Here is a 57,671-nt window from a genome sequence, read left to right as displayed (position 1 = left end):
ACACCGGCAAGAGCTGAGACCATGAACCTCTCCAAGGGTTACTATTTCGGAGACGAAGATCCGCAGACAGCATACGGCATTCTGGTCCGCAAGGAAGATGTTGACAGTATCAAATCCTTCAACGATCTTGCAGACAAGGTGGTCGTTGCCCAGAATGGTTCCCTTCAGGAGCAGTTCGTACAGGAGCAGATCCCGGCTTACAAAAAATACAACCGTGTTTCCTCCACAAACGATGGTTTCCTGATGGTCGAGACCGGAAAGAGTGATGTGATAGTCGCAGCCCTCAGAATGGCAAGATTATATCTGGAATCCAACCCGGACAGCAATCTTGTGATCGTCCCGAACCTGTATTTCAAAGTTGATCCTGAAACACAGGGAACAAGAATCGGTATCCCGAAGGGTGAGGATGCCCTCACAGACCGGATCAACGAGATCATCGACGAAGTCGTTGAGAAAGATCTTTACAATCAGTGGTACGACGAGTATACGGAGTACGCGAAGAGCCTTGGCATTATCGAATAATTCGATCCTTTGATATCCCCAGCGGCCGCGGTCAGGCCGCACCCCTTCACCGGTACCTTCCCCAGGTGCCGGAACCCCTTGGTCATGGGAGGTTCTCCCCATAATATCTCATGACAAAAAAGACGATCCGCAATTACCTGGCGGTTCGTCTTTTTTGTTCCGTCTTATCTGCCGCAGACACACCCGCGGGATCTGGTGATCCGGTCTGTCCTGCCGCATTCATTTGTTTCTTCCTACACTTCCCAGTCAGAATCCAGAAAACCTTCCCCGTAGACTTCCTGAGCCTCAGAGACGATCATAAACGCTCTGGGATCGATATCATAGACGATCTTCTTCGCCTTGTAGAACTGCTTTCTGTCCAGAACACAGATCACGGTCTTTCCATCTTCTTTCCGATAAGCTCCTTCGCTCTTTAAAAAGGTACAGCCGCGCTCCAGCTCATCCATCAGCTCATCAGCGATCTCCTTCGGTTTTTCTGTAATGACCGTTATCATGGTGCTCTTATTCATACCATAAAGGATCACATCGATCACATATGTTCCCACCACCATGTTAATGAGTCCATAAAGACCGGATTCGATATTCCGGAATACCACCATGGAAAGCAGGATGATCACAAGGTCCGTCGCCATGACCGCTTTTCCGGTCTGCATGTGCGGACAATACTTTTGTAAAAGCTTTGCGGCGATATCGCCTCCGCCTGTGGTAGAGCCGCGCATGAATATAACGGCAAGACTGATTCCGATCAGCACTCCGCCGAAAAGGCAGGATACCATCTTATCGCCGGAATACACCGGAAAATACGGTGTCACCAGACCATCCAGAATCACGGTCATGATCGCAACTGTCTTCAGTGTTTTGATCGTCTTCTCCTTTCCCAGATAGATCCAGGACGCGATCAGAAGCGGAATATTGATCAGAAATGTCAGGGTACCGATTGGGAGATTCGTCAGACGGTTTAACAGGATCGCCATACCGCTGGCACCTCCCGGCGCGATATCGATATTGTTGATAAAGCAGTGGAGTGCGACGGCCTGTACAAAACCGCCCGCCACATCTGCCAGAAGATCCAGAGCAAGCTCTTTTTCCCTCATCTTTTCCATAAGATTATCCCCCTTATATCTGCCAGTCTGAATTCATTTAATCCCGATATAATTCTTCAAATAGTTCCACCGGCACATACGCCTTCACATGGATCCCGTCATCCTGATACTCCTCCGAAAGAAGCTGTCCGCTCTTCCGGATCGTCTGGATCCGTCCGGCATCCCTGTAGGCGAATATCTTCTCAAAATAGATCCTGCGGTTTCTCAAAATTATGGCAAACAGATCCAGCAGTTCCTCAATGCCCTCTCCTGTCTTTGCCGATAATTTCACTTTATAATCCGCGGACATATCCCTGCAGGCGGTATCTGCGTCCGGGCGGTCCACCTTGTTGAATACCGTGATGATCTCCTTGTCCTTGATGTCCAATCGGCGCAGAGTCTCATAGACCACATGCATCTGCATGTCCATCTGCGGGTTCGAACAGTCCACCACATGGAGGATCACATCGCAGTAGCGCGCCTCCTCCAGGGTACTCTTAAAGGCCTCAACCAGATGATGCGGAAGTTTTCGGATAAATCCTACGGTATCCGTCAGGAGAACCTTTTCCCCTCTCGGAAGCGTCAATGCCCTCGTCGTCGGATCCAGGGTCGCGAAGAGCTTATCTTCCGCCAGGATCCCGGCTCCTGTGAGCTTATTTAAGAGCGTAGATTTTCCGGCGTTCGTGTAACCCACAATGGCCGCCGTCAGCGTTCCGCTCTGCTCTCTCTGTTTCCGCACCACATCCCTGTGGCGCTCCACATCCTGGAGCTCCGATTTTAACTGGCTGATCCTCTCGTGAATCCGTCTTCTGTCCACCTCAAGTTTCGTCTCGCCGGGTCCCCTCGTACCGATTCCGCCGCCAAGTCTCGACAGGGAATTCCTGAGACCCACAAGGCGGACGGCGCGGTATCTTAACTGCGCAAGTTCTACCTGGATCTTCCCCTCTCTTGTCTTTGCACGGGCGGCAAAGATATCGAGAATGATCATCGTACGGTCCATGACCTTTGTGTCCAGGGCGTCCTCCAGGTTTTTTAACTGTGCCGGGGAGAGCTCATCGTCGCAGACAACGCCGGTAGCGCCGGACTCCCAGACCATCTCCTTCAATTCCTGGATCTTACCTTTTCCGAGGTATGTTCCCGGATGGACATTTTCCCGGTTCTGGATCACGACTCCCACGGTCTCAGCTCCCGCGGTCTTTACAAGCTCCCGAAGCTCCTCCACGGACTCCTCCGTGTCATCGGAGGCGTTCGTGCTGGCAGCAAACAGGATGACCCGCTCCTGCTGCTCACCGATCTCTATCAATTCTGCCATTCTTTCTCCTATCTTGTCACGAGAAACGCGATCTCATGATCTGCCTTCTCGTCCTGTCCATACTGCTCCTCGTAGCTTCGGAACAGCTCCAGCGCCTTCTCATACTGGCCCAGGTACTCATAACACACGGCCTGGTTGAAGGCGATCTCTTTCTTTGCCCGGTCATCAGAGAGGGCAAGTCCCGCCTCCGCGTGCTGCAGCGCTTCCTCATAATTGCCTTTTTCCATCGCAGCCATCATCCAGCGGTTGTAAACTTCCGTGCTGGAAAAGCCCTCATCCACGAGAGTCTGGTAGAGCTCATCCGCCTTCTCCTCGTCTCCGGCAGTCATATATGCCGCCCCCAGGGCTTCCATCGCCTCTGCGTAGCCTGTAACCTCATGTTTCGCATCCGCGCTCTTACCGGACTCCAGGCGGTTCTCAGCACCATCCTGATCCCCGGAATTCGCGAGGCTCACCGCGCCGAGGTAGTAATACTCGGCTCTCGGCTTATCCACCTTCGCCAGGGTATCATAAGTATACGCCGCGGCACCATAGTCCCCCAGCATAAATTCTGCCTCACCGCGGTACTTTAATACATCGATCTCAAAAGAGGTCACCCGCGTTGTCTGGTCGATCAGGCTGTCAAACTCCGCGACAGCCCCCTCGTAATCACCGCTTTCCATGAGGGCGATGCCGTTCTCCCTGCTCTCCTTCATCTCACTGGTCACATGGCTGCAACCGGTGAGGAGGAGCAGCATACCGGATAGAAATAACGCTGATACAATGCTCTTTTTTATTTTGCTTATTTTTCTTGTTTTCTTATACTGTTTATACATTTTAAATTTTACGTTTTATTTCGTTTCTTTATATGCTTTGTAAAGTCTTTTCATGAACCTTCAGCTTCAGCACGCTCTGGCCTCGGGAATTCTTTCCCTTTTCTCCACATTTTACGCACGCGTCGTGCTTCCGAATCCACCATTTCTCACCTCATCGGCCTCATCATCCACCGTAATTCCGTACTCCACGAAAATCCCCTGGGAGAAACCTGTTCCTGCCTCCACTTCCACGGTCTTTCCCTCGCGGCTGTCATTGGTGAGCTTCACCTGGATATGGCCCTCATTGTCAGATCCGTAGTAGTCGCTGTCGATGATCCCGACGGTATTGTTTAACTGAAGACGGAACTTAAATCCAAGTCCGCTTCTCGGATAGAGCTTTAATACCCAGCCGTCATCGATCCGCGCCCGGATTCCTGTGAGGATCTTTGTCATCTCACCCGGTTTCAGCGTGAACGCTGCCGGTGCGAAGAAATCATATCCGGCAGAGCCTGCTGTGGCACGCTTCGGAAGTCTGATCCCATCGTAGATTTCCCTAATCACTTCTTCTGTATCCTGCGGGTGTTCCCCCTGCCAGTCTTTTTTAAACTGCTCAAAGCTTACTTTTTCAAATTTTGCGATTCTCTGCATGATGTCTCCTCTTCGTAAATGGTCTCCCACTACTATACCAAGACCCCGCCCCCTTTTCAAGCGTTTCAGACAGAAAATCCGGCAGAATGCACTGCGTTATTACGGCAATGTGTCCACTGCCCACAGTATATTCTGCCGGATGCTTCCGTCTCTCACGTACATTTCTATGTGGTTTTCCAAGCAGCCGCGACACTCTCGGATATTCTCTCCAGGCTGCTGTTTTCCCGAAAACTTTTTCTATAAAATATACGATATCATCTCAATCCCGAAAATGATCATATATAAAATAAATCCCGGATTCAGGTACACATACTTCCTGTACGGTGTCGGCCACCCGTTCTGGCGTCCCATCTGCCACCAGTAGCGGCGTCCGTCCCGGAAGAAAAAGTAGATCCCGGCTGCGATGAGAAGCAGGATCATAATGAAGTTTCCCACAGAAAACGCCGCTGCCATTGCGCCCATCCCCAGTGCGTTCAATCCATTTTCCACCAGCACTAACATCATGGAAAAGGAATTCACTGCCATGTGAAGCAGCACATTATAAAAGATCCGGTTCGTCCGCACCGCCACATAGCCGAGGATCAGTCCGATCACCACCGCGTACAGGCATTGGTTTAAATTTCCGTGCATCAGCCCGAACATGACCGCACAGAAGACCACCGCTGTCCGGTCCCCGAACCGTCTCGCCTTCTTTAAGAGAACTCCCCGGAAGATAAACTCCTCCATAAACGGGGCGATCAGGCAGGTATAGATCACCATTCCAGGCGTCAGCTCATCGAGGGCGTCCATCACCGGGTTCATATCCGTCGCCGGAACTCCCGTAAATATAGAAAAAAACACGTCCAGAAACACGCCGAGGAAATTAAAGATGTACCCAAGTCCCAGGCACATGAAAAGCGCCGACATCCAGACCTCCGCCGGAAGTGTATGAGCCGGTCTCCGGTCCGATCTCACAAAACATGTCATCGGAACCACCAGAAGGAACGGAACTCCGATAGAAAAGATATACTGCACCAGGACTCCCGTCCACGGAGAATCAAAAAGCCCGGAAAGCAGACGCGCTCCGCCGCTTCCCAGGCCATGGATCCGGTGCCATACCAGGCCATAGAAAGCGCTGCCCAGGTACTGGAACCCTGAGCAGGCGCACATGGCAAGGCATAAAATTGTAAACGTAATCAGAAAATCTCTTCGTTTATGCACCATATTCTTCCTTCATGATCTCACTGCTTCTCGCAATGAACTTTGTCATACGCTCCGGGGAAAGACTTCCGTGAGCGAGCTTTGCAAGGTCATAGAGCTGTTCGCAGAGCATCGGTGTCTTCTCGCCGTCCCTGTTGTTTAACACATACTTTACAAGGCCGTTGTTTGCGTTGAGGACAAGTGTCTCCTCCGCCGGGAACATGTCGGCACCGCCGCCGTACATGCTGTACATCTTCATCATATCCTGCATTCTGCGGCTCTCCTCGGACACAGTGATCATGGACGCGAGGCCCTCGTTTTTCAGCTTCTCGACCTTGACGTTCAGTTTGTCATTTCCGATGGCCTTCTTGAAGACCTCCGCAAGAGTCTCGGCATCCTTCTTCTCCTGCTCCTTCGCGGCCTCATCGGTCTCCTCAGAATCCTTGAAGGTCTCGTTGACATCCGCGTCGATGCGCAGGAACTTCAAGCCCTCATTCTTCTGCTCCACATGCTGCATAAACGGAGAATCGATCGGATTCGGAAGGATCACAGCGTCGATTCCGGCTTCCTTGAACATGTTGATATACTGGCTCTGCTCTTTCTCGTCAGTTACATAAAAGATCTTATTCTCGTGTTTTTCCTTGTTCTCCTCCAGGCAGTCAGCGAGAGTCAGGTACTTGCCGTCCAGATTCTTGTAGAGGATGTAGTCTTTCATCTTCTCGTCAAACTTCTCATCCTTTAAGCAGCCGAATTTGATGAACGGGTTGATGTCGTCCCAGTATTTCTCGTAATTCTCGCGGTCTGTCTTGCACATGCCGGACAGCTTGTCCGCAACCTTCTTTGTGATATAGTCGGAGATCTTCTTAACGAACCCATCATTCTGGAGAGCACTTCTGGATACATTTAACGGAAGATCCGGGCAGTCGATCACGCCTTTTAACAACATCAGGAATTCCGGAATGACTTCCTTGATATTATCGGCAATGAATACCTGATTATTATAGAGCTTGATCTTGCCTTCGATGCTCTCGTACTCCATATTGATCTTCGGGAAGTAGAGGATACCCTTTAAGTTAAACGGATAATCCATGTTCAGGTGAATCCAGAATAACGGCTCCTTGAAATCCTGGAATACCTTACGGTAGAACTCCTTGTACTCTTCGTCTGTGCACTCATTCGGATGCTTGTTCCAGAGCGGGTTCGTATCGTTTACGGCAACCGGGCGTCTTGCGATCTTATATTTCTCTTTCGCCGGGGAAACCTCAACTGTCTCCTTAGTGCCGTCCTCTTTTTCCTTCTCCTCTGTCTTTGCAGGCTCTACGATCGTCTCGATAATTGTATCTTTATCGGTGAGCTCGTCCTTTTCGATCGTGTCGTACTGCGGCTCTGCAGTCTCATCGTTTAAGTAGATCTCAACCGGCATGAACGCGCAGTATTTATCGAGGATCTCTCTTGCACGGTACTCGTTTGCGAACTCAGCGCTGTCCTCATTCAGGTACAGGGTGATCACGGTTCCGTGTCCTTCCTTTGTGCCCTCTTTCATATCGAACTCGGTACCGCCCTCAGACTCCCAGTGGACCGGCTTTGCATCCGGCTTGTAGGATAAGGTATCGATCGTTACTTTGTCGGCTACCATGAACGCGGAGTAAAATCCAAGTCCGAAGTGACCGATGATCTGGTCCTCGTTTGCTTTATCTTTGTACTTGTTTAAGAAATCCTGCGCACCGGAAAAAGCGATCTGGTTGATATACTCGTCAACCTCGTCCTCTGTCATTCCAAGACCGTTATCTTCGATCCGGATCGTCTTTTCCTTCGGGTTTACAGTAACCTGAACTTTATAGGTCTCATCATCCGGTGTCTCGTACTCGCCCATCAGAGCCAGCTTCTTTAATTTTGTGATGGCATCGCAGCCGTTGCTGACTAACTCACGGTAGAAGATATCGTGATCGGAATACAGCCATTTTTTGATGATCGGGAATATATTCTCACTGTTGATTGAAAGACTTCCACTTTTTGCCATGTTAAACCACTCCTTATTTCTATTCCTGCGGCGCGGGGGAACTTCTCATAATTCCTTCGGACCGCTGATTTTCATTTATCGTTTTCCAGCTGCCTTTTTAACAGCTGTTCTGTTCAACATGACATATTTTAATACCAGGAAATCAAAATGTCAATAAAATTAGCACTCGTTTTTGATGAGTGCTAATAAAATTTTTATAAACTTTTTCTCTTTCGCCTTTGCTATGGGCGGGTCAGTCAATTTATGATCTCACTTAATTCTCGCTCTCGATCGGAATAAACACTCTTGCAGTCTCCTCCTGCTCATGCTTCTTCCGCTCGTTCTTCGCCGCAGCCACAGCCATCTCGCAGAGTGCCATCTGGGATCCCACCGGGAGTTTTCCACGGCGGTCCGGCTTCTCGTATGTTCCGTCCGGCTGTAAGACATGGGCTTTTAAGTTGTCCTCAAGCTCCAGCTCCATATACTTCCGGATCCTGTCTTTCAGCTCTTCCCTCAGTACCGGGAACAGGATCTCCACGCGGCGGTCCAGGTTTCTCGGCATCCAGTCGGCGCTTCCCATGTAGATCTCTTCGCTTCCGTCATTCTCGAAGATAAAGATCCGCGCGTGTTCCAGAAATTCCCCGACGATGGAGCGGACTTCAATATTCTCGGAAAGTCCCGGAATTCCTGCCTTCAGACAGCAGATTCCACGGACAACCAGATGGATCTTGACACCAGCGCAGGACGCCTCATATAAGGCCGCGATGATCTCTTTATCACAGAGAGAGTTCATCTTTGCAATAATGGAAGCCGGCTTTCCTGCCCGGGCATTCTTCGTCTCACGCTCAATGAGACGCAGGAATTTTGTTCTCAGCCACAGCGGTGCCACGGAGAGCATATTCCAGTTCAAGGGTTCCGAATAACCGGAAAGCATGTTGAAAACTGCTGTGGCATCCTCACCGATCAGTGGATGACATGTCATGATTCCGCAGTCCGTATAGAGCTTTGCGGTGGAATCGTTGTAGTTACCGGTTCCGAGGTGAACATATCTGCGGATGCCATCCTCCTCTCTCCGGACCACAAGGGTGATCTTTGAGTGGGTCTTTAATCCAACGAGGCCATAGATCACATGGCAGCCTGCTTTCTCAAGTTTTTTTGCCCAGATGATGTTGTTCTCCTCATCAAATCTGGCTTTCAGCTCCACAAGTACCGATACCTGTTTTCCGTTCTCCGCCGCTGCCGCCAGAGCTGCGATGATCGGGGAATTTCCGCTGACACGATAGAGGGTCTGCTTGATCGCCAGCACCTCCGGATCTCTTGCCGCGCTTCTCACAAAATCCACAACCGGATCAAAGGTCTCGTAAGGATGCATCAGGAGAATATCACCTTTCCGGATATTCGTGAAGATATCATCATCATTTATCAGTGCCGGAACCGGCTGAGGCGTATATTTCGGTGTCTTTAAATGGTCGTATCCGTCAAGGCCGTACATCTTCATAAGGACCGTAAGGTCCAGAGCGCCCGGAATCTCGAAGATGTCTTCCTCGTTGACTTCCAGCTCCCGTTTTAATACCTTGAGGAGTCTCTGGTCCGCCTTATCCTCGATCTCCAGACGGATGACCTCGCCCCACTGCCTGCGCTTTAACTGCTTCTCGATCTCCTCGAGAAGATCCACAGCTTCCTCCTCGTCAAGGGAGAAATCGGCGTTTCTCATGATTCGGAACGGGTGGGATGTCACGATATCGTAGTTTAAGAACAGCTGCTGCATGTTCCGCTCGATGATCTCCTCCAGAAAGATCACATTCCGCGTCTCGTTGTGGTCCTCATCGGTGGTCACCGGGAGGCTTATGATCCGCGGAAGCACCGCCGGAACCTGTACCATGGCAAATTCCAGTTCCTCATCGCCGTCTTTTTTCTTCAGCAGTGCCGCGATATTTAAAGATTTATTCCGGACAAGGGGGAACGGTCTCGAGGAGTCCACCGCCATCGGGGTGAGTACTGGGTAAACCTCCTCCCTGAAATACCGGTCCACAAACTCTCCCTGTTCCGGTGTCAGGTCCTCATGGCACTCGATCAGATTTAATCCGTTATTTCTGAGTGCCGGAAGCAGGGACCGGTTGTAGGTATTATACTGCTGCACCACCAGCTCATGGGTCCGGACGCTGATCTTATCCAACTGTTCCTGAGCCGTCATTCCGGCAATATCCGGTTTTTTATATCCGGCATGGACCATGTCCTTTAAGGAGGCCACGCGGACCATGAAAAACTCGTCCAGATTTGATGCCGTGATGCTTAAGAATTTCAGACGGTCAAAGAGTGGGTTGGTCTTATCTCTGGCTTCCTCCAGTACACGGCAGTCAAACTCCAGCCAGCTCAACTCTCGGTTTACATAATTTTTCGGATCCTGAAAATACTCAATTCCCTGTTCTTTTCCTTTTCTGGCCTTCTGTGTATTGTCTTTTTTTTCTTCTTTTTTCATCTTTCTTTACCGCCTCCCTGAATGCGTTGGTTCCGGTCAGACCTGACTATACATACTTTTTATGGCGAAGCACCGGCCGAATTCCAAAAATCTCCTCGAAGAACGCCGCCTTCTGTTCAAAGGAAACAGACTCCAGCGTAATATCGCCGTGATAATCTGTCGTGATGATCAGGTTCTGATCCTTCACGGTCATCCGGCAGTCCGCGAGCTTCGCACTGTGTCCGCGGTCCATGGAATTCGCCAGACGCAGCATTGCTGTGAGCTTTGCGATCAGAAGCATGACCTCGTTCTGCCCGCTGAAGCTGTCCGTCACTTCATCTAATTCTGTCTCCATCCGGACCATATTGTAATCGAAATCCCGGATATTATAGCGGACCACATTTGCGATGATCTCCCGCTCCAAATGGGAGATACCGATGATCTCCGTGGACATAATGATGTTGTAAGCGCACTCGTTGGAATTCCGGACGCTGATAAACTTTCCGCAGGCATGGATCAGCACCGCGATCTGCAAAAGCAGGCGCTCCCTCTGCCCCATTCCGTGGTATTTCCGCATTGTATCGAAAATCTGGAGCACATATTTCTCTACGGTCTCCGTGTGGCGGCTTAAGCACTGGTAGCGTTTTGCCATGGAACGGGAAGTGCTGATAATATCATTATCAAAATTGTGCCTGAATTTTATAAGCTTCTTGTCCGCCGCGAACTCCGCCGCGATCCCGTCACAGAGCCGTACCCCGGGGATCCAGATCATCTCAGCCCCCGTCATCTCAAGAAACTTTTTATAGATCACCGCACACGGCATAAGTAAGGATGCGTATTCCCGGTTCACCCCGAAATGCTCCTCCATCTGCTCTTCATTCATCGTGCTCAGGCGGGTGTAAAACTCTTCAAACTGCTCTCTCGTGATCCTTGAGAGCGGCTTTCCGTCTTCCTCGTACCGGAACAGATACAGGATGTTCTCACCGATCCCGATCAGATGCTTGATCTTCCGCTCCTTTAAATACATTTTTTTATAGTTCTGGAGCTCATTGTCCACCATCTCATCAATAAGCTCCCGGTACTGTTCCATCGTCGTATCGACCTCTTCCAGAGTACCACGGATCCTCAGAACACCTAACGGCAGATTTTCCGTATTCACCAGCAGGTTTTTATCAAACATGGATATCTGCATGCTGCCGAATCCCACGTCCACGATAGCGGTTCCCTGCTGGATATTCTCATCAAACTCGTCATCGGACACCGCGATGGCCTTGTAGCCCAGAAACCGCTGCTCCGAGTTGCTGATGATCCGTACCTGGATTCCGGTGCGGACACGGATCTGATCCAGGACGATCCGGTTGTTTCTCGCCTCGCGCATCGCACTTGTGGCGTAGGCACGGTATTCCGTGACTTTATAGGATTTCATGATCCTTGCGAAATCCGCAAGCACATCGCAAAGCTCCTCCACCATCTCATAGCTGATCTTTCCGTTATTGTAGGTATCTTTTCCCAGCGCAGTGACGTGGCGGATCTGATCCAATTTTCGGATCTTGTTGCGGTTTGAGATCTCATAGATCCCCATCTCCACCTCAAAGGATCCCACATCGATGGCTGCAAATGTAAGGGCTGCCATGTTTTTTCCTCCTTACTCTGTGCGCGACGATCGCCGGACCCGTTTTATGTCCATCATATCGCCTGCATCAAATATCTGTTGATATAAGAATCGGTCCGGATTTTACCGGACCGTATCTCTCTAATAATTACCTAAAATTCTCATGACGGAAGCTTCCGCAGCAAGACCGGTCAGTGCGTTTCTCACTCCCGCATCGCTTAAATTTCCTTCGAAATCCACGAAGAACCGGTACTCGAAGCTCTTTTCCGGAATCGGTCTGGATTCGATCATCGTCATATTGACATTGTTGAAAATGAAGTTTCCAAGGATGTTGTATAGGGAACCGCTCTTATGGGCGATCTCGAAAGCCACGCTGATCTTTCCGGCGGTCTTTGCGTAGACCGGCTCTTTTCCGAGGATCAGGAATCTTGTCGTATTTCCCTTGACGTTGTTGATCTCCTTTGCGAGGATCTCCATTCCATAGAGTTCTCCCGCTGTACGGCTTGCGACAGCCGCCTGGGACGGATCCTTCTCCTCCATGACCTTCTTTGCAGCTACAGCCGTGTTTAAGACAGCGATCTGCTTCCAGTCTTTATGGGCGGACAGGAAATCAGAGCTCTGGGCCAGAGCCTGGGCATGGGAGTAAACGGTCCTGATATCGGAGAGCTCCGCTCCCGGAACGCCGAGCAGCATATGGGCAACCGGGACATAGACCTCGCCGACTATGTAATTCTTATACTTTAAGAGCAGGTCGTAGTTGTTGATCACGAAACCGGCTGTGGAATTCTCGATGGGAAGTACCGCATAATCAGCGCGTCCCTCTTCCACCTCGCGCATCGTGTCCTCGAACTCCGGAACATGGTAAAGATCCGCGTCCTCGCCGAAATATAACTTCGCGGCGGCATGGCTGTAAGCGCCCTCGACGCCCTGGAAGACAATCTTTTTATTCTTCTTCCCGATGGTCTCCACTTCCGTAAATCCGGTGTCCATTCCCATACCGTGAGCGGATAACAGGCTGTACTGGTATCTGCGGCTGACGGACATTAACTGGGAAAAGATCTCCTTTACCGCCTCTTTATTGAACTCACTGTGGGCCAGCTCCTGAACCGCTGCGATCTTCTGTGCCTCTCTCGCCGCATCGTAAACGGCTTTTCCTGTTCCGATCTTATATTCCGCCACATCTCCGCATACGGACATGCGCTCCTCAAACAGACGGACGATCTCTTTATCGATCACGTCCAGCTTGTCCCTGCATTCTTTTAAGTCAAGATTTTTCATATATTTTATGCCTCTGCTTTCTGTCATTTCTCCCCAGGTATTTCCCAAAATTTCTTTTGCTTTTTCAGCAGATCTCTCCGAAGCCTTGTCCTGTCATATCATTTCAAGCCATTTTATCCGCCTGAAACCTTATTGTTTTTCTTCCTGCATTTCTTTCAGCATTCTGATCAATACATTTCTAGTGTAAGCACCCGGATGTTTCCGATCTTCGGCTTCCAATTCTTTTACATAGAACGGTTTTCCGTAGTAGATCGTAATATGGGACGGGGTGATAAACGGGAAGTGTTTTTCCAGCACCTCCGCCGTTCCTGTCATCGCCACCGGGACCACCGGACAGCCGGATTTCTCCGCAATCTTTAAGCTCCCCTCTTTAAACGGAAGGAGCTCCGTGATATCTTCGTTCGGATTTCTCGTTCCCTCCGGGAAAATCCAGATGGAAACGCCGTTTTTTACCTTCTCGATTCCCTGAAGGATCATCTTTAAGCCTTCTTTGATGTTCTTTCTGTCTAAGAACAGGCAGTTCACGTTCACCATCCAGGTGCGTAAGAGTGGGATCTTTTCCATCTCCTTTTTTGCGACGAAACCGAGCAGTGTCGGAACTGTCGTGTAGCCCGCAAGAATATCAAAATAGCTTCTGTGGTTTCCAACATAGAGGACCGCTGTGTCTTCCGGTATATTTTCCGCGCCCTTCACCGTCACGGTCACCCCCGCCAGCTTTAAGAGTACCTTGAACACGGACCGGACGACCTTGATCGTCTCCAGATCCCGCGCGTGGGGATCTTTCTTTCCAAGCGATACCTGTGCCACAAGGAACGGATAGCTGAAGATCAAAAATCCCACCAGTGTGAACAGGACAAGTAATAATCTTATCATACGTAACAAACCTCCCATATTTTCTTTAACAGTAACGGTGCTCTCTTACGGTCAGCACAACAGGTGTGCCGGCCTATGGAACAGTTGCCTTTCATACACTTTAAAGAGTTACAGCAATGAGGTTCATAAGTTATATTATATTAAATAAACCTCTTATTTGCAACTCAAATGCACCTCGAATCCATCTAAAATCCAGCTCAAATCTGTCTATATATTGGCTTTTCCGTTTCCGGATCTCTGGAAAGGATTTCCTCTTTTCCTCCTGTCAGATATTCAAAGAGAAGTCCTGTCATGAACCAGAACGGAGCAAAATCCAGCCGGATCACGCCGTCAACGCTCAGCATCCGCCCGGTGTAATCCCACGGACATATCCCAAGGCTTTTCAAGAATGTTCCCGTGAGGTATTCTGCGGAAAAGATCAGGACCATGTCCAGGATCCCATGGCGGAAGATCCTGTCCTTTACCGCGATCTGTCCCCGGTCTCCGATCCAACTGTCCACCCATTTCCCGATGGGCCCCAAAAGGATTCCCATTCCATATATCGGGAACATGTATATTGATGTCTTTCCCATGAATTTCATATCTCCAGCCGCAAAGCCTTCCACGGAAGTCAAAAGGATCTCAAGTCCCCATCCCGTCAGACCGCAGAGCGTAAAATTCCTGACCCATTGTCTCCATCCGCCGCCGGAGCTTTTTTTTACTGCAATTTTCTGATTTCTGTTTTTCTGCTTCCATCTGTTCATGAAACCAGTATCTGTGATTCTCCGATCCGCTATGCAGCCTTTTCCACGGTGCTTTTTTCCACTTTTATTTTTCTGCGGCTCATGCCCTGGAAAGCCAGGATCGGCCGCTTACTCTATACATACTGATTTTTTTCCGGATCGTACTCATAATCGATCGACGCGAGTTTCTCATCCACGTCTTTCCTGTCTAGACAAAGCGACCTGCACAACTCGTCCATGTCCGGGTAATTGTCCCGCAACTGCGTGTTGATATAGCTTAACAGCATGACCGGATCTTTCGGTATATTCACCATCTCTCCCCTTTCCCGGATGATTCTTTCTTTCCAAACCATCCGCCGTCTTTACTTTCTGAAGCCTCCTATGTTATACTATAAACCATATGTGAGATGATTGCAAACGAAAGGGGATTTTAAAATCATGAAACACCTTCTGCTGCTCGGAACAGGGGGAACGATTGCCTGCAAGAGAGGAGAAAACGGTCTGACACCGCTTCTTACCGGCGACGAACTGTTATCTTATGTACCGGATGCAAAAAAATTCTGTGAGGTGGAGACGGTCCAGGTCTTAAACATCGACAGCACAAACATGCACCCGAAACACTGGCTGAAACTTGCTCAGGTCCTGGAAGAAAACTACGACAATTACGACGGCTTTGTGATCTGCCACGGCACCGATACGATGGCCTACACCGCTGCTGCCATGTCCTATCTCGTCCAGCACTCCAGCAAGCCCATCGTCATCACCGGTGCCCAGAAGCCCATCGACCTTGACGTGACGGACGCGAGAACAAACCTTCTGGACAGCCTGCGGTTTGCCGCCTCCGAACGTGCCCACGGCGTGACCATCGTATTTGACGGAAAAGTCATCGCGGGAACACGTGGAAAAAAGGAGCGCAGCAAGAGCTACAACGCCTTCTCCAGCATCAACTTCCCGTACCTCGCCGTGATCCAGGACGAGCATATTTTATACTACATCGATGACAAGTGGCAGGACCGCGAGAGTGTCCGCTTCTACCACGAGATGGACAGCCAGGTCAGCCTCTTAAAGCTGATCCCGTCCATGGATTCCAGCCTCCTCGACTACATGGCAGAGCACTATGACGCTGTCGTTATCGAGTCCTTCGGCGTCGGCGGCCTTCCGTCCTATGAATCCGGCGATTTCTACAGCTCCATCGAAAAATGGATCTCTATGGGAAAAGTCGTTGTCATGACCACCCAGGTCACTCAGGAAGGCAGCAACATGTCCGTCTACGAAGTCGGCCAGAAGATCAAAAATGCCTTCGGTCTCATCGAGTCCTACGATATGACCCTGGAAGCCACTGTGACAAAGCTCATGTGGATCCTCGGGCAGACGAGGGATCATGATAAGGTGCGGGAGATGTTCTATGAGACCATCAACCATGATATTTTGTGGAACACGGGAAGACGGTAATACGATTGAAACATTTTAAAAGACTGCATACCAACAAACGGATATGCAGTCTTTTTGGCTTCTTAAATAACGTCCGGAATTACGCTTTCCACTCTTTTTTATACTCTTCAAACTCTTCGTCCGAACAATAGATCGTATGTCCCGGACTTACTTCGTGATAGGACGGCTGTTTTCCTTCACCGTAATGATGAATCTCCGGATCGTAATGGATTTTTACGCGTTTTTTCTCATTGAGCGGATCCGGCTCCGGAATGGCAGAAAGCAGTGCCTTGGTGTACGGATGAAGCGGATTCTTAAATAGCTCATTGGAATCCGCCATCTCAACCAGCTTTCCGAAATACATCACACCGATTCGGTCGGAAAAATATTTGACGACGGAAAGATTATGCGCAATAAACAGGATTGTCAGTCCCATTTCCTGTTTCAGCTTATTTAGCAGATTGATCACCTGTGCCTGCACAGAGACATCGAGAGCTGAAACCGGCTCATCTGCGATCACCAGCTGCGGTTCCACGATCAGCGCCCTTGCAATTCCAATGCGCTGGCGCTGTCCTCCTGAAAATTCATGGGGGTATCGGGATGCATGTTCTGCCTGAAGCCCCACATGTTCCAGCATCGCGATCACCCTTTTCTGCAGTTCTTCCGGGTCTTTCACCCCTCGAATTTTCAATCCTTCCGCTATAATCTCCTGTACTGTCATTCTCGGATTTAAAGATGCGATCGGATCTTGGAAAATCATGGCAATATGATCGGTAATATATTTATGAAGCTCCCTGTCCATTTTTCCGGAGATTTCTATGCCGTTAAATTTCACAGTTCCCCAGGTGGGATCATACAGCCGAATAATCGTGCGGCCTGTCGTTGTTTTTCCGCAGCCGGACTCACCAACCAGTCCGAACGTCTCCCCGCGTTTCACATAAAAGGATACATCATCCACCGCTTTCACTGTAGACTTTTTTCCTCTGTTTTTTGTTGTAAAATACATGCTGAGGTGTTCCACATCCAGAATATGATCCTCAACACCTGTCGAATTCATCTTTTTATTATCCATGTTCCGCCTCCTCCTTCATCCTGGCGATGCGGTGCTGCAAAATCTCCGGCATCTCTACCTTTGGCGCATCCGGATGTAAAAGCCATGTAGCAGCATAGTGGGTGTCGGAAATTTTAAAATACGGCGGTTCTTTTTCAAAATCAATCTTCATCGCGTATTTATTTCTCGCTGCAAATGCATCCCCTTTCGGCGGATGAAGCATATTAGGCGGAGCACCCGGAATTGCATATAGGGTCTCTTCCGTGTGCAGATCCGGCATTGCAGACAACAGTGCCCAGGTATACGGATGCGCCGGATGGTAGAAAATATCTTCACAGGTTCCCACTTCCACGATCCGTCCGGCATACATAACGCATACACGATCTGCAATATTGGCAACCACGCCGAGGTCATGAGTGATGAAAATTACCGACAGATCGTGCTCTCTTTTCATATCATTGATCAGCTCCAGGATTCTCGCCTGAATCGTCACATCGAGAGCTGTCGTCGGCTCATCGCAGATCAGGATCTCCGGATTGCATGCAAGGGCAATTGCAATGACAATGCGCTGCCTCATACCGCCGGAGAACTGGAACGGATATGCCTCATACCGCTCTGCCGCGTTCGGAATTCCAACGGCTTCCATCAATTCGATGGCCCTCTGCTTCGCCTTTGACTTTTCAATGGATCCGCTTAAGATCAGCGCCTCTGAGATCTGTTTTCCTATTTTCATGATCGGATTCAGTGCTGACAGAGGATCCTGGAACACCAGTGAGATCCGTTTTCCTCTGATCTTATAAAAGTCTTTTTCCTTATATTTCGCCATATCTTCACCCTGATACAGAATCGAGCCGCTGTCGATATGGCCGTTCTTTGCAAGAATTCCAAGAATTGCTTTGATCGTAACCGATTTTCCGGAACCGGATTCTCCTACAATCGCCAGTGTCTCACCTTTCATCAAGTCAAAGTTGACATCACGAACCGCATGAACCGTACCTGCGAACGCCTGAAAGGAAACAGAAAGATCTTTTACACTTAAAATAGGTTCCATACCATTCGCTCCTTTCCTTATGCACCGCGCTGGGTTGGATCAAATGCGTCACGCAGACCATTTGACAGCATGTTGAATGCGATCATCAGCAGAGAAATCACAACTGCCGGGAAAAACACCTGGTTCGGATACTGCTGCATGATCTTCTGTCCCTGGGATAAAAGGACACCGATCGAGCTTTCCGGTGCACGGATGCCAAGTCCGATATATGCCAGGAAAGACTCGGTAAAAATAGCACCCGGAATTGCAATCATGGCACGTGTAATGATTGGCCCAATGGAATTCGGCAGAATATGCCGGAAGATCAGTGCCATATCTTTCACGCCGAGTGTTCTGGCCGCAAGCACATATTCGCTGCCTTTATAACGGTAAAACTGGGAGCGAATCATTCGGGCTGTGCCAATCCAGTTCTGTACGACAAGGCAAAGAATAATTGACAGCATGCCGGTTCCGAAAAAGAGGATAAATAATGTTACCACTACAATTTCCGGGAATGCACCGATAATCTCGGTAATGCGCATCATAACCATATCGATCTTTCCGCCGTAATATCCCGCAATGGAGCCATAGACAATACCGATAAAAACATTGCAGATTACCGAGATGAACGCAATTACCAGGGAAACACGGGCACCTCGCCACATTCGTACCCACAGATCACGGCCGAGATAATCCGTCCCCATCCAGAAATATGTTCCATCCTCAAGACCGCAGTACTTGTAGTAATCCACTTTGATATCACACATATCCACGCCCTGGACCTTCCGGTAGTTGATGACTTTCAGAATGCTGCCTTCCGGATAACGTGTTGTATCTTCCAGGCTGTCCACACGTCGATTCGTCAGCCATCGGGTTCCATCCAGAATTCCAACATTCTCGAGAACCGGCATTTTGGGCGGAAGATTGATTCGGTTCAGATCCTGGTCATTGTAGTGCCAGCGGCTCATCATTGGCATAAAGATTGCCATGAACAGAATGATCACGATTCCTACAAACGCTACAATGGAGACCTTGCTCCGGCAGAAACGCAGCATTGCATCCTTAAAAAAGCCAATCGGCTTATCCTGGAATGTCGCATCCGCAATGTCATCCTTCATCTGGACAAATTCAAATTGTTCTTTATCAGCCTGATATTCCGGTACAGCGGAAGAGTAAAATTTTGCCATTATTTCTTCCCTCCCATCCTTACACGCGGATCAACAATCCCGTAAGAAAGATCCACGATGAGTACAGTCACAAGAGATACCACAGAATAAAAGATCAGGGCCGCCAGCGTTACCGTATAGTCCGGCGCATTGATGGACTTTACCATAATACCGCCCATACCGGGAATCGAGAAAATGGTCTCGATTACAAGACTTCCGCCCATAATGCTTGTGAACATCGGCACAATGATATTCATAAGAGGAAGCATGGAGTTTCGGATTCCATGGTTGATCGTTGCCTGACGTTCCGTGAGTCCCTTCGTCTTTGCCAAAAGCATAAAATCTGAGTTGATGGTCTCTGCCAGTTCCGCTCTCAGATATCTTGTCACACGGGCGATCGGTCCGAGAGACAGGGCCATGATCGGAAGAAACAGGCAATAAAATTTATCCCAACCGGATGCCGTAGCATCGTAAATGATCGGAAATAATCCCGCTTTAAATGCCACAAAATACTGAAGCAGGGTGGCGAAGATAAAGGATGGAACTGAGATAAATATGACGACCAGAAACGATATCAGATAGTCTGTCATCGTATTTTTCCGGATTGCCGCCACAATTCCGAGGATAATCCCCAATGGAAGCGATATGATCAGTGAAAAAAAGTTAATATAGAGTGTGACCGGAATCTTTGTCTTGATCACATCCCACACCGGAACATTGACATACATCTTCAGAGATGTTCCCCAGTCGCCTTCCAGAACAAGTCCCTTTAAGAACATTGCATACTGGATCGGGATCGGCTTATCAAGATTATATTTTGCTTCCAGAGCTGTCCTCTGCTCATATGTCATATCTACGGCATCATCGAAGATTCCGCCCGGCATCAGGCGGATCACCATGAAGCCGATGGTAATGATAATAAACAGAGTTACTAACATTGCCAGAATTCGCTGCATAATGTATTTTGCCATATCATTCCCTCCGAGTTTCCTTTTGCGCTTCCTGTAAAGCCCATCGGTTACTTTTCGCCGCCCGATCACTTCCGTCAGCATAAAATCCGCCTGCCGGCTCGCAGTATCCGGCAGGCAGATGTTTGCAGGTTCATTCAGTTCCCGTCATCGGTTATACTTCTTTATCACTGATCGTGAAACCAAATCCGTAACCCGGAATGTATCCATCCGATGGGAGAATGACTTTCGGATTGATCAGATAGTAGCTCGGTGCCTCGTATACCGGGCAGGCTGCTACTTCATCAAGCACGATCTTTTCGATTTCCCTTGTCAGTTCCAGACGGTATGCCGAATCCATTTTTGCTTCCAGATCATAATTGGCTTTTTCCCAAAGTGCATCCACTTCATCATTGTAATATGGTTCGTTCTTGTTCGAATACATGCCGGTGTAAACTTTAAGTCCGTTCCACGGTGCCGGTGTACTGGTATTCCATCCTCTCCACTGAAGTTCAAAGCTGTTCGGATCTCCATCTTTCCATCCCTTGATGTAGGAGTTTAAGACACCGCTCGGAGCTGCCATCAGCTCCAGAGTAAAGCTGTCGCCAAAGATCTCCGGGAAAGATTTATGTAAGAACTCAGATGCCGCCTTATTGTTGGCACTCGTCTCATTGTACTGCAGGGTCAGGGTCAGACTGGTAAGTCCACATTCTTCCATCGCCTTGTCGTAATACTCCTTGGCAAGTTTCGGATCATACCCGAGATTTTCGGTCAGATATTCCTGTGATTCAGGCATTTCCCGGAATGTCTTGCCGTCAAGACCAAGGCACTTGCTCGCAACGAGATAATTAGCCGGAATTCCATTTGTCATTTTTGCAATGCTCTGACGGTCCACTGCATAGAACAACGCTTTTCTGAAGTTCAGATTTCCAAGGATTCCATTGTTATTAGTATTTCCGTGGTTAATCGCAAGGGTCTGGATGGAGGTTGCCGGTGCTACCTTGATGCTCGGATCATCCACATACTGTTCAATCGCCTCCGGGCTTAATGCGACTTCGTCCAGTTCTCCGTTTAAGTAAAGCTCAAGCGCTGTATTTCTGTCTGCTACAACTTTATAAACATATTCATCCAATTTGATATGGTCTGCAAGAACATAATCCGGATTTTTCTTCATTTTGAAAACGGAACCCGGTACCCATTCTGTCAAAATATAAGCTCCGCAGCTCTTATAAGTGTCTCCCGTGGAACCATATGAAGTCTTCGTCCGGTCTTCATTCATACCGGCCTCATACGTCGGTTTATGTACCAGGTTGGTCCATACATAGTTGAAATGACTCTTGATATCGGCTGCTGTAACTGGAGCATCTAACTCGAGGCCAAGCATATAATCGCCATTTCTCTTGATTCCCACTTCGTCCCAGGAGACTTTGTTTTCTGTCCCCTGAAGATAATAATCTGTAGCCTTTGTGATCGTAATATAATCACTTGCAAGCTGGGATGCACGGTTATTTACCATAAGGGGATCCAGACACATCTGGAAGGAATAGATCACATCATCCACATTGATTGAATCTCCATTCTCCCATTTCGCATTTTCACGGATCTTGATCTGCCAGATTTTTCCATCCGCATCTACCTGCTCTGGTTCACTTTCTGCCAACTCCGGAATATACTCAAATGATTTTCCGTCCGCGGTCGGATACTGACGATACAGCAGAAGTGTTGTTGGTTTGATCACATCCGCACTTGCACTTAACGTGTAGATATGGCTGTTTAATGTATCAATATCCGTCGTCATATAGTCGTTAAATACTTTCGGTCCTGTCTGTGCAGCTGCCGTTGTCTCTGCCGCCGTTGTCTCAGTAACCGTTGTATCGGAGTCTCCCGGGTTCTTCGGTTCGCTGCTGCACCCTGCAAGGGTTCCGATCACCATCGTGCATGCTAACAATGCTGCAATTGTCCTTCTCTTCATATCGTTTCCTCCTTTTTTATTTCAGGACCTCCAAACAGGCCTTCCATCTCGCCCATTTTCATTCCATTGGAATTTCTCCCAGCTGTTGACATTTATATGAATCTCATTATAATAAATTCCATATGCACGACATCAATTCAGCGAAAGGATGGTCCCTTATGTCATCATCGTTCCGGAAAAGTTTTCTGACTCATCTTCTAATTGGAGGAGTCATTGGAATTCTCTATTTTATTTTCAGTCACAGTTCTTTTTTTATGAACCGACTCATCAACTCCTTGTTTCTTGCCAGTTTCTTTCCCCTTATCTTTGGAGGTCTCCGATTTGTTAAAAATCTCGGAACCTTTGACCTGTTTATTTACAGCCATCGAAAACTCTGGAAGTACGGGAAACACCATGAAAAATTTGAAGAAGAAAATGAGAAGATTGCCCCGGCTTCCACACCTGAACTCGGATCCTACTACGAATACCGCAATTCCAGGAACGTATTTCCATCCTGTGCGGGACCGGTTCTGGCCGGCAGCTTATATCTCATTCTGTCGCTGTTTTTGACACTCTGTACCTTGTAGAAAGCTTTGCATATTTTTGTGTTTTCACGAATTATCAAACAATTTACATTGATTATCATTGTTTTAAATTTATTTCTGCATTCATTATAACTTTTCAGAATATGGCTGGCAAGGTAATTTCCGCATTTCCGAAGTCTCATTTCTATTTTCCGGCACAAAAAATCGATTAGGTTGATTCACCCGTTTTTTTTTCTGTAAATCAACCTAATCGAAATCTGCGTTCTTTGCCAGCCCGATGTTCGCTGTGCAGCTCTTTTTTAATCGAAAACGGAAAAATATCCCGGGTAGGAAACGTAGGTCCTGTTCCCGCGGACTGCGAAGTGATCGATGCTGCCGGAAGAGTGGTGACTCCAGGCCTCGTGGACGCCCACTGCCATATCGGACTCTGGGGAACCGCCAGTTCCGCGGAAATGGACGGAAATGAAAATACCAGTCCAGCTCTTCCCGGACTCCGCGGAATTGACGCTCTGAAATGGAATGACGCCACCTTCGACGTTGCAGTTCGTCACGGCGTTACTACGGTCGTTACCGGCCCCGGAAGTTCCAATATTATAGGAGGAACGTTCACAGCCGTAAAAACCGCCGGAAAAAATCCCGACTCCCGCGTCATCTGTCAGGAAATCTGCATGAAGATGGCCCTCGGTGAAAACCCAAAAGTCAATTACGGCAGGAGGAACATGGCACCAAAAACGAGAATGATGAGTGCTGCCATTATGAGGGAACAACTCTTCCGAGCGAAGGAATACTATAGAAACTATCAGGAACACGGAGAGGACCCTGATTTTCCATTCGATTTTCATATGCATTCTTTAATGCGGGTCTTCGACGGTATGCGTGTCAAGATCCATGCACACCAGGCGGATGATATCCAAACTGCGATCCGGATCGCCAATGAATTCCATCTTCGTTTTTCCATTGAACACTGCACCGACGGCTATCTGATAATCGATGACCTTGTGAGAAATCATGTTCAATGCCTTCTCGGTCCTACCGTAGGAGGAAAAGGAAAAATCGAAGCCAGAAATAAAACTTTTAAAGCAGGGCAGATTCTGGAGAACGCCGGAATCACGTTCGGCTTGATCACTGATGCGCCTTTCGTTCCGATTGAAGGTCAGCTTCTGCAGGCTGCTCTCTATGTCAAAAACGGACTTTCCCGGGAAATGGCTTTAAAATGTCTCACCATCAATAACGCCATCATTACCGACATTGACTCCCGTGTCGGCAGTCTGGAACCTGGAAAAGATGCGGATGTCGTGATCTGGGACGTAGAACCATTGGCAACTCTGAGTCAGGTCGGTATCGTTATCATCGACGGTCAGATTGCATACAGGAGAAAGGCAGGTGAAAGCAATGTTGATTATCAGAAACTGTAATCTGATCAATATGGCCGGAATCTACGAAGAAAAAAAAGATCTGGTTGTGGAGAATGGAAAGATTCTCGATATCTGTGATAACGCCGTGAGCAAATATAATGTAGGACATGTCAGTATCGATGCCTGCGGACACTATGTGACTCCGGGGTTTGTAGAACCTCACTGTCAATTAGGAGTGCGCGAACAGGTCTTTCGTTTTGAGGGAGATGATTCCGATGAGTCCACGGATCCAATTCTTCCGCAGCTCCGTGCGTTAGACGCCATCAATCCTGCCGATGAGGGCTTTCAAATGGCACTTGCCGGCGGAGTCACTACGGCAGTCACCTGCCCCGGAGATGCAAATCTCATCGGCGGAACATGTGCCGCTATCAAGACCTCCGGTAAAACAGTCTCCGAAATGACGATGGTGCCTGAACTTGCTTTTCACATGTGCCTAACGGATGATGTCAGAACGACCTATTCCAGCAAGCGTGCTCCAAAAACAAGGCTTGCCAGTGCCGCTCTGATCCGTGAAGCATTGATGAAAGCAAAAAATTACCACACGCTCTGGAAACTGTCCGAAGTGGATCCATCCAGGAAACCGCCGAAATTCGACATGAAGCTTCATTCCCTCATGCGCGTGTTTGATGGGATGCCTGTCAAGATCACCGCCAAGAGAAGCCATGATATGACCACCGCCATTCGCATTGCCGAGGAATTCGAACTCAATTATATCTTGGAAGACTGTACCGAAAGCTGGCTGATTCCGGATATTCTAAAAAAACATCAGGTGAACTGCGTGGTTGGCCCATCTTATGGACAAAAAAGTAATGAAAGCCGCTACCGTGACCCTATCGTTGGTTCTGTACTTGAGGAACACGGCATTACCTTTGCCTCATCCACCGCTCATCCGCGAATGAATATTGAGCTGGCTGCGATTCATCTGACGCTCATGTACAAAAAAGGGCTTACTGCTATGGCAGCTCTGGAATCTGCCACCATCAACGCAGCCCGTTTCTGTGGACTTGACCAGAGAGTCGGCAGTCTGGAACCTGGAAAAGATGCCGATATCGTCATCTGGGACGGCTATCCGCTAGACTACTATTCCTCCGTCTCTACGGTTCTGATCGAAGGAAAAGTCGTATACCAAAAATAGCTCTTACCCTGCAGGAGGTATTTCCCTATGAATCAGAATAAGTTAAAAATTATTGAGACCATTGACAAGATGCAAAATGAACTTCTGACACTTTCCCATCAGATCCATGATCATCCGGAACTGGGATTCCAGGAACATCAGGCTGTAGGATTTATCCGCACATTTTTAGAAGGCCATGGGTTCGAGGTTGAAACCCCTTATTGCGGACTTGACACATCTTTCAAAGCAGTAAAAAAAGGAAAGCATGCAGGACCGAGAATCGCGTTTCTCGCAGAATATGATGCCCTTCGCGGAATCGGCCACGGTTGCGGTCACAATATTATTGCGACCTGTGCTGTCGGTGCATTTTCCGGTCTTGCCGCTCTCATGGACAACTATGATGGGGAAATCTCCATTATTGGCACCCCTGCGGAGGAAGGCGGTGCCGGTAAAGTGATTCTTTTAGAGCGCGGCGGTTTTCATGATACCGATTATGCGCTTATGATGCATCCGTCAGGAGGCGGATCGAATCTTGTAGGAAGAGGGGGACGCGCTGCCACAACCATCCGCGTCGCTTTCCACGGAAAAGCAGCCCACTCTTCTGCACCTTCGAACGGGATTAACGCACTCAGTGCTGCAATCCATGTATTCAACCAGATTGATCTGATGCGTCCCACATTCCAGATTCAGGATAATATCAACGGTGTTATTTTAGAAGGTGGAACAGCTGCCAATGTCATTCCTGCACTCGTCCGGTGTGAATTTAATCTCCGAGCGGAAACCATGATACGAATTGAGTTTCTTATTGATCTCGTGAAATCCAGCATTGAACGGGCAGAATCCCTGACCGGAGCCAAGGCAGAGGTGGTTGTAGAACCGATCTACGCGGAACGCTACCCGAATAAGCCTATGTGCGAAGCTTTCAAAAATAATATGGAGTCTCTCGGAATTCACATGACCTGGCCAACACCGGGAAAACTGTACGGTTCTTCCGATATCGGAAATGTTTCGATTAAAATTCCGGCAATCCACGATTATCTGTCGATCACTGATGATAAAACGATTCAAAGTCACTCAAAAGCTTATGCAGACGCAGCCGCCTCACCGCAAGCCGATGAAATCTGCCTGAAGGGAGCCAAGGGTCTTGCCATGACTGCCCTGGATATTCTGGAAGACAGCAAATTCCGTGATGAGATCAACACTTTCCATGATGCACAGGTGCCGGAACGATATCATGAAAAGTAACGAATCCCATCCCAGTAATTGAAAGAAAGACAGAAAGGCAAAATAAGTCCTCTATCTGCGGATTTCTCCGTGAATAGGGGACTTATTGAAACTTTAAGATCGTAAATCCCGCATAAAATAAGGGATTTCGAACCTTCTACTCCGCGTCTTCCTCCAACGTATACGGAGTCACCTGATATACATAGTAGTTCAGCCAGTTCGTATACAGCGTGTTCGCCATATTTCTCCAGAGAAGCGGAGGAACGGAGAACGGGTCGTCGTGCTCGTAGTAGTGGACCGGAAGCGCCGGATTTAAGCCTTTGCTGAGGTCGCGGTGATACTCGTTGTTTAAGGTCATACGGTCGTATTCCGGATGTCCCTGAACAAAGATCTGGCTGCCATTCTGGTTCATAACGAGGAAGACCCCTGCTTCGTCAGACTTTGCGAGGATCCGCAGTTCCGGATGTTTTAAAATATCCTCCTCCCACACTTCTGTATAGCGGGAATGCGGGCACTTAAAGTAATCGTCAAAGCTTCGGAGCAACGGAACACGCTTATCCAGCGCTTTCTGTGTATACACACCGGAAAGTTTTTCTTTTCGTAAGTGTTTCGGGATTCCGTAATGATAGTAAAGTCCAGCCTGAGCCCCCCAGCACAGATGCATGGTGGATGTCACATGGGTCTTGCTCCATTCCATGATCTGGGTGAGCTCCTCCCAGTAATTGACCTCCTCAAATTCCATCAGTTCCACCGGTGCTCCGGTGATGATCATTCCGTCAAAGTGTTTCTTTTTGATTTCCGGAAATGTCACATAAAATTTATTTAAGTGACTGGCAGAGGTGTGGGTGGACTCATGGGTGGACATCGTCATGTAGGTACACTCCACCTGCAGAGGTGTATTGGAAAGGGCTCTTAAAAGCTGAGTCTCCGTCTCCTCCTTTAACGGCATGAGATTTAAAATTAAAATCTCCAGAGGACGGATATCCTGGCTTTTCGCGCGGTCCTCGTCCATAATGAATACATTTTCGCTCTCAAGGATCGCTCTTGCCGGCAATCCATTCTGTATTTTAATCGGCATTTTCTTCTTCTCCTATCATCTTCAGAAAATCCGCTTCGGAAAGGATCGGAATGCCAAGTTCTCTTGCCTTCTTATTCTTTGACGAATTGGATGTCACATCATTGTTGATCAGATAACTTGTCTTTGCTGATACGGAACCGGCAACCTTTCCACCCTGAGATTCTATTTTTTCCTGAAGCTCCTTCCGGTTCGCGAAGTGCTCCACGGAGCCGGTGATCACGAATGTCTTTCCGGCCAACGTCTGCTCTTCGCTTCTGGCTTCATTTGCGAAAGTCAGATCTGCCAGTAAATGATCCAGTATCTCATTATTCTTATCATTCTTAAAGTACGTCACCCAGGCATCCGCAAGCACGCCGCCGATTCCATCAATGGAGCACAGTTCTTCCGCACCAGCCTTCCGCATGGCATCCAGATCAAAATCGAAATGCCGGCAGATCACCTTCGCGTTGGCGAGACCGATCCCGGCGATTCCAAGGCCGAAGATCAGCCGCGGCAGTGTGGTGTGGGACGCGGTCTTTGCAGCCGCTACGAGATTCTCATAAGACTTTTCACCGAAACCTTCCATCGTCACGATAGCGTCACGATGGCGGTCCAGATGGAACATATCATCAAATTCATGGATAAATCCGGCAGCGATAAATTTCTCTAAGGTCATCTCGGAGAGACCGTCGATATTTAACGCGTCTCTGCTCACAAACAGATCAAAGCTCTTGATCTTTTTCGCCTGACAATCCGGGTTCGTACAGTAGAGGGATTTCACATCGTTCAGATTGCGGATTTCCGTCTTTCCGCCGCATACCGGACAGGTCGCCGGGATATCACGGACACCGCTTCTTGTCAGGTTATCCGCGATCTGCGGAATGATCATGTTCGCCTTGTAGACCGTGATCCTGTCTCCTGCACCGAGCTCCAGCCCTTCCATGATGCTGATGTTGTGGACGCTGGCCCGGCTCACCGTCGTTCCTTCCAGCTCCACGGGCTCAAACACGGCAACCGGGTTGATGAGTCCTGTTCGCGACGCGCTCCACTCGATATAGGAGAGCGTCGTCTCCTGGATCTCATCGGCCCACTTGAAGGCGATGGAATCTCTCGGGAATTTCGCAGTGCGCCCCAGGGACTGACCGTAGGCGATATCGTCATATAACAGCACGAGGCCGTCGGACGGGATATCGTAGTGCTCGATCTTTTCCGCGAATCCATGGACCGCCCCGGAAAGAGTCTCCGCGGTGACTTCCACGAATTCCACGGTCTCAAATCCAAGTCTGGACAGCCATAAGAACTGCTCTTTTCTTGAATTCTTAAAGTCCACGCCGTCCGCCCGCACCAGGGCAAATGCCATAAACTGGACATTTCTCGATGCTGTGATCCCGCTGTTTAACTGGCGGACGGAACCGCTGCAGAGATTTCGCGGATTCTTATACTTTGCGTCCACGTCGGCGATGGAATCGTTCAGCTTTTCGAAATCAGAATAGCTGATCACCGCCTCACCGCGTAGGATCAGCTGCCCCTTGTAGGGGATCGTTGTCGGGATATTGATGAATGTCCGGGCGTTCGGCGTGATGACCTCGCCGATCTCGCCGTTTCCCCGGGTAACTGCCTTTGCGAGAACGCCGTCCTCATATGTCAGCACCACGGTGAGTCCGTCCATCTTCCAGGATAAAAGTCCCGTCTGTCCGCCGAGCCACTCCCTGAGCTCGTCGACGCTTTTCGTCTTATTTAAGGAAAGCATCGGCCGCTCATGGCGCTCTTTCGGGAGTTCGCTTAAGACCTCATATCCGACTTTCTGGGTCGGACTTCCCGCAAACACGGTTCCCGTCTCCTGTTCCAGCTTCAGGAGCTCGTCGTAAAGCCTGTCATATTCGAAGTTGCTCATGATCTCGCGGCTCTCCTGGTAGTAGGCCTTCGCAGCCTCGGAGAGAATCGGGATCAGCTCCTTCATCCTCTTGATCTTGTCGTCCATATTTTATGCTCCTTGCGCTCCGGCGCACCCGGTTTCCAGCTTTCCGGGGATGCGGGGGCTTTCTTTTCCGGCTTTATTTCACCGTCCTGACGGACATTTCTCCATATTTTTCCGGTTCCGGTCTTTTTCTCGAACGGTTTTCCCTCGTTATTTTTATCTGACGGCTTTCTTCCGCCAGGCTTTCCCTGATGTCCTGAGCTTCCCGGCTTTCTTTCTCTCTTCGCCGGATCCACAATCTTTCCAAGTTTTGCGGCTTCTCTCGCCGGAAGGTTTGTGGACCCCTCCACCATCCGCATCAGGTCGCCCAGCTCTTTTTCCGTCAATTCCCGGTACTCTCCCCGCTTTAATGTACCCAGCTGGAGATTCATGATACGCACACGCTTTAAATTCATCACATGATAATCGAGTGCGCGGCACATCCGGCGGATCTGGCGGTTCAAGCCCTGAGTCAGGACGATATGAAAGGTATGGCTTCCGGTCTTCCAGGCACGGCACGGCTTCGTGGTCACATCCAGGTCCTCGATCCGGACGCCCTCGCACATCTGTTTTAAAAATTCTTCCGTCACCGGGTGGTTGACGGCTACCGCGTACTCTTTCTCATGAGCATTTCCACCGCGGAGAATCTTGTTGACGATATCTCCCTGGTTTGTCATCAGGAGCAGTCCCTCGGAGTCCTTATCCAGACGTCCCACCGGGTAGATTCTCTGCGGATAATTCAGGAATTCCACGATATTCTCCGCATGGTCCTTGTCCGATGTCGTGCAGACGATCCCGCGCGGTTTATTTACGATCAGAAATACCGGTTTTTCCTTCTCACTAACCATCTTCCCGTCACAGACTACCTTCTGCCCCGGATGGATCTGCATTCCCATCACGGCGACTTCGCCGTCCACAAACACCTTTCCATCCTCAACGAGCCTGTCCGCCTCTCTCCTCGAGCAGATGCCCGCGTCACTCAGATACTTATTTAAACGAATTGTTCCTTCCAATCTGTTTCTCCCTTTTGTTCGTATTTCTTTAAAATTTGCTCTTGCGCCCATTATATCGTTTCTGGGGGATGAATGCAAGGAAAAACGCCTGTCAGCCCAGGACATTTCCCTGATCTGGCAGGCGTTCTCATTCCATCTCTCCCTGGCTTCCCAGGGCATCAAAAAATGCATCTGATAGGAATCGAACCTACGCACGCGGCTCCGGAGGCCACTGCTCTATCCACTGAGCTACAGATGCATCTCTAATAGTATACAATAATTTTCTGATTCATGCAAGAGGATGAGAATTATTTTTTTGTATATTTTTTCACTCAATTTTTCTAAACTAAGGATGCATGCGTCCTGGCACCTTCCGGAGTCCCGCGCGGTCGCTTGCGATGATCTGCATCTTCGCATAAATGCGCGGCAGTTCCAGGGGCACTGCTTTTCCATTTCCCGGCTGCCGCGCTTTTCATATTTTTAATGCTTTCTTGAAAACAGATAGTAGGACGGAGTACGGTTTGCGCAGTCCTCCGCAAGAACTTTCAGGCTGCAGTAAACAAAACCATCTACGGCTCTCGCTTTTCCATCCCTGCCCGGCTCCTCATATTTTCCTTCTTTATAGGACGGATCCAGAATGCACGCCTCATTGTCATCGGCCGATACAACGAGGATGTAATGTCCTCCATGAGTGAACACCCCGGTATACCCTTCCCGGTCTCCGCCGGAATTTGCGATGGCGAGTCCGCCTTTTGCCAGGTGCGCCTTCAGTTCATTCAGATCACTCGTTTCCCCATAATTCAGGTTAAACCTTTCCGCAACGACGGGGCCCAGGATCTTCAGGCTCGTTCCGATCTCACGGTTCGCGCCAACCTCATTGGATAATTTCAGGCAGTCTGTGAGTTCATAGGTTGACAGAGTCAGCGCATCCACCATCATGCACAGACAGCTCGGTCCGCAGCCTGCTGCAGCCACATTCCGCTTCTCCTCCGGCACTCCGCCGTGGTCTAAATTATGTTCATAGGGATATCTCTGTGTTCTAACTGATTGATATATTTCATTACAACTGCTCCTTCCGATTGCCGCATGTACCATGCTTTTGATTTTCCTATCGTACCACCATAACCTTAAAACAACAAGATATATTTTTATTTCCCGGCTGCTGTCCGAGCCTTTTGCAGATGATCACCGATTTTCCCCATATTCCTGCGCGCCTCATTGATTTTTCTTCCCGATTCTGCTACAATGGCATGGAACTTTTTGATAAGAGCGCACAAACAGGAGATATAGAAAAATGAATGTAACAGATTTTAATTTTGAACTGCCGCCGGAACTGATCGCGCAGGATCCGCTTGAGGACCGCGCTGCTTCCAGGCTGCTTGTATTAGATAAAAAGACCGGCGAGATGGAACACCGCCATTTCCGCGATATTTTACAATACCTGAAAAAGGGTGACTGCCTCGTTATCAACGATACAAAAGTTATCCCGGCACGTCTCATGGGACATAAGATCGGGACAGACGCAGGAATCGAAGTTCTCCTTTTAAAGAGAAAATCCGACAATGTCTGGGAGACCCTTGTAAAACCGGGTAAGAAGATGAAAGTCGGCGCGGAAGTTTCCTTCGGTGACGGACTTTTAAAGGGAAAGGTTATCGATGTGGTCGATGAGGGAAACCGACTGATCCAGTTTGAGTATGATGGAATTTTCGAGGAGATCCTCGATAAGCTTGGCCAGATGCCGCTGCCGCCATATATCACTCACCAGTTAAAGGATAAGAACCGTTATCAGACTGTATATGCCAAGAACGAGGGTTCTGCGGCTGCTCCGACAGCAGGTCTGCATTTCACCAAAGAACTTTTACAGGAGATCGAGGAAATGGGCGTTAAAATCGCTCATGTAACTCTCCATGTCGGTCTCGGAACCTTCCGCCCGGTAAAGGTCGATACCATCGAAGAGCACCATATGCACTCTGAATTCTATATGGTAGAAGAATCCGAGGCGAAGAAGATCAACGATACAAAGGCAAACGGCGGACGTGTGATCTGCGTTGGAACCACAAGCTGCCGTACCCTGGAATCCGCAACCGGTGATGACGGGATCTTAAAGGCTGGAAGCGGCTGGACTGAGATCTTTATCTATCCGGGATACAAATTCAAGATCCTGGACTGCCTGATCACAAACTTCCATCTTCCGGAATCCACACTCGTCATGCTCGTGTCCGCACTCGCAGGACGGGAACATATCCTGAATGCATATCAGGAGGCAATCAAGGAGCGGTACCGGTTTTTTAGTTTTGGAGACGCGATGTTTATTCGCTGATGTATGTTAAATTTACGTTCTGCATATCATATCATGCCATAGGCTAAAGAGATGTGACTCCTTTATTCGAGTGACAAAGCAAAACCCCCGGTGCAGCCACACCGGGGGTTTTCCATCTTCCTGTCACCAGTATAGAAGGCGGTAACATCTCGCATTTATAGCATGTTAAGAATACTTGTAACTATTCAGTACCTTCATAGTTACGTGCAAAAATCCATTCCAAATCAGCTTCACTGATGGGATTTTTGCCTTCCAGCCTATGTTTTCTTACGGTCAGCGCGGCAAGTGCGCAGACCTACTGAACAGTTACGAATACTTCATCTAAATACTCAAGTATCAATCTAACGGAAATACCACCGTAAGAAGCATCTTAAAATCTTCCTTCGCGAATACCGCATGCGGCTTCTTCGCCGGCATTACGAGAACATCTCCGGCTTTACAGATATGCTCTGCACCATCTACAGTAAACTGACCGACGCCATCGATCACATGTACCATGGCATCGCCGATGGAATCGTGGGTGCTGATCTCCTCGCCTTTGGAGAACGCGAATAATGTCAGGCTGACCGCCTTGTTCTGGGCGAGAGTCTTGCTGACGATCTGACCCGGTTCTGCGTGGATCTGGTCCGCGAGATTTAAAACTGTTTCATGATCGATATTTTTGATAAAAGCCATTTTTCTTTTTCCTTTCCACCTGGATCTTCCCATGATCTATCTCTTTATTTTACCACGATATTTCCCTTTTGTATGTTGTAAATACAACTATTTTTTGCCTGCATGTCAATTTCAGGGGGCGATTCTTGTGAATCATCACGATTGATTTTCGAACAGGATTTCGTTAGAATACACCTATCCTTTCATTTTACATCCCATGGCTTGTCCGGCATCCTGATTTTTAGCCGAATCAATCTAAGCAGTATGAATATCTGCTACCCGCCGGGCAGCCGCAAAAAACATTCTAATTTCTATTGTTCAAGTCATGAAAACAAATCTATCGATCTAAAAACACATCAGGAGGTATTACAATGAACTACGAAGAATTCTGTGCCGCACTGCAGGAGGAACTTTTTAACCGGCTGGACACCAGCTGCTCGATCCACAGGGAACGTGTGCTCAAAAACAACGGCGTTGTGCTTGATTCCCTGGCTCTCTTAAGATTAGAAAAACACTGTTCCCCCGTGATCTCCCTGGAGATGCTGTATGAACAGTTTGAAAAAGGCCGCACGCTGGCAGAACTCTGTGAATATATGATATCGATCACTGACGCACAGCTTCCTGTTTCCGTGACAAGTCTCACTTCCTTAAACAGTTTTGAGGAATTCCGTAACCAGATCACCTGGCGGCTTATCTCCCGCGATAAAAATAAGGAGCTGTTAAAGACGATTCCCTGGATCCCTTTCCTGGATCTCGCGGTGATCTTCTCCCTGATCATCGAATCTGAAGGTGAGACCCAGATCAGCTCTGTCGTCACAAACACGGTATCTGCTTCCTGGAATGTGACAGCAGGAGAACTTTTTGTGCTCGCAAAAGAAAATACACCTCGGATCTTTCCTGCAAGTTTCCGCCGCCTTGAAACAGTGATCGAGGAATATTTCCCAGGAGCTACTGACTTTGTGCACGAAGACTGCCCTGTTCCGACGCTCTATGTCCTCACGAACGATGCCGCGCACAACGGTGCCGCCTGCGTCCTCTATCCTGATAAATTAAAAGACCTCGCGGACGAGTTTGGAAGTGATCTTCTCATCCTTCCATCCAGTATCCACGAGGTCCTGATCATCGCTGATTCAGAAAATTTTACGGAACCTGATTATCATGTTTTCTGCAATACGATCAAAAATGTCAACCGCGAATCGATCCAGCCGGAAGACTTTCTCTCTGATAACATGTACCTGTATCGCAGGGAAACGGATAACCTGCAGATCTTTACGGAAGTTCCTTGTGATTCTTCCGTAGACTCGGCTACATGTGTTTAAGTGCAGGCAAACGTTGCTGCACAGCACACATTCTACCGCCGTCAACCAGCCATTCAATTTCGTCTCGCATGACTTCCTTCATGATAAAGATGTACAAGGTTGACAACAGAATCTGTGATAAAGATCGCCAGGGCGATCGCGCCTGCCGTGTGAAGCGTCGAGATCAAGTAATGGGTTGAAAGTGCCTGATCTCCCTGGATCAGGTAATATACTGTCCGGTAGATTCCTGCTCCGGGCACAGACGGAAGGATTCCTGCGATGAGGAATACCGTCACCGGTGCTTTCATGATCCTGGCAAGAATATGGCTCAAAAATGCTACCGCGAGGATCGAAAAGAACGCGGCCTGGAGTGTTGAATGAGTCAGATTATTGATCACTAAATATGCCCACCAGGCAAATCCGCCGGAAAAAGCCGCGTACGGAAGGAACTTTTTCGGAGTCTCCGTCAGAATGGAGAACATCGCGACCGCCCAGAACGCGCTGAATACCTGTATGATCATAAGAGTCCTCCTTCCATGCTGCGGGCTACAAGAAGTCCCGCACCAACTCCAAACGCAACTGCAAGTCCCACAACGATCGCTTCCAGAATTCTGGCGGATCCGGCTGCGTAGTCCCCGTTTAAGGTATCACGAATCGCCGTTGTAAACGTTACGCCCGGGACAAGCGGCATGACAGCGCTGACGATAATCGTATCTGAATTCAGTCCCGGATAAGAGTGGCAGATCGTCATGGCTGAAAACGCAAGCACAAACGCTCCAAACGCGTTAAAGCAGAAATCGTTGAATTTCAAGGCTTTTCCAATCCATGCGGCTATCGCAAGACAGACACCGACTACCGTTGCTGCCAGAAAGTCTCCCAGGGAGCCGCCGAACATAGGCGCAAAGAACGCCGAAACACCAACATATCCCAGTCCCTGGGTCAGCCAGTCATACTGGATCGTCGTTGGTGCCTGGATCTCCTGCAGCTGCCTTAACGCCTCCTCCACCGTGATCTTTCCCTCACAGAAATGGCGAGATACATCGTTTACCAGGCAGATCCGGTTGATACTGGTGCATCTGGCCGCAACACGCTTGACACGGGTCAGTGGTTCCTTATTTGGATCGCTCAGCGTGACGAAGATTCCCGTTCCATATACGATCGTTTCCGTCTGTTCGTACTCCGATCGTTTCAGCATGTGATTCATGGTGTCTTCCACCCTGTAGATCTCCGCTCCGCTGACAAGCATGAGTTCCCCCGCCAGCACCACAGCTTCCAGCAGTGTTTTTTCGTTCATTTATTACCCCTTTTAACCCCTTTTATCTTTGTATAACTGCTATATAACCCATTTGCCGCAAAACCTACTATTGTAGATCTTCTGCCCGCGTGGCAGCAGTTATCGTTTTCAATTTTTTGATCAGAACAGGCGACTTCCGATCTGGAATACAAGAAATGCCGCCGACCAGGCAAGCACAAGCTGGAACATGACCATCCCCAGTGTCCATCTCCAGGACTGTGTTTCCCTCTTGATCGTCGCGATCGTCGCAATACACGGTGTATAGAGAAGGCAGAATACCATGAGCGCATAAGCGTTCACTGCTGTGAATCCTGTTCCCCCAAGGATTCCTGAGAGTTCCGCCATTCCCGCTGCAGAATTGATATTGCCGATCCCATAAAGAACAGACATACTCGAAACAACGACCTCCTTTGCGGAGATTCCGGAGATCAATGCTACCGCGATCTGCCAGCTTCCAAGACCAACCGGCTTTAGTACCGGCACAAGGATCTGTCCGAATTTTGCCGCAAAGCTGTCCGCCACATCAGAAATAAATCCCGCCGGTCCAACATTCATGACAAACCACAGGATGATCGATGCCAGAAAGATCGTTGTCCCCGCCTTTGTCAGGTAATCTTTTATTTTTTCCCAGACATAGATCGCCACAGTTCTGAGATTCGGAATCTTATATTCCGGAAGTTCGATCAAAAGAGCATTCTCAGTTTTATCGTCTGTCGTTCTATGTACGATAAGCGCGATGAGGATCGCCATGGCAACCCCCACCAGATAAAGGGAATATGCCACTAACATTGCCGATTTCGGGAAGAACATATCCGCCAGCAAAACATAGATCGTAAGTCTCGCTGAGCAGGACATAAACGGCGTGATAAGGATCGTCTTCAAGCGGTCTCTCTGATTCTCCAGCGCCCTGGTCGCCATGACCGCGGGAACTGTACAGCCAAATCCCAGCAGCATCGGCAGAAACGCACGGCCGGAAAGTCCGACCATCCCCATAGTCTCATTCATGACATAGGCGACTCTTGCCATGTACCCGCTGTCCTCCAGGAACGCAAGCGCAAGGAAAAGGATAAAGATGTTTGGAAGAAATGTCAGGATTCCACCAACTCCCGCCAACGCACCATCAACGACCAGGGAGATCACCCAGTCGGAAGCTCCCGCTGAATGAAGCCCGGACAAAACACCGAGCGACAGCAGTTCCAGTCCCTGTTCAAAGTATCCTTTCAGAAAATCCCCGACTGTGAATGTCAGGAAAAAGACTAATGCCATAATTCCAAAGAACGCTGGAATTCCAAGGATCGGATGAGTCAGGATCTTATCCACCTGATCTGTCATATGTGATTTTTCTTCTTTATTAAACAGACATTCCTTGATTACCGATTCCACGTAATCGTATTTTTCATTGATAATCTCTTTTTCGAAGCTTCTCGGCACGATCTGTTTCAGTTCGACCGGATGGTCCTTCAGGACTTCCTTGTCATATTCGAGCATCTTGATCGCATGCCAGCGCAGATTTGTGAGATCCGGATACTTCTCCCGCAGAAGGTCTTCTACCCGCTGGATCCGATCCTCGATCTCCCTGTCATAGTGGACGATCACGCCCTGGGGACCTTCCTCATAATGATGTACCACAGCGTGCATCAGCACGTCAAGTCCTGTGCGCTTTCTCGCGGAGACTGGAACCACAGGGATCCCGCCAAGCATCTCAGGAAGTCTGTGAAGGTCAATCTCCATTCCACGCTCTTCAATGATATCCATCATATTGAGAGCCAGAATGACTGGTTTCTTTAATTCTAAAAGCTGCATCGTCAGATAAAGGTTCCTCTCCAGAGATGATGCATCTACAACGTTGACAATTACGTCCACGCCATCTTCTTCAATGCACCTTCTTGTGACGAGTTCCTCCATTGTATATGAAGTAAGACTGTAGATTCCAGGCGTATCGATCACACGGATCTTCCGCCCTTTATAGCTCGTCTCTCCTTCCATCCGCTCGACCGTAACGCCGGGCCAGTTTGCGACCTTTAATTTTGCTCCCGTAAATGCATTGAACAGCGTAGTCTTTCCACAGTTCGGATTTCCTACAAAACATACCGTGATCGGTCTCTCTCCTGTGCTCATGATGCCGCCTCCTCTTTTACCTCAATTCCACCGGTAATTCTTTTTCCCAGTGCAAGGCGGGTTCCACGGACTTTGATGATCATGGTTCCGCTGTTTTTCTTATTCATCACAAGAAGAGGCGTATTCTCATTTACCCCCAGCGCCTCTAAACGCCGGTTAATTGCCTCATCCACATGGACTGACTTGACCTGATATGTCGCGCCAATATTTCCTTCATATAGTTTCATCCTGTGTCCATCCTTCATTATCATAATTGACAGAGCCGACTCTGTCATCTGGAAATATTGTATTCTTGTTGAGAATAATTGTCAATAAGTGTATCCTGGCACATTCGTCCGCCTGGTGCGGGCAGTAGTTACCAATCATCTTAATTTTTCTCCAGTTCCAGCAGCATCTGCTTCACTTCCTTCATCCGGTCACGCAGCTTTGCGGCCTCTTCGAAATTCAGTTCTGCTGCCGCCTGGCGCATCTTCTTTGTGAGTTCCTTTGCAAGCTTCTCCAGTTCCCTTGCGTCCATGGATTCCGGATCTTTCCTGAACTCTTCTTCGCCGGCACTGGCAGCCTTGGAGATTGCGATCAGATCACGGACCGCTTTCTTTATGGTCTGCGGAGTGATTCCGTGCTCCTCATTGTACTTCTGCTGGATCTCACGTCGGCGGTTCGTCTCGTCGATGGCGGCCCGCATGGAATCAGTAATGGAATCCGCATACATGATCACATGGCCTTCGGCGTTTCGCGCGGCACGTCCGATCGTCTGGATCAAGGATGTCTCCGAACGGAGGAATCCTTCCTTATCCGCATCCAGGATTGCCACAAGTGTGATCTCCGGGATATCGAGTCCCTCTCTGAGGAGGTTGATTCCCACAAGAACATCAAAGACATCCAGACGCATATCGCGGATGATCTCGGCGCGCTCCAATGTGTCGATATCCGAGTGCAGATATTTTACGCGGATCCCGGCTTCCCTGATATAATCCGTAAGATCTTCCGCCATACGCTTTGTAAGCGTTGTGATCAGGATCTTGTTGTGTTTTTCTACTTCTTTATTGATCTCTCCCACAAGATCATCGATCTGTCCCTCCACTGGTCGCACGGAGATCTCCGGATCAAGAAGTCCTGTCGGGCGGATGATCTGCTCCGCGCGGAGAAGTTCATGGTCCGCCTCATAAGTGGACGGGGTTGCGGACACGAACATCATCTGATTGATATGGGTCTCAAACTCCTCAAAATTCAATGGGCGGTTATCCAGGGCAGACGGCAGGCGGAATCCATAATCCACCAGTGTCTTCTTTCTCGACCGGTCACCGAAATACATGCCGCGGACCTGCGGAAGCGTGATATGAGACTCGTCCACGATGATCAGGAAATCATCAGGGAAATAGTCGAGCAGCGTACACGGCGGCTGTCCCGGTGCAGATCCCACAAGATGACGGGAATAGTTCTCGATTCCCGAACAGAAGCCTGTCTCTCTCATCATCTCCACATCAAAATTTGTCCGTTCCGCGATTCTCTGTGCCTCCAGAAGCTTGTCCTCACTCTTAAAAAAGGTTACCTGTTCTTTCATTTCCGCAAGGATATTTTCCGTTGCCCGCATCATCTTTTCTTTCGGTACAACATAGTGGGACGCCGGGAAGATCGCCACATGTTCCAGCTGCGCTTTCACCTCTCCGGTCAGCGCCTCGATCTCCATGATCCTGTCCACCTCGTCCCCGAAGAACTCGATCCGGTACGCCTCGCTTCCAGAATAAGCCGGAAATACTTCCAGCACATCACCTCTTACCCGGAAGCTTCCGCGCTTGAAATCCATCTCATTTCTCGTGTACTGGATGTCGATCAGCTTATGGATCACCTCATCCCTGTCCTTCTCCATTCCCGGGCGCAGGGAGATCACCATGTTCTTATAATCGATCGGGCTTCCTAAGCCGTAAATACAGGACACGGAGGCCACGATGATCACATCATTCCGCTCCGACAGTGCCGCCGTCGCAGAGTGGCGCAGCTTATCGATCTCATCGTTGATCGCGGAATCCTTCTCAATATAGGTATCCGTAGACGGCACATACGCCTCCGGCTGATAGTAATCATAATAGGAGACAAAGTATTCCACCGCATTGTTCGGGAAAAACTCTTTCATCTCCGAATAAAGCTGCGCCGCCAACGTCTTATTGTGAGCGATCACCAACGTCGGCTTATTCAGCTGCTGGATCACATTCGCCATCGTAAACGTCTTACCGGATCCGGTTACGCCCAGCAGCGTCTCAAACTGATTCCCCTCTTTAAATCCCTTTACCAGCTGCTCGATCGCCTGCGGCTGATCTCCGGTGGGCTGGTATTCTGATACTAATTCAAAATGATCCATATGATTTCTCCTGACCTATCCATGATATTATTAGAAGCAGTGCAAAGATCCCAACGGCGAAGCCGATCCGGAATATCTCTCTGCCTCAGGCTATGAATGTACGGAATCGTTTCATTCTTAGTATATTACCTGTCCAGTATAGCATTCAAACTAAAAAAAGTACAGAACAAATCGAATGTTTGTTCTGTACTGTATTTACTGTCCGCATTCCTACCTCGCAAACCAATCTTTCATACACTGAAGCACCTGCACCAGCTCGTCCTCCTGGATCACATACGGCACCATTGCGTAGAGGTAATTTAAGAACGGACGGCTGAACACGCCTCTCTTGTAGGCATACTCCTGATATCCTTTCAATACGGCAGGATCGTAGACTTCGACGCAGACGCAGCCGCCCATAATCCGGACTTCGCGGATCCTGGGATCTGTGAAGCCCTCCATCTCGCGGCGGGTCACAGCTTCGATCCTTTTGATCTTTTCCATGTAGTTCTGGGTCTCGAACAGTTCGATCGATGCCAGGGCCGCGCTGCACGCCAGCGCATTTCCCATGAATGTCGGTCCATGCATCAGGGCATGTTCCGGAACATCATCGTAGAAGCCCTCAAATACTTTCCGGTTTGCCACGGTGGCAGCATGACCGATATATCCGCCTGTCAGTGCCTTTCCGAGAACCAGAATATCCGGGAGGACCAGATCCGCCACGAAACGATTGCCGGTCCGGCCAAATCCAGTCGCCACCTCATCGAAGACCAGAAGGACACCGTATTGGTCACAAAGCTCTCTCGCCTTCTTTAAGAAGGAAACGTCATACATCCGCATGCCGCCCGCCCCCTGTAAAAGCGGTTCCACCAGCACACAGTTCAGTCTGTCATGATACTTTTCAAAGGCCTCTTCCAGGGCCGTGATCTCCGTCGGAATATGGACCACATACGGGCTTGCCCCGTAAGCTTTCAGCACGAAATGGTAATCCTCATCGTCTCCCGCTTCCATCGTCTTAAAGGTGTCGCCGTGGTAGGCATGCTCCAGGGCCAGGATCATGGTCCGCTTCTCATCTCCCCGGTTCATATAATACTGCAGCGCCATTTTTAACGCCACTTCCACCGCCACACTGCCGGAATCGGAAAAGAAGCAGTAATCCAGATCCCCCGGCAGCCAGGACGCCAGTTTCTCCGACAGCTTTCTCGCCGGTTCATGAGTCAGCCCGCCCAGCATGACATGGGAAAACTTCTCCACCTGGGAGATGATCGCCTGGTTGATCACCGGGTGCTTATATCCGTGGATCACGCTCCACCAGGATGAGACCGAATCGATCATCTTCTGATCTTTCGTATAGAGATATACCCCGTTCGCGTCCACGATCTCGTAGGGCGCCTTCATTGTTTTTAACTGTTCATATGGATACCAGATCATCGTTTTCTTCTCCTTCATCTTAACATGGACTCCCCGGTCCCTTTCCTGCCCCGCTGCTGCGGGTGGGATTCCCGGGAGTACGTCAGCACTTATCGCTTCCTATATAACCTCGGCATATTCACGGTCATTTTTCCGCAGTCTCATACAGCGCTTTCAAATCCTCCGCGTCCATGGAAAGTTCCGTGTCACCGTCCGCCACACAGGCAACCACAGGAACTCCTGTATAATACTCGCACATTTTCCGGTTGTCCTCATGGAGCACATCTCCCTGCTTATAGTGATTGAAAATGATCCCCTTCAACGGGATTCCCTGCTCTTTGAGGTAGTACGCGGTCAGCGCCACACCGTTGATCGTGCCGAGTCCCGCGTCCGCGATCATCAGACACCCAAGGCCGCAGGCTTTGACTACCTCCGGCAGGCGGATATCCGTCTCATCAAAGCAGAGCGGACAGAGGATTCCACCGCTTCCCTCCATCGTCACGTACTCGTACTCCTCACAGACCTTCTGAAATCCCGCCAACACAGTCTCCATCTGGACCGGATTTCCTTCGATCCGTGATGCCAGGTGCGGGGAGACAGCTGTCTCGTAGACATATGGACACATTTCCTCAAGGGACTGGCGGATTCCGGACATGTTTTTTACCTGGAGCGCGTCCCCCGGGATCAGGCTGCCATCCGGCCGTCTCTCATTGCCGCTCATGGCAGCCTTATAGTAGGCCGCGTCCGCGCCGCTCTCCCGAAGTTTTTTCACGATCAATCCCGTCACATACGTTTTTCCAACATCCGTTCCCGTTCCTGTAATAAAAATATTTCTGCTCATTCCCTATCCCAGTCTCCCTTCTTTGATCATCGGGATCATCCGTTTTCCGATGACTGCCGCCAGAATGCACAGTGCAATATCTCCCGGAACCGCCAGTAAAAAGCAGTATAAAAACAACGGCCAAAGACCGATCGGCGTATTTATGACGAAATTGCTGATCACATAATAGTAAACCATTCCAAATGCATACACGATAAAGAGTCCAATGAAATCTGCCGCCAGCAGGCGTCTGTAACCAGGACGGCTCTTCTCATTCGCGATCCGTCCTGTCACATAGGCTGCCACAGCGAATCCGATGATGTAGCCGAAGCTCGGCTGAAAGATATAGCCCGGTCCACCGCCCTGGGTGAAGATCGGAAGTCCCACAAGTCCCAGAACAATATAAACCACGACCGCCAGCGCCCCGTTCACAGGACCCAGCAGCAGCCCCGCCAGCATCGTAAATAAAAACTGAAGTGTAAACGGAACCACCGGAACAGGAACTTTGATAAATGCCCCTACCGCGATCAATGCCACAAACATTGCGCACAGCACAAGGTCTTTCGTTTTCATATGTTTCAAAATTATTTCCTCCTGAATTTTCTGGTTGCTCAAGAAATCTGAAGCATTTCCCTTTTCCTGTACATGCGCATCACTCTTCCGTTCTTTCCATACCTTCTGAAACAGCGGCTGCTGTCTTCAGAACCCGGGTGGTATTGCAAAGATGGACTTGTAGGAGCATAACATAGAATTTTCGCATTGTCAACCTTCTATATTTATTCAGTTAACAATTATCTGTACAAAAAAGACACCTCCTAAACCAGATGGTCTATTCGGTGTCTTTCATCTGCATCATGATTACCTGCCCCACTCAAACGCAATCCGCGGCGTTCCGTCCGGGACATAGATAATTCCGCATCTCTCAAATCCCTGTTTTTCAAGCGCTCTCTGCATGACCTTGTTGTTTTCGTGGGTGTCGATCCGGATGTGGGATATCTTCGACTTGGCGAAGTCCATGATCCGGCCCAGGATGTTGTGGACCGTACCGTCGCTTGCGACGCGGTGGACGGCGGCGTACGGGGTGTCTGCCTTCCAGGCGCCCTGCTCGATCACAGCGTAGCATGGGTCAGCGCCGATGATGAAGGCGAAGGCGGCATGGATCACGCCGTTTTCTTCCAGAACATATAAATTTCCTGCCTCGATGTCCCCCGGGAGCAGATGCTCCGGGGCGTCCTCGCCGTCCCACTGGCTGAAGTTCCCATGGTCACGCATGAACTGGCGGGCAGCGGCGTAGATCCCGTGGATCCGTGGGAGATCAGCTGGGGATGCTTTTCTTATTGTGAAGTTATCTTCTGTCATAGATGTTCTCCTCTTTTACGGGTAAACTGATTGCTGTTCCCATTGTATCATAGTGTTTTTCACAAGACAATCTGTCTTTTCAGCTCCCCTGTTCCTCATACATCCGCACCAGATCCCCGATCAGCAGCACTCCCACCGGTCCCAGGATCAGCCCCGACAATCCAAACAATTTAAGTCCCACATACATGGATACCAGCGATCCCAGCGGAGAAAGCCCCACCTGCTTCCCCATCAGTCTCGCCTCTGAGATCTGACGCAGAAAGTAGCAGACCACATAGATGCCGAAGATCACCGCAGCTTTTTTCCACGCCTTCTGAAACAGCAGCGCGACTCCCCACGGAATCAGCACAGTCCCGGCCCCCAATACCGGCAGTGCGTCCAGGATCCCGATCCCGCAGCCAAACAAAAACGAATAGGGATTTCCGATCACTGCCAGTCCGAAGATACACACGGCACTTGTTAGGAACAGAATAAACGCCTGGGTCTTCAGCCACGCGCTCACCACGGATGCGATCCGCTCTCCCACTACGAGAAATTCCCGCCGGAATGCGGACCTGCTCCGCTTTTCCCTGATGTCATCCATCTCCTGCAGTGTCAGGAGTACTGCGACAAAATAGATAAAGAAAAGGATGATCCCGGCGACTGCCACGCGGAGCGCAGACACGGAGCGGTCCATGAGCACTGGCATCGTGGAGTTCTTAAACATCTGCCGGACCTCTTCCACTGCTCTCCCCGCAAGCTCCACCAGCGCGTCCGCCTTAAGCCCCATCTTCTGCTCCAGGAGGCGACAGGTATCCGTAAGCCGCAGATCAAGGGCGGAAAGCCAGTCCGGAAATCTCCGGATAAAAAGCCCCGTCTGGCTCACCGCCATGCTGCCGCCCGCGTAGAGGAGTCCGAAAACAAGGCATGACATCACCAGAAGTTCGATCCCGCCGACAAGCGACACCGGCAGATGGTGCATCTCCCCCCGAAACGGCACCGCAATGCGGTTCGAGAGGAACCTGACCGACGGACGCAGAAATAGCGCCGTCCCATACGCACATAAAAAGGGAACCACGAGGGGTAAAAGATAACGAAACGCTCCGTATACCGCACCCGTGATTCCCAGGATCAGTAGAAATTTCTTCAGTTTTTTCTCAGGACTTACCATGGAATCACCCGTTTTCTGATTTGTACTTCCTTTGTACTGCTCATAGTATGGGCGGAAATTCCCGCGATATGCGCGCCTCGGGACGATTCCATAATCTGTTTTTTCCATGGTTCTTAGCAGAACATGATCATTTACAAGCCTCGACCTTTGAATCTAAAGATATTTACCTAATTCAATAAGGGCTGTACATTATTCATCAGCTCATTTTTAAACTCTTCTATCAGGCTCTTTCGGAATTTAAATTTTGACATAGGTGCTTCTGTTTGGCTCTTATATGCTGCATAGTCTGCCTTTTCTTTCATATTTGTTTCATTTGCCAATTCACCGTCCCGGAAATTGAATACCTCATATTTTACTTCTTCTGGATCTAAAAACCATTTTCTGGAAAAAGTTTCCACTTCACGTTCAATAGCTTCCTGCCTCATCTGATTAACAATCATAGAAATATCCTGACCAATATATTTGCTCTTATCAGCCTCAATTTCATCTACGATCGTACCTAGCAGATCGCTGAGCTTTTGATTTGTCTTAGCGAACTCCTCGATCAATTCCCGAATAGTTTTCAAATCTTCCTTGAAATTCGATTCTTTGTAATTATCCTGTTTAGGATCCAATGACTCAATAAAACCCTGCAACAATTCAAGAATATACTCAAAATCCACCTGCAGCTTATGATAAGCAATCAGATCATAATCATCCATAACTGGCTCTTCTCCATCTGGAGTATCTTTTTCATTTCGAAACTCTTCCATCACATTCTTATACATAGCTGCATAGTTTTCATATTCCTGTTCCGAAAAATCATATTCCTTTAATATGGATTCTTCGTAGTTTGAAAATGCCTTTAAATGTGCAAAGTCATGATCTAAAGACCGGAACATATGAATAAATGATCTTTTCTGTTTTCTGGATAACGCAGCAATGTCTTTCGGTGTCTTTGCCAGCGCGTGAATCGCCTGCACAGATATTGAAAACTCCTGCTTTACTTTATCCCAGTCTTCAGATACAGCAGTGCTATATCCACCTTTGGAATAAAGTGTCAGCGCTGCATTGATTGCGTTTCTAAATGCTTCCGGCTCCTGGAACGTAACAACCTGACCATACATTTTCTTGTCATCCAGTAACCGATTGGTCCTTGAGAATGCCTGGATAAGATTCTGATATTTCATAGGCGGACGATCAATGAACAGAGTAGATAAGCATGGAGCATCAAAGCCAGTCAGGAGACGATCCACCACAATTACAAGGTCCAACTGCTGATCCCGATTTAAATATCGTTTTTCTTTTCTGGCTAATCGCTCATTCAAGTTTTTATTATATGCCTGGATCATCTGCAGTTTATAACTTGTCCCAAACATCCGATAATAATCATCCAGAGACTGTTCCATTTCCACCTGGTTTACGTGGGATTTCTCATCATTTTCTGATATCGAATACGTGATCGCAACTTTTGGAAAATCCGGATAAGCCTTTGTAATTTCATCAGAAATCTTAAGTTCATCCTTTCCTGCTTTGATATCACAAATCATTTTATAATATTTCTGCGCTCTCTCAATCGAATCTACCGTGAGAAACGCTTCATAAGTTTTTCCCTTGCCATTCTGCAGTCCAAATTTAACCTCGGAACGATTCAAAATAACATCCAGCACTTTTCTCATGTGTGTTTCTGATTCATATGCAGCCGGATCTACTTCACTTTTCGCCCCTATTGTTTCTACCATAAAACCAAGCACTGCGGAGTCATGGATCGCCTCTTTAATGGTATAACTATGCAGACACTCTCCATACATTTCCTCTGTTGTCTGAGGCAGATCTCCCTTCAATTCATATTTATTCTCATCGAATATAGGTGTTCCGGTAAATCCATACCATAAAGAATGGCTGAAAAAGCGCTCAATCAAACGCTTCGTTTCCGGAGTGACTGCGCGGTGACATTCGTCCACAACAAAGGCAACCCGCAGATTCCGGATTTTCTGATAGTTCTTGTCATCTTCTTTCAACCGGCGGTTGATCATAATCTGCAGTTTCTGTCTGGTTGTTACAATCATATGGCGCTTACCGTCCGTTAAACGCTCAATCAACTTTCCAACATGCTCCGTATCATCTACGTCAATGGTATCCTGAACAGCATAAGACTGGAATTCCATGGTTGTCTGGGTGTCCAGATCTTTTCGGTCAATCAAAAAAATTGTCTTTTCAATGGATGGAATATCCATTAATAGATTTCTGGTGGCCTTATAGGAAGTCATCGTCTTTCCAGACCCCGTCGTATGCCAAATATAGCCCGACTTTCCCTGCTTCGATGCCTCACGCATAGCGCAGATCGCATGAATCTGATACGGTCGTAAAATCAGAAGTTTCTTTTTCTCATTATCCAGAATCGTATATTTTGTTACCATCTCATGCGCCTGCGGAATCCGTAAAACAGCTTTGCAAAATTCAATGTAATCACAAACTGGCTGATTCTCTTTATCGATCCAACCTGTGATGAATTTCTTATTCAGCTCTATGTCTCTTGCCGCAGCGAAATATTTTGTATCTACTGCATTGCTGACAACAAACATCTGTACATTAGAAAATAAACCACGGAACTTTCCTTCCGCTATATATTTTTTGATCTGACGATATCCATCCATATAAGAATGCTCTTTATTTTTCAACTCAATATGGATCATTGGAATTCCATTTATAAGAAGTGTCACATCAAATCTACGATTTCGGCTGTCAACCTGCCCTTCTGACGAGAAGACCTGATACTGGTTAATCACCTCATAAACACTGGTTCCGCCCGCAATATGCTCATTGTTCATCACCTGCAGGTGGATAGATTCGTTCCCTCTCTGAATATGTATATAGACCTGTCCATTTTCTCCAACCAGCCATTTCCCTGCATCGTAAAATGATGCATGGGAAACGTCATTCTTAATCTTGGCAAATTCCGACTCACTAAGCGGTGTATTATCCAGCTTAGCTTTATTGTTCTGTTCCAGGATATACTTAAAATTCTCCCAAAGCTGATCCTCCGTCTTAATGTCCGGGCGATACGTCCATTGGGATTCTTCCCGGCAGAGTTGATCAATCAACCTACGCTCAATAATGGATTCTAATTCCGGCATACTCAACCTTCTTTCTTTGGAAACATGTTTTGCAGCATGTACTTTTTAAGTTCTAAGAGTTCATCACGCTTACGCTGATGAAGGGTGATGATGTGGTCGAGATTTTCAAAATATGTCGCTATCTTTACTTGCTCATCTTTGGACGGGAACGAAACTTCTATATTTTTCAATTTTTCAAAATAAAGATTAGTTACACTTCCACCCTCAACTCTCATCGCAAATTCATTCCGCAAAGTAGCATTAAACATCGTAGCCGTGAACAATGGATTGTTGTCGGTATTAAAAACTGAAATCATTTCACCAATCGCTACATTCGGCATAGAAAGCCATGTACAGTGATTATAGTCCATCGGATCCTCACCTACTCGTGGAATCAATACTTCTGTACCTTTACTAAATCTAAGGTTATCAGGTGGCATATTTGTGTATGAATAAACTTTATCTATTTTTGCTCCAAATTTTGTATAAAGTTCCCCATATCTTATACACGGAATGGTTGCATCTTCTGTTACTGACCACTTTGGGCAGCTTCTCCCATAATAAAAAGTTCCCCAATCATCCAACTTACGCTGTTCCCAAAGATCAGTAAATCCTTCAAATCGAATTTCTGGAACCTTTTCCCCGTTCGCTGGAAACATTTTTTGCAGCATATACTTCTTTAATGCTGCCATATTATCATACTCTTGCTGATGACGGCTGATGAGGTTGTCTATTTTCGAAAAATAAGAGCCAACTTTTTTCTGCTCTTCATATGATGGAAATAATCCAACCATATTTTTAAACTTTTTCAATGACAAAACATGCTGTCCAGTTCCCTCAGAATTTATTTTAATTTGATCTTCCAAACCATAATTTAATCTGCGTAGCAGGAAATCTGAATCTACCCCCTTTGGTTTAAATACTGGGTAAAAATAGCTTATTATCCCCATATCCGCAACATCATTACGGTTAAATACAAATACATCATTATCACTTCTACTTCGAAAAGCAAAATATCCCCGCGGAATTATAAAATATCCTACGTTTCCGTTTTGACTTACTCGATCTCCTGAAAAATAATCGTCTTGTAATACGATTCCTTTTTGCTGAGATGAAGTTAAAACAGGATATTGATCTTCGACCGTCGTTTTTTCGACATAATCTTCGACAACCGCCCCCAGCTTGCGTTGTTCCCAATCGTCTGTATATCCCTTAAACCGGATATTTGGTGTATTTCCCATGTCTACATCTCCTCAAACACACGAATAAATGCTTCAACGTCTTCCTTGGTTTCCGAAGTTTTAAAAGTCAGGTTTTTCATCATTTCCAGTAATTCTTTGTTTCCATCTTTAATTGCTCTATCTGTATCCTGGATCTTTACGGTTAGATCTTTTAAACTGATTTCCGGCTCTTCTTCTGTTGTATCTACATAGCGCGGAATATTCAAATTAAAGTCATTCTTTTCAATATCCTCATAAGAAGCCAGATACGCTTCTTTTTCTACCGGTTTACGATTTTTATACAGCTCCAGTACATGTCCAATGTGTTCTTCTGTCATAACATTCTGTTTCTTTTCTTTTACAAAAAGATTCGAAGCATCAATGAAAAGCACATCCCGTCCATCCCTGTGCTTTTTTAACACAATAATACAGGTCGGAATAGATGTATTATAAAACATATTGGACGGTAGACCAATAACTGCATAAATGGATCCGTTCTTTAATAAAATTTCACGAATTCTGCCTTCTGCTCCGCCCCTGAACAATACCCCATGCGGCAGTACGATTGCCATCGTTCCGCTCTGTTTTAAATGATAAAATCCATGCAGTAAGAACGCATAATCTGCTTTTGACTTCGGTGCCAGATTACCGCCATAATCCATAAAACGTTCATCCTGTTTAAATCCCTCCGCTGCAGACCAATTTGCAGAATACGGCGGATTCATGGTTACCACATCAAATTCTGTTTCTTCATCTGTCGGCCAGTCTGCATCCAGTGTGTCTCCATTTCTCAAATGCTGATTTTCCGGATGTACTCCATGAAGAAACATATTCATTCTAGCCAGATTATACGTAGATGGCATTAGTTCCTGACCGTAATACTTTATATAATCCGGTTCCTTTGAGTAGTTTCTGCAACTTAACATTAAAGAGGCGGATCCCATACATGGGTCATATACCTGCAGGCCTTTTTTCTCTTCCTGTCCCATCATAGCAATACGACAAAGAATTTGCGCCGGTCCATGTGGAGTGTAAAATTCCCCCGCCTTCTTTCCTGTTTCAGAAGCAAACTGACCGATCAGATATTCATATGCATTTCCAAGAACATCTCCTTCCGTATGGATCAGATCTGCGCCCTCCAGAACACGAAGCAAGTCTGCTATCGTTGCACTCTGTTTCTGATCTCCAGTTCCAAGGCGGTTAGAATACAAATCTACATCTGCAAATAATCCCTCAAACAGCGGATCAGACTCCTGTACGCGGTTAAAAGCGGTCTGTAATTTTTCTCTCTTGAAACAATTATTCTTTACATCACTTAAAATATGGGTAAACGTCATTGTCGGTTCCAATGTATAATGCAACGATTCCTTCAACTCCGCCAGTAAATCTCCTGCATCATCACTGGAAAATGCTTCTTCATATGCCCTCTGCGCCTCTTCCAGTTTTTCCGGCACTTCATCCATTAACAGATCATACGCTTTCGACAGGTAGGAATCTGACAGATACTTGTAAAATACCAATCCTAAAAGATATGTTTTATATTCATTTGCATCCATTTTTCCGCGAAGCACATCCGCACCGTTCCATAAAACCTGCAGTAAATCCTTACTTGTTGTCATACTTTAATTCTCCTCATATTTTCTAATCATTGCTAACGTCATATCCATTACATTTTCTGCCTGCTGTATAATTAAATCCCGTTGAATAATTGCTTTTCGATAAAGTTCTCCAACAATGTGTTGTTGCTCAATTCCCAGAAGCGGCATGGTCAATCCCCCGATACTCTGAATTGTAAGTTTTTTTACACTCAAGGTATTACCTTGATAATACCTTACAACCTGTTCTTCAATCTCTCGTCCTTCATTAAACTGGTAGCAAAAGTACCACGGATCCAGGGTGTCTGAATCAAATGAACATTTTAAGAAATTAGACGTGATACACAAATTTTCTGTTTCTTTTGATACCGGAGCCGCCTTTGATTTAATCATGCTTATAATGCACTCCGAAGCTTCTTTGCTCTGATTTATACTGTGCAAATCCTTCTCAAAATCTTCCGGAGTATAAATCGCATTTCCCGAATTTTTTAAGCGTGTCACATTTTTTCCCAAAGCAAATTGAACCAATTCTTCTAGTTTTAAATGTTTCATCTTGCTCCTTCCTTTGTACTTTAGCTAAATTACAATTATATAATAGTATTTCTTTTGGGTTTTGTCAATATGTAATTTAGTTAAATTACAAAAAGAGTCATATAAAGCATGACTCTTTTGCACTACTGTATTTCTAGAACAAGGCCTCCCTTGTTCTCATTTCCACAGTTGCCAATGTCACAACCTGCAGCCGAAAACAGCCCCACCAGGATCAAACTTGAAACAACTGAAATTCCCCTCCGACCGGTTCTATCTCAAACGTCATTTCTTTCTTCGTCACCGGATGAAAAAAAATCAGCGATGAAGCGCAGAGTGCGATCGACTCTCTTCCACTTCCCATATTTCCTGCTGTTCTGATACCCGGCATATTTCTATTTCCTGCTGCCTTCATGGTTCCCTGGTCTGCATTCTCTTTCTTATCAAGTTTGGCAGTTCCCACAGGCACTCCATATTTCATATCCCCATACAGCGGCGTCCCATGATGCGCCATCTGTACACGGATCTGGTGATGGCGTCCGGTCTTCAGCGCAACTCTCACCAGACTCAGTTCCGTCCCCGGCATCCCGGCAGCTTCCCCGTCGATGGTTTTTAAGACTTCGTAGGACAGCTCCGCCTTCTTCGCGCCGGTTATCCCCTTATCCACAACCTGTGAATAATTCCCGTCCGGTGTTTTCACCATATAATCCACATAGTTATCCACCATATTCACAGGTCTTCCGTGGACAACTGCTGTGTAGATTTTTTTCATCTTATGGTTCTGAACCTGCTCACTTAAAGCCGCTGCCGCCCGTTTCATTTTCGCGTACACCATCACGCCGGACACAGGCTTGTCCAGTCTGTGGATAACTCCCACATAAGGTTCCTTCCCCGGTGTGCATGATTTGTTGATAACCAGGTGTTTTTTCACCTCGCTGACCATATCCGGTGCGAACCGCTTCGCAGCCTGGGATTCCACGCCCGCAGGCTTTATGACCACCAGGATCTCGTCGTCCTCATATAATACTTTTAACATCAAAATATTTCCCCTTGCATATTTTTATCGTAAGTGGTATAGTATATTCAAACGCGATAAGTAGTTTTAAAAACTATGTGTCGCATTTTAAATATTCACTTTAACTTTGAAACCAGACCCTGCGTTCATTTGCTGCAATGATCTGAAATTTGTCCGCCACAACCTATTATCGCAGATCCATATCGGACTAATTCATTTCATACAGTCACGCACATTCTGATTTCCAATATTTTCCCTGTTCAACACAGGCTATCCCGCATGATTGGAGGAATGATTATGGAACTGAAAATAAAAGATCCCGGAAGCGCGCTGACTCACTTTATCGCAATGCTGACCGCAATGGTTGCCGCGACGCCGCTTTTAATCAAGGCCGCATCCGTCCCCGGAACCATGCACCTAAAGGCCCTGAGCGTCTTCATCGTCAGCATGATCCTGCTCTACGCCGCAAGCACGGTCTACCACACCTTCGACATTTCTGAGCATGTCAATAAGATCCTTCGGAAAATCGACCACATGATGATCTTCATCCTGATCGCCGGAACCTACACGCCGGTGTGCCTGATCGTCCTCGGAAATAAGTCCGGCTACCGGATGCTGTCCCTTGTCTGGGGCATCGCCATCGTAGGCATCATCATCAATGCCCTCTGGATCAACTGCCCGAAGTGGTTCTCCTCCGTGATCTACATCGCGATGGGCTGGGTATGCATCATGGCGATCCGCCAGATCGTTGCCGCTCTCACACCTGCCGCTTTCACATGGCTTCTCGCCGGCGGCATCATCTATACCATCGGCGGTGTGATCTATGCACTGAAATTACCGATCTTCAACTCAAAGCATAAAAATTTCGGCTCCCACGAGATCTTCCATCTCTTCGTCATGGGCGGAAGCTTCTGCCATTACATGATGATGTACGGATATGTGGCTGCCGCGTAAAACCAACTTCATTTCCAGTATATCAGAAAAGCGGCCTGATCACAATTGATCCAGCCGCTTTCTCTCTTCTATCTCTTCCGTCTCTCCTCGTTCCTCTTCCGCTTCTCTTCAAGCAGTCTGTTGAACTCGGCCTCAGCGTCGCCGCCTTCGGCCACGAGACGCTGTCTTCTCTTTTCGCGGCGAAGTGCTTCTGCTTCCGCCTCTTTCCTGTTGTTCTGGATCATGAACCAGATACCACCGCCGATCAGGGCTGCTGCCGCGAGGATTCCGATCACGATCAGGAGGATCTTCGCAGGGAATCCGGTCTTCACATCATTGCTGCCGGCCTGATTCGATGCGTTGTCCGCGTCACCTGCCGCCGTGGTCACATCTGTCTCGCCCATGGTCTCCGTCTCAGCCTCAGTGCTCTCGTCATCTGCTGACGGATCCGCAGCGTCTGTGCTCTTCTCGGACGTTTCTTCCGCTGCAGTGGTCTCGGCCCCTCCTGCTGCCTCAGCAGCCGCAAGTGCTTCCGCCCCCGCCTTCGTCATCAGGTACGCGGAACCGATCTTTCTCTCATTGTAAATGTAGTTGAGCACTCCGACCGTTCCCTCCGGCGCTCCGTCCGGAACTGCGCCGAGACTTAATTCCGCGTCCGCGAATGTTGCGTCCTTCGGAAGTGTGATCTTCTTTCCTGTCTGGATCGCCAGGTCGGACGGCGCATAGCTCGTCCCGTTTACATCCACCTGGTCCTCTCCGGTGACATATCTCGTCTCATTCTCCGCGATATCCACATTCTGGAACCGGTTCAGGCCAAACTGCAGCAACGATTTTCCATCAATGAAATACTGTCTCGGACTTCCCTTTAAGATGACGGATACAACACGCCTTCCGTCCTTCTCACCGTATGTAACAAGCGTGTTTCCTGCTTTTAAGAGATATCCGGTCTTTCCTGCCACTGCCTCCGGGCAGTAATACTCGCTGGAAGTGTCCTCCGTGATCACGAGACGGTGCTCATTCCGCACACTGGCCCCGTCCGGGATGTTCGTCGTCGGTCCCACCTTCCATGACTTCGCGGAGCTGATCTCCAGAAGCTTCGGGTTACTGTAGGCCGCAGCCGCGATCTTCGTCATATCGTACGCTGTAACCACCTGGTCATCGTTGTTGAGGCCCGACGGGTTCGCGAAATGGCTCTCCGTGCATCCAAGCTCCGCGATCTTCGCATTCATCATGTCCACAAAATCCGGAATACTGCCTGCCACATGTTCCGCCAGGGCGTTTGCCGCCTGGTTGACGGATGCAAGAAGCAGCGCGTAGAGGCAGTCCTCAACGGTCATGGTGTCTCCCGCCACAAGACTCAGCTTATTTCCGCTGTCCACCTCCACGGAGTTCATGGCCTTGTCCGAGTAAGTGACCGTGTCGGAAAGGTCCGCATGTTCCAGGACCACGAGGGCTGTGAGGATCTTTGTGATACTCGCCGGATAGTATTCCACATGGCTGTTCTGTCCGAAAAGCATCGTTCCGGTGTCCACGTCCATGACAGCTCCCGCCTCCGCCTCGATTCCCGTGTCGGATGGCCAGTCGGGTCTCGCGAAAGCCTGCATCGTTCCCAGCTGGGCAAACACGAGCACGCCGCAGAGCACCTTTGCCAGTTTCTTTTTAAAAGTACAAATCATAAATATTTTCTCCCTGTATTCCGTATCTGTTCGTTTTCCTTACAGATACTAGCAAAAATTCCTTCCAAGATTGAGGATTTTTGCTTTCTATATGATGTTTTCCAGCAGTCCGTGCAATAAATTCAAAGCTCCTCCGCATACTTATGAAGCTTTTCAGGAAATCGGCTTCTCAACTGGTCCATAAGCCACCAGTTCATCCTTCTGCTTCCGGGAAAGCCGTTTTACCTTCACTTCCCGGCTCATCGCCTCTTCCTTCGTCTCGAAAGTTTCATACCACACAAGACGCACCGGCCGCCTGGGCTTCGTGTACTTCGCCCCGCGCCCAGAATTGTGCGCCTTCACCCTTTTTTCCAGGTCGTTCGTCCATCCGCAGTAGAAGGTCCCGTCCGAACATTCCAGAAGATATGTGTAGTTCATGTTATTCTCCATTTCACGGCGATACCGGCACCCGCCTGTACCCTGCCCCGACATTCCCTGCTCTCTGACACTTTACATGTTATGTAAACGGCAATGGGACCATGGAATCCATCACCGTTCTCCGAAAGCCTGAGCCCGCGGAATCTATATGAAAGCATCGGGATGCCTTAGATGTGATTTTCTGTGGTACTGTTATTTTATGCCGCAGTTTTCAGAACGTTACAGGAGCATTCTTCTATTTCCGATTCTGGCATATTCCATAACATTCTGTCGCTCCCGACCAATGTCATTTTGCTGCGAGCAGAAAATCCCACTCATACCATTATATAAAATTTTCCCCGAATTGCAACCAGACATTCGGGGAAAATCACACATTGCCGCATTTTGCACTTGTTTTTCAATAAAAAGCAGCACCGGACAACAGTCACACGCGGAACCAGCTCTATCCCTGCACCGTTTTCACCAAAATCAGCCTGTCGCCCGGCCGGATCGTGCTGTCTGACAGGTGGTTTAGCTCCATGATCCGTTCTACGCTTGTGTGGAACATCCTGGCGATCTTCCAGAGACTGTCCCCCGGCTTCACCACATATCCGATGATCCCCGGCATTTTTTTGAGCCGCTCCGTATCCAAAGGTTCCTCCGCCACGCTCAGGACCGTCTGCTCGCAGACAGGCTTTAACACCAGCACATCCGCCGTGATCTGAGCCTTCACCTCCACGGCGTCCCCGCCTGCCATGACAGCTGTAAGCCCGGAGATCCCCGGTTCAATCTCATATACCACATCCTGCGTCAGACCATCCGCGGCTGCCATCAGATGGAACGGCAGCACCTCCGACGCTGCCCCCACAGGTGCCTGGTCATCCGCCGTCAGGTATAAAAGCCGGATCTCCAGGACCCCGTCCATGTGGATTCCGTCCTCCTTGATCTGGACCTCATCGATCTTCACGTCCCCGTCGCTATGGCATACCTGCAGGATCCGCTGCCTTCCGGTGAGCTGGACCTTCTCCTGGATCTTCGTCTTCACCTGGTTCCGCACTGCCAGCGTATCAAAGCACACCGTCCCTGTCTCCGGAACCGCCTCCCGGTCCAGGGCATAGAGGTCCCCGAGAAGCTCCACCTGCTCTTCCTCGTAGAGCCTGATGTCCAGTTCCATGACCGCGTCCACGGATATCTCCCGCATCTCCCCGTCGGAATCCGGCTGCAGTTCCATATCCCGGTGCACTAACTTCACCGTGATAAACGGGATCATGTCCTCCGCTGATTCTGTGAGCTCCACATCCCCGGAAAACGGCACAGTCTCCTCGAAACACTGCACCGGCATCTGCCCGCCGCCCGCAGAGTAGACTGCAAATACCAGAAGATCGCCGCTGATATGGATCTTCCCGTCGAGGGGCTTCGTCTCCACATCCTGAAGCCGCATATCCTGCCACAAAAGCGTCTCCGCGTCCGGGTCGTTTCCAGGGATCGTAAGGACTTCCCGCACCCGGAACGTGTCCCGCCGCCGAACGGCGATGGCAGCCACGGTCAGCGTCTTCTTCAATACCTCCACCTCACCGTCGAATTTCACGTCCGACGCCGTCTCCATGTCCCGGATCTCGTCCGCCTTGAGTTCCAGGGTCACTAACGCCTTGACATTCAGTTTTCTCGAGTTGATGAGGCTCACATTCAGGTCATCCAGCTCCCAGCCCGCCTGCACATAGTCATTCTCCGCAAGCCCCGGCATATGTACGGTCTCCGTAAACGGGATGCTGCCGGCAAGAGCTGTGAGTTCTCCGCCGGGCCGCCGGTACAGGATCCGGAATTCCAGTTTTCCACTGATCTCCGCCTTCTCGCCGGGGTTCTTCACCGACTCGATTTTTACCTCCCCGTTCTCCATGATCAGTTCTTCCACATCATCCATAGAATCCGGCACATTGAAATCGTCATCCAGGGTCATCTGGGACGTGACGTTCCCCCTGCGACGGTTCATGTGGATATGTTTCTTCAAAAGTTCCATCATAAAAACGCCACCATACCTTTCCAAAGCCATGCTTTAGGAAATTGTATGATGACAGTTATTATTTTATGCCCGT

Annotated in this window: 49 protein-coding genes and 1 tRNA gene (1 of these 50 only partly in view); 9 read left to right on the top strand and 41 right to left on the bottom strand. The window is 48.5% G+C overall.

The genetic code is table 11. The features are described from left to right. Positions 1-522: the 3' portion of a transporter substrate-binding domain-containing protein gene (locus GPK83_RS03830; RefSeq protein WP_117472096.1), read on the top strand. 429 nt of this gene lie to the left of the window's left edge; the window shows 522 of its 951 coding nt (coding positions 430-951); its start codon lies off the left edge, out of view; its stop codon occupies positions 520-522. Between the two features lie 233 nt (positions 523-755). Here GPK83_RS03830 and GPK83_RS03825 read toward each other — a convergent pair whose 3' ends face one another. From GPK83_RS03825 to GPK83_RS03770, 12 genes are all read right to left on the bottom strand, one after another. Continuing rightward, entirely contained in the window at positions 756-1,625 is an 870-nt protein-coding gene (locus tag GPK83_RS03825; protein WP_021904845.1) for a YitT family protein, read from the bottom strand. Between the two features lie 37 nt (positions 1,626-1,662). After that, positions 1,663-2,916: a GTPase HflX gene (gene hflX / locus GPK83_RS03820; protein ID WP_215704048.1), complete on the bottom strand. Its 1,254-nt coding sequence runs from the start codon at positions 2,914-2,916 to the stop codon at positions 1,663-1,665. Positions 2,917-2,924: 8 nt separating this feature from the next. Continuing rightward, positions 2,925-3,731, bottom strand: coding sequence for a tetratricopeptide repeat protein (locus GPK83_RS03815; protein ID WP_117470796.1), 807 nt, complete (start codon positions 3,729-3,731; stop codon positions 2,925-2,927). A gap of 111 nt (positions 3,732-3,842) precedes the next feature. Continuing rightward, positions 3,843-4,358, bottom strand: coding sequence for a deoxyuridine 5'-triphosphate nucleotidohydrolase (locus GPK83_RS03810; protein ID WP_021904848.1), 516 nt, complete (start codon positions 4,356-4,358; stop codon positions 3,843-3,845). A gap of 237 nt (positions 4,359-4,595) precedes the next feature. Next, positions 4,596-5,558 (bottom strand): CPBP family intramembrane glutamic endopeptidase, encoded by a 963-nt coding sequence (locus tag GPK83_RS17300; RefSeq protein WP_181968036.1) that lies wholly within the window; start codon positions 5,556-5,558, stop codon positions 4,596-4,598. Further along, positions 5,551-7,557, bottom strand: coding sequence for a molecular chaperone HtpG (gene htpG, locus GPK83_RS03800; protein ID WP_215704047.1), 2,007 nt, complete (start codon positions 7,555-7,557; stop codon positions 5,551-5,553). Before htpG ends, GPK83_RS17300 begins: the two co-directional genes overlap by 8 nt. Before the next feature lie 253 nt (positions 7,558-7,810). Further along, positions 7,811-10,015, bottom strand: coding sequence for an RNA degradosome polyphosphate kinase (locus GPK83_RS03795; RefSeq protein WP_215704046.1), 2,205 nt, complete (start codon positions 10,013-10,015; stop codon positions 7,811-7,813). A 46-nt stretch (positions 10,016-10,061) separates the two neighbouring features. Beyond that, positions 10,062-11,627: an exopolyphosphatase gene (locus GPK83_RS03790; protein WP_015553583.1), complete on the bottom strand. Its 1,566-nt coding sequence runs from the start codon at positions 11,625-11,627 to the stop codon at positions 10,062-10,064. A 120-nt stretch (positions 11,628-11,747) separates the two neighbouring features. Next, positions 11,748-12,884, bottom strand: coding sequence for a prephenate dehydratase (pheA, locus tag GPK83_RS03785; protein ID WP_117503521.1), 1,137 nt, complete (start codon positions 12,882-12,884; stop codon positions 11,748-11,750). Between the two features lie 129 nt (positions 12,885-13,013). Further along, entirely contained in the window at positions 13,014-13,757 is a 744-nt protein-coding gene (locus tag GPK83_RS03780; protein WP_015553585.1) for a lysophospholipid acyltransferase family protein, read from the bottom strand. 197 nt (positions 13,758-13,954) lie between these two features. Further along, complete coding sequence (locus GPK83_RS03775) at positions 13,955-14,500, bottom strand: hypothetical protein (protein WP_215704045.1); 546 nt, start codon at positions 14,498-14,500, stop codon at positions 13,955-13,957. Positions 14,501-14,613: 113 nt separating this feature from the next. Then, positions 14,614-14,793, bottom strand: coding sequence for a DUF4250 domain-containing protein (locus tag GPK83_RS03770; RefSeq protein WP_117503544.1), 180 nt, complete (start codon positions 14,791-14,793; stop codon positions 14,614-14,616). Between the two features lie 124 nt (positions 14,794-14,917). Between GPK83_RS03770 and GPK83_RS03765 the strand changes: the two genes are divergently transcribed. After that, positions 14,918-15,931 (top strand): asparaginase, encoded by a 1,014-nt coding sequence (locus GPK83_RS03765; protein WP_215704044.1) that lies wholly within the window; start codon positions 14,918-14,920, stop codon positions 15,929-15,931. A 79-nt stretch (positions 15,932-16,010) separates the two neighbouring features. Here GPK83_RS03765 and GPK83_RS03760 read toward each other — a convergent pair whose 3' ends face one another. The 5 genes from GPK83_RS03760 to GPK83_RS03740 all read right to left on the bottom strand — a co-directional run bounded on the left by GPK83_RS03760 (position 16,011) and on the right by GPK83_RS03740 (position 22,076). After that, positions 16,011-16,982 (bottom strand): oligopeptide/dipeptide ABC transporter ATP-binding protein, encoded by a 972-nt coding sequence (locus GPK83_RS03760; RefSeq protein WP_015553589.1) that lies wholly within the window; start codon positions 16,980-16,982, stop codon positions 16,011-16,013. Continuing rightward, positions 16,975-18,012: an ABC transporter ATP-binding protein gene (locus GPK83_RS03755; protein ID WP_015553590.1), complete on the bottom strand. Its 1,038-nt coding sequence runs from the start codon at positions 18,010-18,012 to the stop codon at positions 16,975-16,977. Before GPK83_RS03755 ends, GPK83_RS03760 begins: the two co-directional genes overlap by 8 nt. A gap of 17 nt (positions 18,013-18,029) precedes the next feature. After that, positions 18,030-19,178, bottom strand: coding sequence for an ABC transporter permease (locus GPK83_RS03750; RefSeq protein WP_215704043.1), 1,149 nt, complete (start codon positions 19,176-19,178; stop codon positions 18,030-18,032). After that, a complete protein-coding gene (locus tag GPK83_RS03745) occupies positions 19,178-20,128 on the bottom strand; it encodes an ABC transporter permease (protein WP_117470807.1) in 951 nt (316 codons plus the stop codon). The genes GPK83_RS03750 and GPK83_RS03745 overlap by 1 nt, the downstream gene beginning before the upstream one ends. Positions 20,129-20,279: 151 nt before the next feature. Next, the gene (locus GPK83_RS03740) at positions 20,280-22,076 is read right to left on the bottom strand and encodes an ABC transporter substrate-binding protein (RefSeq protein WP_117484806.1); all 1,797 of its coding nucleotides are present in this window, start codon (positions 22,074-22,076) and stop codon (positions 20,280-20,282) included. A gap of 254 nt (positions 22,077-22,330) precedes the next feature. On the opposite strand from GPK83_RS03740, the gene GPK83_RS03735 reads away from it, so the two are divergent. The 4 genes from GPK83_RS03735 to GPK83_RS03720 all read left to right on the top strand — a co-directional run bounded on the left by GPK83_RS03735 (position 22,331) and on the right by GPK83_RS03720 (position 26,374). After that, entirely contained in the window at positions 22,331-22,642 is a 312-nt protein-coding gene (locus GPK83_RS03735) for a DUF3899 domain-containing protein (protein WP_165859949.1), read from the top strand. Between the two features lie 320 nt (positions 22,643-22,962). Further along, positions 22,963-24,015 carry an amidohydrolase family protein gene (locus GPK83_RS03730; RefSeq protein WP_215704041.1) on the top strand — a complete coding sequence of 351 codons (1,053 nt, stop codon included), beginning with the start codon at positions 22,963-22,965 and terminating at the stop codon, positions 24,013-24,015. After that, the gene (locus tag GPK83_RS03725; RefSeq protein ID WP_215704076.1) at positions 23,993-25,150 is read left to right on the top strand and encodes an amidohydrolase family protein; all 1,158 of its coding nucleotides are present in this window, start codon (positions 23,993-23,995) and stop codon (positions 25,148-25,150) included. Before GPK83_RS03730 ends, GPK83_RS03725 begins: the two co-directional genes overlap by 23 nt. Positions 25,151-25,177: 27 nt before the next feature. Further along, entirely contained in the window at positions 25,178-26,374 is a 1,197-nt protein-coding gene (locus tag GPK83_RS03720) for a M20 family metallopeptidase (protein WP_215704040.1), read from the top strand. 136 nt (positions 26,375-26,510) lie between these two features. On the opposite strand, the gene metA is transcribed toward GPK83_RS03720, so the two are convergent. From metA to GPK83_RS03695, 5 genes are all read right to left on the bottom strand, one after another. Then, positions 26,511-27,431 carry a homoserine O-succinyltransferase gene (metA, locus tag GPK83_RS03715; RefSeq protein ID WP_215704039.1) on the bottom strand — a complete coding sequence of 307 codons (921 nt, stop codon included), beginning with the start codon at positions 27,429-27,431 and terminating at the stop codon, positions 26,511-26,513. Continuing rightward, entirely contained in the window at positions 27,421-29,391 is a 1,971-nt protein-coding gene (gene ligA / locus GPK83_RS03710; protein ID WP_215704038.1) for an NAD-dependent DNA ligase LigA, read from the bottom strand. Before ligA ends, metA begins: the two co-directional genes overlap by 11 nt. Further along, on the bottom strand, positions 29,367-30,380 hold the full coding sequence (locus GPK83_RS03705; protein WP_345941769.1) for a pseudouridine synthase: 1,014 nt from the start codon (positions 30,378-30,380) through the stop codon (positions 29,367-29,369). Before GPK83_RS03705 ends, ligA begins: the two co-directional genes overlap by 25 nt. A 166-nt stretch (positions 30,381-30,546) precedes the next feature. Continuing rightward, positions 30,547-30,618, bottom strand: a tRNA-Arg gene (locus GPK83_RS03700). A gap of 221 nt (positions 30,619-30,839) precedes the next feature. After that, positions 30,840-31,334, bottom strand: coding sequence for a hypothetical protein (locus GPK83_RS03695; RefSeq protein WP_215704036.1), 495 nt, complete (start codon positions 31,332-31,334; stop codon positions 30,840-30,842). A gap of 319 nt (positions 31,335-31,653) precedes the next feature. On the opposite strand from GPK83_RS03695, the gene queA reads away from it, so the two are divergent. Further along, entirely contained in the window at positions 31,654-32,679 is a 1,026-nt protein-coding gene (queA, locus tag GPK83_RS03690; protein ID WP_021904860.1) for a tRNA preQ1(34) S-adenosylmethionine ribosyltransferase-isomerase QueA, read from the top strand. Positions 32,680-33,015: 336 nt separating this feature from the next. On the opposite strand, the gene GPK83_RS03685 is transcribed toward queA, so the two are convergent. Continuing rightward, positions 33,016-33,354: a cupin domain-containing protein gene (locus GPK83_RS03685; RefSeq protein WP_117470782.1), complete on the bottom strand. Its 339-nt coding sequence runs from the start codon at positions 33,352-33,354 to the stop codon at positions 33,016-33,018. 350 nt (positions 33,355-33,704) lie between these two features. Here GPK83_RS03685 and GPK83_RS03680 point away from each other — a divergent pair, with 350 nt between their 5' ends. Next, positions 33,705-34,652: a DUF5688 family protein gene (locus GPK83_RS03680; RefSeq protein ID WP_215704035.1), complete on the top strand. Its 948-nt coding sequence runs from the start codon at positions 33,705-33,707 to the stop codon at positions 34,650-34,652. A 53-nt stretch (positions 34,653-34,705) separates the two neighbouring features. Here GPK83_RS03680 and GPK83_RS03675 read toward each other — a convergent pair whose 3' ends face one another. The 15 genes from GPK83_RS03675 to GPK83_RS03605 form a co-directional block, all read right to left on the bottom strand. Further along, positions 34,706-35,152 carry a threonine/serine exporter family protein gene (locus GPK83_RS03675; RefSeq protein ID WP_015553604.1) on the bottom strand — a complete coding sequence of 149 codons (447 nt, stop codon included), beginning with the start codon at positions 35,150-35,152 and terminating at the stop codon, positions 34,706-34,708. Next, positions 35,149-35,925 carry a threonine/serine exporter family protein gene (locus GPK83_RS03670; RefSeq protein ID WP_021904863.1) on the bottom strand — a complete coding sequence of 259 codons (777 nt, stop codon included), beginning with the start codon at positions 35,923-35,925 and terminating at the stop codon, positions 35,149-35,151. The genes GPK83_RS03675 and GPK83_RS03670 overlap by 4 nt, the downstream gene beginning before the upstream one ends. Positions 35,926-36,045: 120 nt before the next feature. Further along, positions 36,046-38,043 carry a ferrous iron transport protein B gene (gene feoB, locus GPK83_RS03665; RefSeq protein ID WP_215704034.1) on the bottom strand — a complete coding sequence of 666 codons (1,998 nt, stop codon included), beginning with the start codon at positions 38,041-38,043 and terminating at the stop codon, positions 36,046-36,048. Continuing rightward, positions 38,040-38,270 (bottom strand): FeoA family protein, encoded by a 231-nt coding sequence (locus tag GPK83_RS03660; protein ID WP_215704033.1) that lies wholly within the window; start codon positions 38,268-38,270, stop codon positions 38,040-38,042. Before GPK83_RS03660 ends, feoB begins: the two co-directional genes overlap by 4 nt. Before the next feature lie 140 nt (positions 38,271-38,410). After that, positions 38,411-40,402 (bottom strand): excinuclease ABC subunit UvrB, encoded by a 1,992-nt coding sequence (uvrB, locus tag GPK83_RS03655; protein WP_215704032.1) that lies wholly within the window; start codon positions 40,400-40,402, stop codon positions 38,411-38,413. 210 nt (positions 40,403-40,612) lie between these two features. Beyond that, positions 40,613-41,812 (bottom strand): adenosylmethionine--8-amino-7-oxononanoate transaminase, encoded by a 1,200-nt coding sequence (gene bioA / locus GPK83_RS03650; protein WP_215704075.1) that lies wholly within the window; start codon positions 41,810-41,812, stop codon positions 40,613-40,615. Positions 41,813-41,936: 124 nt separating this feature from the next. Continuing rightward, complete coding sequence (gene bioD / locus GPK83_RS03645) at positions 41,937-42,632, bottom strand: dethiobiotin synthase (protein WP_015553611.1); 696 nt, start codon at positions 42,630-42,632, stop codon at positions 41,937-41,939. Between the two features lie 3 nt (positions 42,633-42,635). Next, positions 42,636-43,184 carry a biotin transporter BioY gene (locus GPK83_RS03640; protein ID WP_215704074.1) on the bottom strand — a complete coding sequence of 183 codons (549 nt, stop codon included), beginning with the start codon at positions 43,182-43,184 and terminating at the stop codon, positions 42,636-42,638. A 285-nt stretch (positions 43,185-43,469) separates the two neighbouring features. Then, on the bottom strand, positions 43,470-43,970 hold the full coding sequence (locus GPK83_RS03635; protein ID WP_117484645.1) for an N-acetyltransferase: 501 nt from the start codon (positions 43,968-43,970) through the stop codon (positions 43,470-43,472). Positions 43,971-44,049: 79 nt separating this feature from the next. Next, entirely contained in the window at positions 44,050-45,228 is a 1,179-nt protein-coding gene (locus GPK83_RS03630) for an AI-2E family transporter (protein WP_215704031.1), read from the bottom strand. Between the two features lie 59 nt (positions 45,229-45,287). After that, the gene (locus GPK83_RS03625) at positions 45,288-48,236 is read right to left on the bottom strand and encodes an HsdR family type I site-specific deoxyribonuclease (RefSeq protein WP_215704030.1); all 2,949 of its coding nucleotides are present in this window, start codon (positions 48,234-48,236) and stop codon (positions 45,288-45,290) included. Positions 48,237-48,238: 2 nt separating this feature from the next. Continuing rightward, positions 48,239-49,456: a restriction endonuclease subunit S gene (locus tag GPK83_RS03620; RefSeq protein WP_215704029.1), complete on the bottom strand. Its 1,218-nt coding sequence runs from the start codon at positions 49,454-49,456 to the stop codon at positions 48,239-48,241. A 2-nt stretch (positions 49,457-49,458) separates the two neighbouring features. After that, positions 49,459-51,054, bottom strand: a complete 1,596-nt coding sequence (locus GPK83_RS03615; RefSeq protein ID WP_117470770.1) for a type I restriction-modification system subunit M — start codon at positions 51,052-51,054, stop codon at positions 49,459-49,461. A gap of 3 nt (positions 51,055-51,057) precedes the next feature. After that, the gene (locus tag GPK83_RS03610; protein WP_215704028.1) at positions 51,058-51,582 is read right to left on the bottom strand and encodes a hypothetical protein; all 525 of its coding nucleotides are present in this window, start codon (positions 51,580-51,582) and stop codon (positions 51,058-51,060) included. A gap of 211 nt (positions 51,583-51,793) precedes the next feature. Continuing rightward, positions 51,794-52,594 carry an RluA family pseudouridine synthase gene (locus GPK83_RS03605; RefSeq protein ID WP_215704027.1) on the bottom strand — a complete coding sequence of 267 codons (801 nt, stop codon included), beginning with the start codon at positions 52,592-52,594 and terminating at the stop codon, positions 51,794-51,796. Between the two features lie 276 nt (positions 52,595-52,870). On the opposite strand from GPK83_RS03605, the gene GPK83_RS03600 reads away from it, so the two are divergent. Further along, positions 52,871-53,527 (top strand): hemolysin III family protein, encoded by a 657-nt coding sequence (locus GPK83_RS03600; RefSeq protein WP_117470767.1) that lies wholly within the window; start codon positions 52,871-52,873, stop codon positions 53,525-53,527. A 68-nt stretch (positions 53,528-53,595) separates the two neighbouring features. On the opposite strand, the gene GPK83_RS03595 is transcribed toward GPK83_RS03600, so the two are convergent. The 3 genes from GPK83_RS03595 to GPK83_RS03585 all read right to left on the bottom strand — a co-directional run bounded on the left by GPK83_RS03595 (position 53,596) and on the right by GPK83_RS03585 (position 57,598). Further along, entirely contained in the window at positions 53,596-55,182 is a 1,587-nt protein-coding gene (locus GPK83_RS03595) for a serine hydrolase (protein WP_215704026.1), read from the bottom strand. 153 nt (positions 55,183-55,335) lie between these two features. Further along, positions 55,336-55,599 (bottom strand): GIY-YIG nuclease family protein, encoded by a 264-nt coding sequence (locus tag GPK83_RS03590; RefSeq protein WP_215704025.1) that lies wholly within the window; start codon positions 55,597-55,599, stop codon positions 55,336-55,338. 442 nt (positions 55,600-56,041) lie between these two features. Continuing rightward, positions 56,042-57,598 carry an SPOCS domain-containing protein gene (locus tag GPK83_RS03585; RefSeq protein ID WP_252196226.1) on the bottom strand — a complete coding sequence of 519 codons (1,557 nt, stop codon included), beginning with the start codon at positions 57,596-57,598 and terminating at the stop codon, positions 56,042-56,044. Positions 57,599-57,671: the final 73 nt, after the last annotated feature.

It is taken from the genome of Clostridium sp. MCC328 (assembly GCF_018785465.1).
In the GTDB taxonomy this organism is placed as follows: Bacteria; Bacillota; Clostridia; order Lachnospirales; family Lachnospiraceae; genus Pilosibacter; species Pilosibacter fragilis.
Note: the sequence above shows the minus strand (reverse complement) of the source record. Positions and strands in the feature narration are given on the sequence as shown.

Excerpts from the sequence above, each read along its gene's own strand:
- GPK83_RS03825 (WP_021904845.1), bottom strand. The coding sequence starts at position 1,625 with ATGGAAAAGATGAGGGAAAAAGAGCTTGCTCTGGATCTTCTGGCAGAT.
- hflX (WP_215704048.1), bottom strand. The coding sequence starts at position 2,916 with ATGGCAGAATTGATAGAGATCGGTGAGCAGCAGGAGCGGGTCATCCTG.
- GPK83_RS03815 (WP_117470796.1), bottom strand. The coding sequence starts at position 3,731 with ATGTATAAACAGTATAAGAAAACAAGAAAAATAAGCAAAATAAAAAAG.
- GPK83_RS03810 (WP_021904848.1), bottom strand. The coding sequence starts at position 4,358 with ATGCAGAGAATCGCAAAATTTGAAAAAGTAAGCTTTGAGCAGTTTAAA.
- htpG (WP_215704047.1), bottom strand. The coding sequence starts at position 7,557 with ATGGCAAAAAGTGGAAGTCTTTCAATCAACAGTGAGAATATATTCCCG.
- GPK83_RS03795 (WP_215704046.1), bottom strand. The coding sequence starts at position 10,015 with ATGAAAAAAGAAGAAAAAAAAGACAATACACAGAAGGCCAGAAAAGGA.
- GPK83_RS03790 (WP_015553583.1), bottom strand. The coding sequence starts at position 11,627 with ATGGCAGCCCTTACATTTGCAGCCATCGATGTGGGATCCTTTGAGGTG.
- pheA (WP_117503521.1), bottom strand. The coding sequence starts at position 12,884 with ATGAAAAATCTTGACTTAAAAGAATGCAGGGACAAGCTGGACGTGATC.
- GPK83_RS03780 (WP_015553585.1), bottom strand. The coding sequence starts at position 13,757 with ATGATAAGATTATTACTTGTCCTGTTCACACTGGTGGGATTTTTGATC.
- GPK83_RS03775 (WP_215704045.1), bottom strand. The coding sequence starts at position 14,500 with ATGAACAGATGGAAGCAGAAAAACAGAAATCAGAAAATTGCAGTAAAA.
- GPK83_RS03770 (WP_117503544.1), bottom strand. The coding sequence starts at position 14,793 with ATGGTGAATATACCGAAAGATCCGGTCATGCTGTTAAGCTATATCAAC.
- GPK83_RS03765 (WP_215704044.1), top strand. The coding sequence starts at position 14,918 with ATGAAACACCTTCTGCTGCTCGGAACAGGGGGAACGATTGCCTGCAAG.
- GPK83_RS03760 (WP_015553589.1), bottom strand. The coding sequence starts at position 16,982 with ATGGATAATAAAAAGATGAATTCGACAGGTGTTGAGGATCATATTCTG.
- GPK83_RS03755 (WP_015553590.1), bottom strand. The coding sequence starts at position 18,012 with ATGGAACCTATTTTAAGTGTAAAAGATCTTTCTGTTTCCTTTCAGGCG.
- GPK83_RS03750 (WP_215704043.1), bottom strand. The coding sequence starts at position 19,178 with ATGGCAAAATTTTACTCTTCCGCTGTACCGGAATATCAGGCTGATAAA.
- GPK83_RS03745 (WP_117470807.1), bottom strand. The coding sequence starts at position 20,128 with ATGGCAAAATACATTATGCAGCGAATTCTGGCAATGTTAGTAACTCTG.
- GPK83_RS03740 (WP_117484806.1), bottom strand. The coding sequence starts at position 22,076 with ATGAAGAGAAGGACAATTGCAGCATTGTTAGCATGCACGATGGTGATC.
- GPK83_RS03735 (WP_165859949.1), top strand. The coding sequence starts at position 22,331 with ATGAACCGACTCATCAACTCCTTGTTTCTTGCCAGTTTCTTTCCCCTT.
- GPK83_RS03725 (WP_215704076.1), top strand. The coding sequence starts at position 23,993 with ATGTTGATTATCAGAAACTGTAATCTGATCAATATGGCCGGAATCTAC.
- GPK83_RS03720 (WP_215704040.1), top strand. The coding sequence starts at position 25,178 with ATGAATCAGAATAAGTTAAAAATTATTGAGACCATTGACAAGATGCAA.
- metA (WP_215704039.1), bottom strand. The coding sequence starts at position 27,431 with ATGCCGATTAAAATACAGAATGGATTGCCGGCAAGAGCGATCCTTGAG.
- ligA (WP_215704038.1), bottom strand. The coding sequence starts at position 29,391 with ATGGACGACAAGATCAAGAGGATGAAGGAGCTGATCCCGATTCTCTCC.
- queA (WP_021904860.1), top strand. The coding sequence starts at position 31,654 with ATGAATGTAACAGATTTTAATTTTGAACTGCCGCCGGAACTGATCGCG.
- GPK83_RS03685 (WP_117470782.1), bottom strand. The coding sequence starts at position 33,354 with ATGGCTTTTATCAAAAATATCGATCATGAAACAGTTTTAAATCTCGCG.
- GPK83_RS03680 (WP_215704035.1), top strand. The coding sequence starts at position 33,705 with ATGAACTACGAAGAATTCTGTGCCGCACTGCAGGAGGAACTTTTTAAC.
- GPK83_RS03675 (WP_015553604.1), bottom strand. The coding sequence starts at position 35,152 with ATGATCATACAGGTATTCAGCGCGTTCTGGGCGGTCGCGATGTTCTCC.
- GPK83_RS03670 (WP_021904863.1), bottom strand. The coding sequence starts at position 35,925 with ATGAACGAAAAAACACTGCTGGAAGCTGTGGTGCTGGCGGGGGAACTC.
- feoB (WP_215704034.1), bottom strand. The coding sequence starts at position 38,043 with ATGAGCACAGGAGAGAGACCGATCACGGTATGTTTTGTAGGAAATCCG.
- GPK83_RS03660 (WP_215704033.1), bottom strand. The coding sequence starts at position 38,270 with ATGAAACTATATGAAGGAAATATTGGCGCGACATATCAGGTCAAGTCA.
- uvrB (WP_215704032.1), bottom strand. The coding sequence starts at position 40,402 with ATGGATCATTTTGAATTAGTATCAGAATACCAGCCCACCGGAGATCAG.
- bioA (WP_215704075.1), bottom strand. The coding sequence starts at position 41,812 with ATGATCTGGTATCCATATGAACAGTTAAAAACAATGAAGGCGCCCTAC.
- bioD (WP_015553611.1), bottom strand. The coding sequence starts at position 42,632 with ATGAGCAGAAATATTTTTATTACAGGAACGGGAACGGATGTTGGAAAA.
- GPK83_RS03640 (WP_215704074.1), bottom strand. The coding sequence starts at position 43,184 with ATGAAAACGAAAGACCTTGTGCTGTGCGCAATGTTTGTGGCATTGATC.
- GPK83_RS03635 (WP_117484645.1), bottom strand. The coding sequence starts at position 43,970 with ATGACAGAAGATAACTTCACAATAAGAAAAGCATCCCCAGCTGATCTC.
- GPK83_RS03630 (WP_215704031.1), bottom strand. The coding sequence starts at position 45,228 with ATGGAAAAAACAGATTATGGAATCGTCCCGAGGCGCGCATATCGCGGG.
- GPK83_RS03625 (WP_215704030.1), bottom strand. The coding sequence starts at position 48,236 with ATGCCGGAATTAGAATCCATTATTGAGCGTAGGTTGATTGATCAACTC.
- GPK83_RS03620 (WP_215704029.1), bottom strand. The coding sequence starts at position 49,456 with ATGGGAAATACACCAAATATCCGGTTTAAGGGATATACAGACGATTGG.
- GPK83_RS03615 (WP_117470770.1), bottom strand. The coding sequence starts at position 51,054 with ATGACAACAAGTAAGGATTTACTGCAGGTTTTATGGAACGGTGCGGAT.
- GPK83_RS03610 (WP_215704028.1), bottom strand. The coding sequence starts at position 51,582 with ATGAAACATTTAAAACTAGAAGAATTGGTTCAATTTGCTTTGGGAAAA.
- GPK83_RS03605 (WP_215704027.1), bottom strand. The coding sequence starts at position 52,594 with ATGTTAAAAGTATTATATGAGGACGACGAGATCCTGGTGGTCATAAAG.
- GPK83_RS03600 (WP_117470767.1), top strand. The coding sequence starts at position 52,871 with ATGGAACTGAAAATAAAAGATCCCGGAAGCGCGCTGACTCACTTTATC.
- GPK83_RS03595 (WP_215704026.1), bottom strand. The coding sequence starts at position 55,182 with ATGATTTGTACTTTTAAAAAGAAACTGGCAAAGGTGCTCTGCGGCGTG.
- GPK83_RS03590 (WP_215704025.1), bottom strand. The coding sequence starts at position 55,599 with ATGAACTACACATATCTTCTGGAATGTTCGGACGGGACCTTCTACTGC.
- GPK83_RS03585 (WP_252196226.1), bottom strand. The coding sequence starts at position 57,598 with ATGATGGAACTTTTGAAGAAACATATCCACATGAACCGTCGCAGGGGG.